The sequence below is a fragment of the Azospirillum doebereinerae genome (genome assembly GCF_003989665.1).
Lineage (GTDB): Bacteria > Pseudomonadota > Alphaproteobacteria > Azospirillales > Azospirillaceae > Azospirillum > Azospirillum doebereinerae.
Genome location: NZ_RZIJ01000002.1, coordinates 114,084 through 170,951, shown reverse-complemented (window position 1 = coordinate 170,951; position 56,868 = coordinate 114,084). Strand labels below are relative to the sequence as shown.

At 68.4% G+C, this 56,868-nt stretch carries 48 protein-coding genes (2 of these 48 running past the window's edge); 18 read left to right on the top strand and 30 right to left on the bottom strand.

The window, feature by feature from the left end:
* Positions 1–572: the 3' portion of a YeaH/YhbH family protein gene (locus EJ913_RS04010; RefSeq protein WP_126995021.1), read on the top strand. The gene continues 721 nt to the left of window position 1, outside the view; 572 of the gene's 1,293 nt are visible here — the last part of the coding sequence; its start codon lies beyond the left edge, outside the window; its stop codon occupies positions 570–572.
* Positions 573–628: 56 nt separating this feature from the next.
* Complete coding sequence (locus EJ913_RS04005) at positions 629–2,182, top strand: SpoVR family protein (RefSeq protein ID WP_126995019.1); 1,554 nt, start codon at positions 629–631, stop codon at positions 2,180–2,182.
* Positions 2,183–2,352: 170 nt separating this feature from the next.
* Here EJ913_RS04005 and EJ913_RS04000 read toward each other — a convergent pair whose 3' ends face one another.
* The 3 genes from EJ913_RS04000 to EJ913_RS03990 form a co-directional block, all read right to left on the bottom strand.
* Complete coding sequence (locus EJ913_RS04000; RefSeq protein ID WP_126995017.1) at positions 2,353–2,820, bottom strand: cache domain-containing protein; 468 nt, start codon at positions 2,818–2,820, stop codon at positions 2,353–2,355.
* Between the two features lie 180 nt (positions 2,821–3,000).
* A complete protein-coding gene (bcp, locus tag EJ913_RS03995) occupies positions 3,001–3,465 on the bottom strand; it encodes a thioredoxin-dependent thiol peroxidase (protein ID WP_126995015.1) in 465 nt (154 codons plus the stop codon).
* Positions 3,462–6,482, bottom strand: coding sequence for a bifunctional [glutamine synthetase] adenylyltransferase/[glutamine synthetase]-adenylyl-L-tyrosine phosphorylase (locus EJ913_RS03990; protein WP_244939231.1), 3,021 nt, complete (start codon positions 6,480–6,482; stop codon positions 3,462–3,464). Before EJ913_RS03990 ends, bcp begins: the two co-directional genes overlap by 4 nt.
* A gap of 99 nt (positions 6,483–6,581) precedes the next feature.
* Here EJ913_RS03990 and EJ913_RS03985 point away from each other — a divergent pair, with 99 nt between their 5' ends.
* On the top strand, positions 6,582–10,271 hold the full coding sequence (locus EJ913_RS03985; protein WP_126995013.1) for a YhdP family protein: 3,690 nt from the start codon (positions 6,582–6,584) through the stop codon (positions 10,269–10,271).
* A gap of 80 nt (positions 10,272–10,351) precedes the next feature.
* On the opposite strand, the gene tyrS is transcribed toward EJ913_RS03985, so the two are convergent.
* Positions 10,352–11,608 (bottom strand): tyrosine--tRNA ligase, encoded by a 1,257-nt coding sequence (tyrS, locus tag EJ913_RS03980; protein WP_126995011.1) that lies wholly within the window; start codon positions 11,606–11,608, stop codon positions 10,352–10,354.
* Positions 11,609–11,797: 189 nt separating this feature from the next.
* Between tyrS and EJ913_RS03975 the strand changes: the two genes are divergently transcribed.
* Positions 11,798–12,553 (top strand): DsbA family protein, encoded by a 756-nt coding sequence (locus tag EJ913_RS03975; RefSeq protein ID WP_126995009.1) that lies wholly within the window; start codon positions 11,798–11,800, stop codon positions 12,551–12,553.
* Positions 12,554–12,566: 13 nt separating this feature from the next.
* Entirely contained in the window at positions 12,567–13,184 is a 618-nt protein-coding gene (locus EJ913_RS03970; RefSeq protein ID WP_126995007.1) for an HAD family hydrolase, read from the top strand.
* Between the two features lie 26 nt (positions 13,185–13,210).
* Here EJ913_RS03970 and EJ913_RS03965 read toward each other — a convergent pair whose 3' ends face one another.
* The 5 genes from EJ913_RS03965 to EJ913_RS03945 all read right to left on the bottom strand — a co-directional run bounded on the left by EJ913_RS03965 (position 13,211) and on the right by EJ913_RS03945 (position 17,469).
* Positions 13,211–13,849 carry an MT-A70 family methyltransferase gene (locus tag EJ913_RS03965; protein ID WP_238519906.1) on the bottom strand — a complete coding sequence of 213 codons (639 nt, stop codon included), beginning with the start codon at positions 13,847–13,849 and terminating at the stop codon, positions 13,211–13,213.
* Between the two features lie 172 nt (positions 13,850–14,021).
* Positions 14,022–14,726, bottom strand: a complete 705-nt coding sequence (locus EJ913_RS03960; RefSeq protein WP_126995003.1) for a Crp/Fnr family transcriptional regulator — start codon at positions 14,724–14,726, stop codon at positions 14,022–14,024.
* Positions 14,723–15,283, bottom strand: a complete 561-nt coding sequence (locus EJ913_RS03955) for a YgjV family protein (protein WP_126995001.1) — start codon at positions 15,281–15,283, stop codon at positions 14,723–14,725. Before EJ913_RS03955 ends, EJ913_RS03960 begins: the two co-directional genes overlap by 4 nt.
* Positions 15,284–15,566: 283 nt before the next feature.
* Positions 15,567–16,148: a cold-shock protein gene (locus tag EJ913_RS32930; RefSeq protein ID WP_126994999.1), complete on the bottom strand. Its 582-nt coding sequence runs from the start codon at positions 16,146–16,148 to the stop codon at positions 15,567–15,569.
* Positions 16,149–16,371: 223 nt separating this feature from the next.
* The gene (locus EJ913_RS03945; protein ID WP_126994997.1) at positions 16,372–17,469 is read right to left on the bottom strand and encodes an alkene reductase; all 1,098 of its coding nucleotides are present in this window, start codon (positions 17,467–17,469) and stop codon (positions 16,372–16,374) included.
* Between the two features lie 199 nt (positions 17,470–17,668).
* Between EJ913_RS03945 and EJ913_RS03940 the strand changes: the two genes are divergently transcribed.
* The gene (locus EJ913_RS03940; RefSeq protein WP_126994995.1) at positions 17,669–18,433 is read left to right on the top strand and encodes a histidine phosphatase family protein; all 765 of its coding nucleotides are present in this window, start codon (positions 17,669–17,671) and stop codon (positions 18,431–18,433) included.
* Positions 18,434–18,443: 10 nt separating this feature from the next.
* Positions 18,444–19,331: an NAD(P)H-hydrate dehydratase gene (locus EJ913_RS03935; RefSeq protein ID WP_126994993.1), complete on the top strand. Its 888-nt coding sequence runs from the start codon at positions 18,444–18,446 to the stop codon at positions 19,329–19,331.
* 4 nt (positions 19,332–19,335) lie between these two features.
* Here the strand turns inward: EJ913_RS03935 and EJ913_RS03930 are convergent, their stop codons facing one another.
* Entirely contained in the window at positions 19,336–20,034 is a 699-nt protein-coding gene (locus EJ913_RS03930) for a ribonuclease T2 family protein (protein WP_126994991.1), read from the bottom strand.
* Positions 20,035–20,184: 150 nt separating this feature from the next.
* Between EJ913_RS03930 and aat the strand changes: the two genes are divergently transcribed.
* A complete protein-coding gene (gene aat / locus EJ913_RS03925; RefSeq protein WP_126994989.1) occupies positions 20,185–20,829 on the top strand; it encodes a leucyl/phenylalanyl-tRNA--protein transferase in 645 nt (214 codons plus the stop codon).
* 3 nt (positions 20,830–20,832) lie between these two features.
* Here the strand turns inward: aat and EJ913_RS03920 are convergent, their stop codons facing one another.
* Both EJ913_RS03920 and EJ913_RS03915 read right to left on the bottom strand, forming a co-directional pair.
* A complete protein-coding gene (locus tag EJ913_RS03920) occupies positions 20,833–21,912 on the bottom strand; it encodes an anhydro-N-acetylmuramic acid kinase (RefSeq protein ID WP_126995446.1) in 1,080 nt (359 codons plus the stop codon).
* A gap of 180 nt (positions 21,913–22,092) precedes the next feature.
* Positions 22,093–23,466, bottom strand: a complete 1,374-nt coding sequence (locus EJ913_RS03915) for a M48 family metalloprotease (RefSeq protein WP_126994987.1) — start codon at positions 23,464–23,466, stop codon at positions 22,093–22,095.
* Here EJ913_RS03915 and EJ913_RS03910 point away from each other — a divergent pair.
* The 3 genes from EJ913_RS03910 to EJ913_RS03900 all read left to right on the top strand — a co-directional run bounded on the left by EJ913_RS03910 (position 23,429) and on the right by EJ913_RS03900 (position 26,722).
* Positions 23,429–24,832 (top strand): gamma-glutamyltransferase, encoded by a 1,404-nt coding sequence (locus EJ913_RS03910; RefSeq protein ID WP_126994985.1) that lies wholly within the window; start codon positions 23,429–23,431, stop codon positions 24,830–24,832. The two genes, EJ913_RS03915 and EJ913_RS03910, sit on opposite strands and share 38 nt — an antisense overlap.
* 262 nt (positions 24,833–25,094) lie before the next feature.
* A complete protein-coding gene (locus tag EJ913_RS03905; protein ID WP_126994983.1) occupies positions 25,095–25,415 on the top strand; it encodes a hypothetical protein in 321 nt (106 codons plus the stop codon).
* A 203-nt stretch (positions 25,416–25,618) separates the two neighbouring features.
* Positions 25,619–26,722 carry a pyridoxal phosphate-dependent aminotransferase gene (locus tag EJ913_RS03900; protein ID WP_126995444.1) on the top strand — a complete coding sequence of 368 codons (1,104 nt, stop codon included), beginning with the start codon at positions 25,619–25,621 and terminating at the stop codon, positions 26,720–26,722.
* 40 nt (positions 26,723–26,762) lie between these two features.
* Here EJ913_RS03900 and EJ913_RS03895 read toward each other — a convergent pair whose 3' ends face one another.
* The 5 genes from EJ913_RS03895 to EJ913_RS03875 all read right to left on the bottom strand — a co-directional run bounded on the left by EJ913_RS03895 (position 26,763) and on the right by EJ913_RS03875 (position 31,930).
* Positions 26,763–27,551: an NAD kinase gene (locus EJ913_RS03895; RefSeq protein ID WP_126995443.1), complete on the bottom strand. Its 789-nt coding sequence runs from the start codon at positions 27,549–27,551 to the stop codon at positions 26,763–26,765.
* 156 nt (positions 27,552–27,707) lie between these two features.
* A complete protein-coding gene (gene clpA / locus EJ913_RS03890) occupies positions 27,708–30,026 on the bottom strand; it encodes an ATP-dependent Clp protease ATP-binding subunit ClpA (protein ID WP_126994981.1) in 2,319 nt (772 codons plus the stop codon).
* 8 nt (positions 30,027–30,034) lie between these two features.
* Entirely contained in the window at positions 30,035–30,361 is a 327-nt protein-coding gene (gene clpS / locus EJ913_RS03885; RefSeq protein ID WP_126994979.1) for an ATP-dependent Clp protease adapter ClpS, read from the bottom strand.
* A gap of 273 nt (positions 30,362–30,634) precedes the next feature.
* Complete coding sequence (locus tag EJ913_RS03880) at positions 30,635–31,111, bottom strand: phasin family protein (RefSeq protein ID WP_126994977.1); 477 nt, start codon at positions 31,109–31,111, stop codon at positions 30,635–30,637.
* Positions 31,112–31,417: 306 nt separating this feature from the next.
* Positions 31,418–31,930 carry a phasin family protein gene (locus EJ913_RS03875; RefSeq protein ID WP_126994975.1) on the bottom strand — a complete coding sequence of 171 codons (513 nt, stop codon included), beginning with the start codon at positions 31,928–31,930 and terminating at the stop codon, positions 31,418–31,420.
* A 413-nt stretch (positions 31,931–32,343) separates the two neighbouring features.
* On the opposite strand from EJ913_RS03875, the gene EJ913_RS03870 reads away from it, so the two are divergent.
* On the top strand, positions 32,344–33,105 hold the full coding sequence (locus tag EJ913_RS03870; RefSeq protein WP_126994973.1) for a proteasome-type protease: 762 nt from the start codon (positions 32,344–32,346) through the stop codon (positions 33,103–33,105).
* 64 nt (positions 33,106–33,169) lie between these two features.
* On the opposite strand, the gene EJ913_RS03865 is transcribed toward EJ913_RS03870, so the two are convergent.
* Positions 33,170–33,970: a hypothetical protein gene (locus EJ913_RS03865; protein WP_244939230.1), complete on the bottom strand. Its 801-nt coding sequence runs from the start codon at positions 33,968–33,970 to the stop codon at positions 33,170–33,172.
* Between the two features lie 341 nt (positions 33,971–34,311).
* Between EJ913_RS03865 and EJ913_RS03860 the strand changes: the two genes are divergently transcribed.
* Positions 34,312–35,547, top strand: a complete 1,236-nt coding sequence (locus tag EJ913_RS03860) for a serine hydrolase (RefSeq protein WP_238519918.1) — start codon at positions 34,312–34,314, stop codon at positions 35,545–35,547.
* Between the two features lie 31 nt (positions 35,548–35,578).
* On the opposite strand, the gene EJ913_RS03855 is transcribed toward EJ913_RS03860, so the two are convergent.
* The 3 genes from EJ913_RS03855 to EJ913_RS03845 all read right to left on the bottom strand — a co-directional run bounded on the left by EJ913_RS03855 (position 35,579) and on the right by EJ913_RS03845 (position 38,690).
* Entirely contained in the window at positions 35,579–36,346 is a 768-nt protein-coding gene (locus EJ913_RS03855; RefSeq protein WP_244939229.1) for a response regulator, read from the bottom strand.
* 97 nt (positions 36,347–36,443) lie between these two features.
* On the bottom strand, positions 36,444–36,959 hold the full coding sequence (locus EJ913_RS03850; RefSeq protein ID WP_126994969.1) for an MmcB family DNA repair protein: 516 nt from the start codon (positions 36,957–36,959) through the stop codon (positions 36,444–36,446).
* Positions 36,960–37,049: 90 nt separating this feature from the next.
* Complete coding sequence (locus EJ913_RS03845) at positions 37,050–38,690, bottom strand: sensor histidine kinase (protein ID WP_126994967.1); 1,641 nt, start codon at positions 38,688–38,690, stop codon at positions 37,050–37,052.
* Between the two features lie 333 nt (positions 38,691–39,023).
* Between EJ913_RS03845 and EJ913_RS03840 the strand changes: the two genes are divergently transcribed.
* The 4 genes from EJ913_RS03840 (at position 39,024) to EJ913_RS03825 (ending at position 45,932) form a co-directional block, all read left to right on the top strand.
* A complete protein-coding gene (locus tag EJ913_RS03840) occupies positions 39,024–40,418 on the top strand; it encodes a hybrid sensor histidine kinase/response regulator (protein WP_244939228.1) in 1,395 nt (464 codons plus the stop codon).
* A gap of 273 nt (positions 40,419–40,691) precedes the next feature.
* Positions 40,692–42,872, top strand: a complete 2,181-nt coding sequence (locus EJ913_RS03835) for a sensor histidine kinase (protein ID WP_126994965.1) — start codon at positions 40,692–40,694, stop codon at positions 42,870–42,872.
* Between the two features lie 476 nt (positions 42,873–43,348).
* Positions 43,349–44,737 carry a bifunctional enoyl-CoA hydratase/phosphate acetyltransferase gene (locus EJ913_RS03830; protein WP_126995435.1) on the top strand — a complete coding sequence of 463 codons (1,389 nt, stop codon included), beginning with the start codon at positions 43,349–43,351 and terminating at the stop codon, positions 44,735–44,737.
* 10 nt (positions 44,738–44,747) lie between these two features.
* Entirely contained in the window at positions 44,748–45,932 is a 1,185-nt protein-coding gene (locus tag EJ913_RS03825; protein WP_126994963.1) for an acetate/propionate family kinase, read from the top strand.
* 54 nt (positions 45,933–45,986) lie between these two features.
* Here EJ913_RS03825 and EJ913_RS03820 read toward each other — a convergent pair whose 3' ends face one another.
* The 4 genes from EJ913_RS03820 to pgi all read right to left on the bottom strand — a co-directional run bounded on the left by EJ913_RS03820 (position 45,987) and on the right by pgi (position 51,148).
* Positions 45,987–47,816, bottom strand: coding sequence for a putative bifunctional diguanylate cyclase/phosphodiesterase (locus EJ913_RS03820; protein ID WP_126994961.1), 1,830 nt, complete (start codon positions 47,814–47,816; stop codon positions 45,987–45,989).
* A gap of 251 nt (positions 47,817–48,067) precedes the next feature.
* Positions 48,068–48,916, bottom strand: a complete 849-nt coding sequence (locus EJ913_RS03815) for a hypothetical protein (RefSeq protein ID WP_126994959.1) — start codon at positions 48,914–48,916, stop codon at positions 48,068–48,070.
* 197 nt (positions 48,917–49,113) lie between these two features.
* Positions 49,114–49,371, bottom strand: a complete 258-nt coding sequence (locus tag EJ913_RS03810) for a hypothetical protein (RefSeq protein ID WP_126994957.1) — start codon at positions 49,369–49,371, stop codon at positions 49,114–49,116.
* A 121-nt stretch (positions 49,372–49,492) separates the two neighbouring features.
* Positions 49,493–51,148, bottom strand: coding sequence for a glucose-6-phosphate isomerase (pgi, locus tag EJ913_RS03805; RefSeq protein ID WP_126994955.1), 1,656 nt, complete (start codon positions 51,146–51,148; stop codon positions 49,493–49,495).
* 170 nt (positions 51,149–51,318) lie between these two features.
* Here pgi and EJ913_RS03800 point away from each other — a divergent pair, with 170 nt between their 5' ends.
* Positions 51,319–51,504 carry a hypothetical protein gene (locus EJ913_RS03800; RefSeq protein WP_126994953.1) on the top strand — a complete coding sequence of 62 codons (186 nt, stop codon included), beginning with the start codon at positions 51,319–51,321 and terminating at the stop codon, positions 51,502–51,504.
* Between the two features lie 201 nt (positions 51,505–51,705).
* Here the strand turns inward: EJ913_RS03800 and EJ913_RS03795 are convergent, their stop codons facing one another.
* The 5 genes from EJ913_RS03795 to ileS all read right to left on the bottom strand — a co-directional run.
* Entirely contained in the window at positions 51,706–53,070 is a 1,365-nt protein-coding gene (locus EJ913_RS03795) for a M16 family metallopeptidase (RefSeq protein WP_126994951.1), read from the bottom strand.
* Between the two features lie 2 nt (positions 53,071–53,072).
* Positions 53,073–54,440, bottom strand: coding sequence for a M16 family metallopeptidase (locus EJ913_RS03790; protein WP_126994949.1), 1,368 nt, complete (start codon positions 54,438–54,440; stop codon positions 53,073–53,075).
* An 84-nt stretch (positions 54,441–54,524) separates the two neighbouring features.
* On the bottom strand, positions 54,525–55,109 hold the full coding sequence (locus EJ913_RS03785; RefSeq protein WP_126994947.1) for a DUF3035 domain-containing protein: 585 nt from the start codon (positions 55,107–55,109) through the stop codon (positions 54,525–54,527).
* Between the two features lie 89 nt (positions 55,110–55,198).
* Positions 55,199–55,702 (bottom strand): signal peptidase II, encoded by a 504-nt coding sequence (lspA, locus tag EJ913_RS03780; RefSeq protein WP_126994945.1) that lies wholly within the window; start codon positions 55,700–55,702, stop codon positions 55,199–55,201.
* A gap of 148 nt (positions 55,703–55,850) precedes the next feature.
* Positions 55,851–56,868, bottom strand: partial view of an isoleucine--tRNA ligase gene (gene ileS / locus EJ913_RS03770; protein ID WP_126994943.1) — the 3' end only. It continues 1,814 nt past the right edge of the window; the window shows 1,018 of its 2,832 coding nt (coding positions 1,815–2,832); its start codon lies off the right edge, out of view — the gene reads right to left on this strand; its stop codon occupies positions 55,851–55,853.

Genomic DNA, 56,868 nt, shown 5'->3' with positions numbered 1-56,868 from the left:
CGATCGCGCAGGCGGTCATGTTCTGCCTGATGGACGTGTCCGGCTCGATGACCGAGCACATGAAGGATCTGGCCAAGCGCTTCTTCATGCTGCTGTTCCTGTTCCTGAAACGGCGCTACCGCGCGGTCGACATCGTCTTCATCCGCCACACCCACGAGGCCAAGGAGGTGGACGAGGAGACGTTCTTCTACTCCGCCGAGACCGGTGGCACCGTGGTCTCGACGGCGCTGGAGGAGATGCAGAAGGTGGTGCAGGAGCGCTACCCGGCCGAGGAATGGAACATCTACGCCGCGCAGGCGTCGGACGGCGACAACATGTCGTCGGACAACGCCAAGTCGGTGGGGCTGCTGCGCGACGCGATCCTGCCGCTCTGCCAGTATTTCGCCTACATCGAGGTGGCGGCGGAGCACAACATGGGGCTGTCGGCTTTGGGCCGCGAGACGGAATTGTGGCGCACCTACAAGCAGGTGCAGAGCCCGGACCGCCCGCTGGCGATGCGCCGGGTGCGCTCGCGCCGCGAGATCTTCCCGGTCTTCCGCGAACTCTTCTCCCGCGAGAAAGCTGGGGCGTGAGGCGGCATCGGGACATTTGATTCCTTCCGCACGCGGAAGGTTGGGGGAGGCCGAGGATGAGCGTTGTGATCACCAAGCCTGGCACGCTGCTGTACGACGGCGTGGACTGGGACTACGACAAGGTCAAGCGCGTCTACGACGCCATCGAACACATCGCGCTGAAGGAGATGGGCCTCGACGTCTATCCCAACCAGATCGAGGTCATCACGGCCGAGCAGATGCTCGACGCCTATTCCTCGATCGGCATGCCGCTGATGTACAAGCATTGGTCCTTCGGCAAGCATTTCGCGCGTGACGAAATGATGTACCGCAAGGGCTATCGTGGCTTGGCCTATGAGATCGTCATCAACTCCAGCCCCTGCATCAGCTACATCATGGAAGAGAACACCATGACGATGCAGACGCTGGTCATCGCCCACGCGGCCTTCGGGCACAACCATTTCTTCAAGAACAACCAGCTCTTCCAGCAATGGACGGACGCCGAGGGCATCCTCGACTATCTGGAATTCGCCAAGACCTTCATCAGCCAGTGCGAGGAGCGCTACGGCCACGCCGCCGTGGAGCGCGTGCTCGACGCGGCGCACGCGCTGATGAACCAGGGCGTTCACAAGTATCCCAAGAAGCGCTCGCTCGATCTGCGGCTGGAGCAGAAGCGGGAGCGCGAGCGGCAGGAATACCAGGACCAGACCTTCAACGATTTGTGGCGCACGGTGCCCAAGCCCGCCGCCGGCCAGCGCCCGCCCAAATCGGTGTCGGAGCGCAAGAAGCTGCTGGGCCTTCCCGAGGAGAACATCCTCTACTTCCTGGAAAAGAAGGCGCCCCGGCTGGAGCATTGGCAGCGCGAGCTGCTGCGCATCGTCCGCCACATCGCGCAGTATTTCTACCCGCAGAAACAGACCAAGGTGATGAACGAGGGCTGCGCGACCTACGTCCATTACCAGATCATGAGCCGGCTGCACGAGACCGGGCAGATCAGCGAAGGCGCCTTCCTGGAGTTCCTGCACTCCCACACCTCGGTCGTCTTCCAGCCGGAGTTCGACGACAAGCGCTTCTCGGGCATCAACCCCTACGCGCTGGGCTTCGCGATGATGCAGGACATCGTCCGCATCGCCGAGAAGCCGACCGAGGAGGACCGCCAGTGGTTCCCCGATCTGGCCGGCCGGGGCGACGGCATGGCCGCCGTGCGCGACGCCTGGGCGAACTACCGCGACGAGAGCTTCATCCTGCAATACCTCAGCCCGCAGCTGATGCGGAAGCTGAAGATGTTCAGCGTGCGCGACGACGCCGAGGACCCCTATCTGCTGGTGGACCACATCCACAACGAGCGCGGCTACCGCTCGCTGCGCAAGATGCTGGCCCGGCAGTACGACCTGGGCTACCTGGAGCCGGATATCCAGATCGTCGACGTCGATTTGGCCGGCGACCGCAAGCTGATCCTGCACCACCGCGTCACCAACGGCGTGCTGCTGGATGAAAGCGACGCCAAGGCCGTGCTGCGCCACATCGCCAACCTCTGGGGCTACGAGGTGCAGCTGATCGAGGTGTCGTCGATCTCCGAGGCGATCCTGAAGGAACACGCGGTGACCGCGCCCAGCGGCGTGGGTGGGTGAGTTGTATCCCTCTCCCGTCCCGGGAGAGGGAAGGGGCCCGCCGCGCAGCGGTGGGAAGGGTGAGGGGCTATCGGCCGTGGTACGCAATCCATGCCCCGATAGCCCCTCACCCTCCCCATGCTCCGCATGGGTCCCCTCCCTCTCCCGGGGCGGGAGAGGGCAAAAAGAACCTACTCCGTGTAATACCCGCTGCCGACAAGGTAATCGCCCTCGCGGACGATGTAGGAGTGCTTGTGCTCCACCTTGTTGCTGGCGCGGTTCAGCCAGACATACTCGACCACGCCGGCCGGGTTGGCGGCGGTGGCTTTCATCATGTCCTGCACGATGGGCTTGCCCTCCGCGTCGGTCAGACCCGCCGCGTCCTGGCCGCTCAGCGACGGGTTGCCGCCCGAGGCCACGTAACGACCGGCCTTGTCGAACACGAAGACGTAGAGATCCTGCCGGACGAAACCGCCCTTGGGATCGTTGAAGGCCTTGGCGGCCTCCGCCGGTCCCTTGGCCTTCAGATAGGCAACGGCGTCCTGGACCAGCGCCTTGGCCTGATCGGGGGTGGAGGGCACGGCCAGCGCCGGAGCGACGGCGGCCGTGAACAAGCCCGCCGCCAGGGTGACGGCGCGCAGAAGGCGGGTGTGTGCCATGATGCTGTGTCCTTGTTTTTGTTGAGAGTGGACTATCGGGCAGCATCTGGTCTTTGGACGGCCCGGTGGTCCGGACTCGTCCGCGCTCTTCGGTTGGAGCGGGCACATCCTAACGCATGAGGGCGGCGGGGAAAGGGGCGCGTTGCCGCAGGCGCCGCCTCTCCTCCCAAAGAAGCATGCCTAGAGCGCCTTGACCGCCTTCAGCACGGCGGCGACGTGGCCGGTGACCTTCACCTTGCGCCAGACCTGCTGGACCACGCCGTCCTTGTCGATCAGGAAGGTGGCGCGCTCCAGCCCCATGTATTTGCGGCCGTACATGCTCTTCTCCACCCAGACGCCGTAGGCCTCGGACACGCTGCCGTCGGTGTCGGACGCCAGCGTGAAGGTCAGTTCGTGCTTGGCCTTGAACTTGTCGTGGCTGGCGACGCTGTCCTTCGACACGCCGATCACGGTCGCATCCACGGCGGAGAAGTCCGGCAACTGGTCGCGGAACCCGCAGGCCTGCGAGGTGCAGCCCGAGGTGTCGTCCTTCGGGTAGAAATACAGCACCACCGGCTTGCCGCGCAGGGCCGACAGCGTGACGCTGCCGCCGCCGTCGGTCGGCATGGTGAAGTCCGGGGCGGCGGTTCCGATTTCGACGCTCATGGCAGTTTTTGTTCCTGATGGGAGGCGGGCGGGGTGAGGCGCGCCGCCGGCTCCTCGACCAGGCTCTTGTAATGAGCGTGGGCGCGGGCGGCGACGGCGCGGATTCTGCTGTCGAGCGCGGCGAAGTCAACCGCCTCCTCCCCGTCTGCCTGGGAGGCCGGGAAGGCGGCGCGCGCCAGACCGGCCAGCAGGGTCGGCGACACCTGCTCCGGGTCGAGCACCCCGGCGGTGGTCAGCCGCAGGAAGCCCTGCACCCGCCGCCACAGCCGCACCGCCGATTCCAGCTCCAGCGCCACTTCCGGATCGAGCGCCCCGGTGCGCGCCGCGTTGCGCAGGGCCAGCACGGTGCCGATGTTCAGGATGTCGGGCCGGTCGTGCCCGTGGCGCAGTTGCAGGTATTGGGCGATGAATTCGAGGTCGATCAGCCCGCCGCGCGCGTATTTGACGTTCCAGGGGTTGGGGGTGCCGAATTCCTTGTCGATCCGGCGGCGCATGTCGGCGACGTCCCACAGCAGCTTGTCCGGATCGCGCGGCGCGGTCAGCGCGGCGCGGATCGCGGCCTCCACCCGCCCGGCCAGCGCCGGGTCGCCGCCGATCACGCGGGCGCGGGTCAGGGCCATCTGCTCCCAGGTCCAGGCGTCGGTCGCCTGATACTTGACGAAGGCGTCGAGCGAGGTCGCCAGCGGCCCGGCGTTGCCCGACGGGCGCAACCGCATGTCGACCTCGTAGAGCCGGCCGTCGGCCATCGGCGCGGTGATGGCGTTGGTCAGCCGCTGGGTCAGCTTGATGTAGTACTCGTTGGGCGACAGCGGCTTGGCGCCGTCCGACACGCGGGCCTCGCCGGCCACGTCCCCCCGCACGTCGTAGATGACGATCAGGTCGATGTCCGAGGTGATGGTCAACTGCCGGCTGCCCAGCTTGCCCATCGCCACCACCACCCAAGCCCCGCCGGGCATGCGGCCGTGGCGGGCGGCGAACTCCTCCTCGACGCGGCGGGCGAGATCGGGGACGACGATGTCGGCGAGGTCGGCCAGGAAGGCGCCGCAGCGGTCGCCGTCGGTGATGCCGCGCAGGATGTGGGCGCCGGCGCGGAAGCGCTGGTCGTTGGTCCAGCGCCGCGACAGGGTCAGGGCGTCCTCGAAATCGCGGGCGGCGGCCATCACGCGGGCGTGGTCGTCGGCCAGCCCCTGGTCCTTGGCCGGCAGCGGGTCGAAGAAGTCGGGCGAGATCACGGCGTCCAGCAGCGACGGGTTGCGCGACAGGGTGGCGGCCAGCTGCGGCGCCGTGCCCATGATCTCGGCGACCAGTTCCAGCAGCCACGGGTTGGCGACGAACAGCGAGAACAGCCCGACGCCGGCCGGCAGCTTCTCCAGGAAGCCGTCGACGTTCATCAGCGCCGTGTCGGGGGCGGGCGTCTTCGCCAGATCGGTCAGCAGGGCCGGGGTCAGCTCGGTCAGCAGCTCGCGCGCGCGGGCGGAGCGGGTGGCGCGGTAGCGGCCCCGGTGCCAGGACGACACCACGGCGATGACCCGGCTGGGGTCGGCGTAGCCCATGCCGCGCAGCGTCTCCACCGTGCCGGGGTCGTCGTCGGTGCCGGTGAAGACGAGGTTGCCGGGGCCGGACAGCGACGGCGCCTCCTCGAACAGCTCGGCGTAGCGGTCCTCGACCCGGCCGAGGCGGGTCAGCAGGTCGGCGCGGAACGCGGCGGGGTCGTCGTAGCCGAGGAACACCGCCAACTGCGCCACGCCCGCATCGTCGGCGGGGATGCGGTGGGTCTGCTGGTCGTTGGTCATCTGGATGCGGTGCTCGACCCGGCGCAGGAAGCGGTAGGCCTCGGCCAGCTCGTCCACCGTCTGCTGCGGCACGCGGCCGATGTCGCAGAGGGCCTGGTTGGCGCGCAGCGTCGGGGCGATGCGCACGCGGGTGTCGCGGCCGCCGAAGATGAGCTGCTGGGTCTGGGCGAAGAACTCGATCTCGCGGATGCCGCCGCGCCCGACCTTGATGTCGTGGCCGTTGACCGTCACCTCGCGGTGGCCCTTGTGGGCGTTGATCTGGCGCTTGATCGAATGGATGTCCTGGATCGCCGCGAAATCCAGGTTGCGGCGCCAGATGAAGGGCTCCAGGAAGCGCAGGAAATTCGCCCCGGCCTCCGGGTCCCCGGCGATGACGCGGGCCTTGATCATGGCCGCGCGCTCCCAGTTCTGCCCGACGCTGCCGTAATAAATTTCGGCCGCCGACACGGAAACCGCCAGCGGCGTGGCGCCCGGGTCGGGGCGCAGCCGCAGGTCGGTGCGGAAGACGTAGCCGTCCTTGGTGTGTTCATCCATAATGCGCACAAGATCGCGCGCGATACGGATGAACGTACGGGCGAGGTTGTCCGGCTGGGGCGTCCGCACAACGGCGTCGTCGTATAGGACGATCAGGTCGATGTCGCTGGAGTAGTTCAGTTCGCGCCCCCCAAGCTTGCCCATGCCGAGAACGATCAGTCCCGACCCCACCCACGGACGTTCCGGATCCGGAAGCGTCAGCGTGCCCGCCTCGCCGGCCCGCCGCAGCAGATGCGCGGCGGCCAGCCTCACGGCCGTCTCCGCGAGGTCGGACAGCGCGCCGGTGACCCGCTCCAGCGTCCAGATTCCGGCGATGTCGGCCATGGCGATCAGCAGCGCCGCCCGCCGCTTGGCCAGCCGCAGCCCGGTCATCAGCCGGTCCATGGCGCGTTCCCCGGCGTGTTCGGTCTCCAGCGCCGTCAGCAGCGCGGCGAAGCTGGCGTCGAAGCCGTCCTCCGCCACGCTTCGGACGAAGGGCAACTCGCGCGTCAGGGCGTGGCCGAGATACGGGCTGTTGCCGCACAGCGCCTCGATCAGGGTCCGGCCGGGGGTTGAGTCGGCGAAGCCTGCGGCCCATGTCCGGAGTTCGGGTTCGGCGGCCGCCGCCTGCTGGCGCCAACGCTCCAGCCCCAGCGCGGCTTGGGCGGCGTCGAAGGCTTTGGGAAGGGCTGTGGGCGAGAACATGGGCATGGGACCGGGCTTTCCTGCTCAAATCATGGGCAAAAACCTGCACGCCTTGAGGGATTGCGTCAACCGGGCGATTGACCGCTGTTCGGACCGGGGCCGTCCTTGATCCGCCGCACCGCCAGGATCGTCGGCGTGACGCTGGCCGGCGTCGCGGTGGTTTCCATCGCCACCGCCGGGCTGTTCGCGTGGCGGCTGGCGCAAGGTCCCATCGCGCTCGACCCGCTGATTCCCCGTCTCGAGGAGGCGCTCCGCGACCCCCAGGGGCGCTTCGCCGTGCAGGTCGGCGAGCTGGTGCTGTCGCTGGAGTCCGAGGACGCGGAATCCGGGACCGGGCCGCGCCGCCTCGACCTGCGGGCGCGGCGGGTGCGGGCGGTGAACGCCGACGGGGCGGAGCTGGCGGCGGTGCCGGAAATGGGCCTCGGCCTGTCCGTCGCCGCGCTGTTCCGGGGAAAGCTGTCGCCGACCCGGCTCGAACTGGTCCGGCCGCGCGTCGAGGTGCTGCGGCGCGCCGACGGCAGTCTGGCCTTCGACGTGCGCACCGACGCGGCGACCCTGCCCGACCAGCCCGACGACCGGCCGGACCTGTTGCAGGAACTCGTGGCGAGCCTGCGCAGCGCCCCCGACATCGACCGACCGATGGGGCTGCTGCGCCGCCTGTCGGTGACCGGCGCCGACCTGACGGTCACCAACCGGATGCTGGATTTGTCCTGGCACGCCAAGCGCGCCGACATCGTGCTGGTCCGCGACGACCAGGGAACCCAGGCGACGGCGCGGCTGACGCTCGACGCGTCGCAGCGCGACGGTGGCCGGCCGGTGACCGTCGCGGCGAGCGGCAGCTACCACAACGCCGACGGCACGACCGATTTGGCGGTGACCTTCGACGGGCTGGCCCCGGCGGAGATGGCCTCCATCGGGCCGGCGCTGGCGCCCCTGTCGGCGGTGTCGCTGCCGTTGGGCGGGCGGTTGGACGCCAAGCTCGACGAGCGTTTCCAGCCGCTCCGCATCGGCTTCGACCTGCGCGGCGGGGCGGGAAGCGTCGCGTTGCCCGAACTGCGTCCGGAACCCTTCGCGGTCGCCGGCCTGTCGGCGCGCGGCAGCCTGGACATCGGCGAGCGCCGGGCTGTGCTCGACGCGCTGTCGCTGCGGGTCGCGGCCCCCGACGGGGGCGAACCGGTCGTCCTCGCCGCCAAGGGCATTCTGAACGAACAGCGCGACGGCAGCCGGTCGGCAACCGCCAGCCTGTCGCTGACGGCCGGCGGGCACACGGCCGGGCTCGACCTCGACGGCACCCAGGGGGCCGACGGTGGCGCGCGCGGGCGCCTGCGCGTCGGCGGTTTCCAGCCGGCTGCGGTGGCGGCGCTGGCGCCCACGCTGGCGCCTTTGGCCGCCGCCGAGCTGCCGCTGTCGGGCGATGTGGAGCTGACCGTCGATCCGGCGCTGCGGCCGACGGCGGTGCGTGGCACGCTGAGCGCCGGGGCCGGGCGCATCCTGCGCCCGGAGATGTTCGACGACCCGCTGCCGGTCGCCTCCGCCGAACTGCGCGTCCAGGGCGACCGCGCTTCCGGCCGGCTGGAGGTGGAAAAGCTGGAGGTGACGCTCGGCGAAGGCGCATCCGGACCGCGCATCGAGGGCAGGGCGACCGCCACCGAAAGCGCCGGGCGCGCCGTGGTGGAGGCGTCGGTGGCCGCGCGCGGCGTGGCGCTGGACGATCTGCCCCGCTACTGGCCGAAGACCCTGTCCCGCAATTCGCGGAAATGGGTGACCGCCAACGTGAAGGCCGGCACGGTGACGGAGGCTACGGCGGAGGCCGCGCTGTCCCTGCCGCTCGACGACCCGAAGGCGGCCAAGCTCGACCGTTTCAACGCCCGCATCCTGGGTGAGAACGCCACCGTCCGCTATTTCCACGACCTGACCCCGGTGACCGGCGCCGGGATGGAGGCGACGAGCGACGGCAAGACCTTCGCCATCCAGACCAAGGGCGGGCGCATCGGCGACATCGAGGTCGGCGACGGCAAGGTGCTGATCGCCGGTCTCGACATCGGCAAGGAGACAATGGACATCCGCGTTCCGGTCCAGGGGCCGGTGCGCTCGATCCTGACGCTGATCGACATGCCACCGCTGGGCTACCCGACCAAGCTGGAGCTGGACCCCAAGCGCACCCAGGGCACGGCCGAGGCGCAACTGCATTTCTCCTTCCCGCTGCTGGCCGATCTGAAGGTCGAGGACCTGAACCTCGACGTGACCGGCCGGATGCGCGGCGTCGGGGTGGAGAAGGTCGCGGCCGGGCTGAACGCGACCGACGGCGACCTGTCGCTGGCGCTCGACCTGAAGGCGATGACCATCAAGGGCGCCACCAAGCTGGATGGCATCCCGGTCGCCCTCGACTGGCGCGAATCCTTCGACTCCACCGCCAAGGGGCCGCGCACCCGCATCACGGTCAAGGGCGACGTGACGGCCGACGACCTGCGCGGCCACGGCATCGACCTGGAGGAGCGGGTGACCGGCCCGATGGGCGCCGACATCCTGTTCACGGTGGACCGCCGCCACAAGCTGGCGCTCGGCGCCACCCTCAATCTCGAGAAGACCCGCCTGTCGATCGCCGAGCTGGGATGGGAAAAACCCCCCGGTCAGCCCGGCGCCGGCAAGCTCGCGCTGGAGTTCGACAAGGACCGCCCGACCCGGATCAGCGGCCTGACCGTGGAGGCCGGCGGGCTGCGGGGCCAAGCGGAGCTGGAACTGGCCGATGGCGGGAAGCGGGTGGCGCGCGTGGTGGTGCCGTCGCTGAAGCTTGGGCAGACCGATCTGCGCGCCGATGTGCTGGTGCGCCCGAAAACCGCGTCCGGCGCGTCCGGCGGCTACGCCGGCACCATCGCGGGCGAGAGCCTGGACGCCCGCCATCTGGTCGCCAAGCCCAACACCGGCCAGCCCGATCCGGGCAAGGCGGACCCCGGCGACGGTCGAAAGACGCCGCTGGACCTGGAGTTGAAGCTGAACTCCGTGGTGTTCGGCGACGGGCGGCGCCTGCGTCAGGTCGCCGGCACGATGCGTCGCGACGCCTACGCCTGGACCCTGCTGGACGTCGCCGGGCGCAGCGGACCGGGCGGCGGGGTGGCGATCCGCTACAAGCCCGGCGCCGGGGGCGTCTACGCGCTGGCCATCGACGCCGACGATCTGGGCGAGGCGCTGAAGGCGATGGACCTGAACGACCGGATGCAGGGCGGCCGGCTGCGCCTGACCGGCCGTTCGGTGGAGCCGCGCGCCGACGCCGCCATCGAGGGCAAGGCGGAGATCCGCGACTACACGCTGATCGACGTTCCGGTGCTGGCGCGCCTGCTGAACGCGATTTCGCCCTCGGGTTTCGCCGAGCTGCTGGGCGGCGGCAAGGGCGTGAACTTCGGGCGCATGTCCGCCGAGTTCCGCAAGGAGGGCCGGCTGCTGAAGCTGAAGGATCTGCGCACCTCGGGCTCCGCGCTGGGCCTGACGCTGGAGGGCGACGTGGACATCGACACGGAGACCGCCAACCTGCGCGGCACCATCGTGCCGGTCTATGGGCTGAACCGGCTGATCGGGCAGATCCCGCTGCTGGGCGACGCGCTCAGCGGCGGCGAGGGGCAGGGCATCTTTTCGGCCACGTGGCATGTGCGCGGGCCGCTGTCGGACCCCGACGTGAGCGTCAACCCGTTGGCGGTGCTGGCGCCCGGTTTCCTGCGCAACCTGTTCTTCCTGGGTGAGGGGGGAACCTCCACCCCGGTGCCGGACAGCCGGCCATCGCCGGAGTCGCACGCGCGCTGAACCGCTCGGTGGCGGCCTTGGCTGTGCCCCCCAACCCTCCCCCGTTCAGCGGGGGAGGGTTGGGGGGCAACCCGCTGCGGTCAGACCGCCTTCACCAGCGCATGCCGCTTCTTGCCGGCGCTGAGCTTCACCACGCCGTCGGCGTTCAGGTCGGCGGCGGTCGCCTTCGCGGTCTCGTCGGCGATGGTGGCGTCGTTCAGCTTGGCCCCGCCGCCCTTGATCAGGCGGCGGGCCTCGCCCTTCGAGGCGGCCAGACCGCCGGACACCAGCAGGTCGACCACCGGGACGCCGGCCTCCAGGTCGGCGCGCGCGACGTCGATGGTCGGCAGGCCGTCGGCGGCGGCGCCCTCCTCGAAGGCGCGGCGCGCGGTCTCGGCGGCCTCCAGGGCGGCCTCCTCGCCATGGGCCAAGCTGGTGACCGCGTTGGCGAGGATCTTCTTGGCCTCGTTGATGCCGGCGCCTTCCAGCGCCTCCAGCCGGGCGATCTCGTCGAGCGGCAGCTCGGTGTAGAGGCGCAGGAAGCGGCCGACGTCGGCGTCCTCGGTGTTGCGCCAGTATTGCCAGAAATCGTAGCTGCTGAGCTTGTCGGCGGTCAGCCAGACGGCGCCGGCCGCCGTCTTGCCCATCTTGGCGCCCGAGGAGGTCGTCAGCAGCGGCGTGGTCAGGCCGAACAGCTCCGCCCCGTCGGTGCGGCGGCCGAGCTCGACGCCGTTGATGATGTTGCCCCACTGGTCCGACCCGCCCATTTGGAGCGAGCAGCCGAGCCGGCGCTTCAGCTCCACGAAATCATAGGCTTGCAGGATCATGTAGTTGAATTCGAGGAAGGTCAGCGGCTGCTCGCGGTCGAGCCGCAGCTTGACCGATTCGAAGCTCAGCATCCGGTTGATGGTGAAGTGGCGGCCGATGTCGCGCAGCAGCGGGATGTATTTCAGCTCGTCCAGCCAGTCGCCGTTGTTGACCATCACCGCGTCGGTCGGGCCGTCCCCGAAGGTCAGGTAGCGGCCGAAGATGCGCTTGATCCCCTCCATGTTGCTGGCGATGACCTCGTCGGTCAGCAACTGACGCGCCTCGTCCTTGCCGGACGGGTCGCCGATCCGGGTGGTGCCGCCACCCATCAGGACGATGGGCTTGTGCCCGGTCTTCTGGAGCCAGCGCAGCATCATGATCGGCAGCAGGCTGCCGACGTGCAGGCTGTCCGCCGTGCAGTCGAAGCCGATATACGCGACGATCGGCCCCTTCTGCGCGCGCTCGTCCAGCGCGGCGAGGTCGGTGCACTGATGGATGAAGCCGCGCTCCTGAAGGGTGCGCAGGAAATCCGAGGAGGGAGTCGTCGTCATGGCGGCCGCAATCCGGCTATCGTTGGAAACCAAAGGGTCGCGTCTGTTAGCATGGAACGGCCGGTGCCTCAATCGGCGGTCTTGGCCGGGAGCGCGCGCGAAGGGGCGGGCGCGCCGATAGCGCTTGTTCCGCTGCACGTGTCGGTACAGTGTGGGCCGCTTTCCCGTTTCCCCCGGAGACCGTCGATCATGCCGCTGTTCCGTTCCGCCCTGTTCGCGCTGCCCGTCGCGGCGTTGGCCCTGTCGCCCGTGGCGATGGCGCAAGCGCAGCCGGCGGCCATGGACGATGCCCAGCGCGCCGCCATCGAGACCGTGGTGCGCGACTATCTGATGAAGAACCCGGAAATCATTCTCCAGGCCGTCGAGGCGCTCCAGCAGCGCGAGAAGATGGCGGAGGCCGAGCGCAGCAAGGCGGCGCTGGCCGCCAACCAGCAGGCGCTGACCCGCAGCCCGGCCGATCCGGTCGCCGGCAACCCGCAGGGCGACGTCACGGTGGTGGAGTTCTTCGACTACCAGTGCGGCTACTGCAAGGCGGTGCAGGCCGACACCCAGCGCCTGATCAAGGACGATCCCAAGCTGCGCTTCGTCTTCAAGGAGCTGCCGATCCTCGGGCCGGCGTCGGTCGTCGCCTCCAAGGCGGCGCTGGCGTCGAAGGCGCAAGGCAAGTATCTGGAATTCCACAACGCCCTGATGGCCCAGCGCGGCCAGCTCGACGAGGAGGTGATCCTGCGGCTGGCCAAGTCGGTCGGTCTCGACACCGACCGGCTGAAGAAGGACATGGAAAGCCGCGACGTGCTCTCGGTCATCGCCGCCAACCAGGCGCTGGCGGAGCAGTTGGGCATCCACGGCACGCCGGGCTTCGTCTTCGGCACCGAGCTGGTGCCGGGCGCCATCAAGCTGGAAGACATGAAGCGCATGGTGGCCGCCACCCGCGCCAAGGGTTGAGGCGAATCGTTCCATGAGCAAAACGACCCCGAGCACCGTCGTCTTCGACATCGGCCAAGTGCTGATCGAATGGGATCCCCGTCACCTCTACCGCGAGCTGTTCGACGGCTATGAGGATATGATGGAGGAATTCCTCGATACGGTCTGCACTTCCGCCTGGAACCTGGAGCAGGACCGCGGCCGTCCCTGGGCGGAGGCGGTGGCGCTGCTGACGGCCGAGCATCCCGACTGCGCCGAGTTGATCCGCGCCTACGACGAGCAGTGGGAGCGCATGGTCCCCGGCCCGATCGCCGGCACCCCGGAGATCCTGGCGGAACTCAAAGCGCGCGGCGTGCCGGTCTACGCCATCACGAACTTCTCGGCCGACAAGTTCGAATTGGCCCGCAAGCGCTTCGATTTCCTGAACAGTTTCGAAGGCGTTATTGTTTCTGGAACGGAACGTCTGGTCAAACCGGACCCGGCCATATACCGGCTGCTGCTGGATCGTTACGGACTCGATGCAAAGGATTGCTTCTTCATCGACGACAGCGTCGCCAACGTCGAGAGCGCGCGCTCCGTCGGCATGACGGCGCACCATTTCGCGGGCGCGGAAGCGTTGCGCCAAGACTTGGAAGGCTTCGGGCTGCTGTGACGGCAGCCCGAAGCGGGTAGGGCCGGCTACTCCGCCGCCGCCTCGCGGTCGGTGGCGGAGTTGTAGCCGTAGGTCTTCCAGGTCGGCTCGTAGCTGTCGTCGGCCTGGTTGCCCCACACCGCCCAGTTGGGGCGGGCGCCGCGCGCGAACATTTCCAGATAGGGTCCGGGGCTGCACGCCTCGATCAGCTCGTACTGCTCGTCGGGCTTGCGGCTGTGTTCGCGCTTGCGGGTGCCGATGTAATTGACCTGGGTGCGGCCGGGCGGCAGCGTGCGGGCGTTCTTGCCGCGCACGCCGAACAGGATCAGTTCGGTCACGTTGCGGAAATAGAACCCCACCCCGCGCCCGTCCGACCCGCCATCCTTGCGGACCTTGTGCCAGACGAGGTTGGTCTTGTACTCGAACCCCCAGGCGTTCAGCACCTGGATGCCTTCCGGCAGCAGCGCGTTCGGCACCCAGAGGTAGAGATGCGCGGTCGGCGCGGCGATGTCGGCCACCGGCAGGGCGCAGATGTCCTCGATCGTCATGGTCCCGTAACGGGACAGCCGGCGGTGTTCCGGGGCCATCTTGCCGGTCCGGTTCACGAACCGCCAAGGGGGGTCCGCCATCACGGTGGCGAAACGCCGGTCACCGGCGAAAGCCGCGAGGTCCCCGATCGGATCCATCGCAGTTTCCACCGTCGTGGTGTCGCCCATCGCTTCCTCGAACTCGCCTGAATGCCGGATGAAACGGGAGGGTGCGTCGGCCCGAAACCGGCTGGCGGCACCCCTCCCGAAGGGGTGCAAGCTCGCACGCGGGCGCCGTCCGCGTCAACCGTCGGTCACCGGCCGAAGCCGGTCAGTCCGAGGGTGTCTCCACAAAGTCGCGGAGCGCCGAAAGGTCGGCCACGCTCACCAGCAGCCCCTGCGTGTCCACCCCCAGCGGCCGCAGCTTGGCCAGCGCGCGGGAGAAGGTTTCCGGCTGCATGCCCAAGCGCCGGGCGGCCAGCGCCTTATCGAAGGGCAGGGCGAAGCTGGCGCTCCCGTCCCCCGCCGGACAGAAGCGCAGCAGGAAGGCGGCGACCCGCTGCGGCGCCGGCTGGACCTGGAGCTGCTCGATCTGGGTGACCAGATGGCGCAACCGGAGCGAGAGCGACCCCAGCATGCCGAAAGCGATGCGGTCGTCCTCGCGCAGGCAGCGGGCGAAGCCCTCCGCCGTCAGGGTCATGACGCGGGCGTCGGTCACCGCCTCGGCGCAGACCGGGAATTTGCCGTCGGCGAACATGGCGGCCTCGGCGAAGCTTTCCGCCGGGCCGATCACATGGACGACCGCCTCGCTGCCCTCGCGGGTCAGGCGGAACAGCTTCACCCAGCCGTCGAGCAGCACGAAGAAGCGGTCCGCCGGCTCGTCCTGGAGGAACAGCGTGGCACCCCGCGCGACCGGCCGCACCAGGGCCACCCCGGCCAGCAGGGACAGCGCCCGGTCGCTCAACTGGCCGAACAGCGGAATGGCGCGCAGCGCCGCGATGTCCTGGGGCGACAGGTTGGGCAGGCCGGCGGTCATTTTGGGCAACTCCCTGATGCTTTGGTAAGTTTTTGGGCGGGACGGCCGAGGGTGCCGGTCTGCGCCAGCATCCACAGATTGACCGTGATTCCGACGATGTCCGACAGCATGGCCGGCAGCGATCCGACCAGCGTGTTGTGCGCCAGCCAGCAGGGAAGCGCCAGCAGCATGAACAGGCGGAAAGGAACCACCTCGGTTTGGTAGCGCCCGATGCTCATCAGCGCCATCGCCGCCGCCGCGCAGAGCGAGGGCAGGCCGTTCCAGGTCGCCGCCATCAACAGGGCGATGACCGGCAGGATCATCAGGTAGAGGATTCGGAAGTTCGGGTGGGTCCCCAGCGGGATCGCCGCCAGCACCTGGAGCGTCGCCAGCGCGTTCAGCGCCGCCCCGGTGGTGGCGCCGAGCATCGCGAGATGGATCGAGAAGCACACCGTCGGCACGAGCTGCACCGACAGCATGGCGATCCGCCCGCGGCAAAAGGGCCAGACCATGCCGCCCAGCGTGCCGCAATAGCCGATGAGCTGCACCGGAGACGCGTCGGTCAAGGCGTCGAGCATGATGAGCTGGCCTTGCGCTGCAACCGGTTCCTCCGCCGAAAAGAAAAGGGCGGGCGGAGGATGTCATGAAAGAGCTTGAAGGAGCTTGAAGACGACAAAAATCTGCGTCGGCCTTCGCCAGAAGGGCCATATGGGGTACGCAAAGACAAAAACGCACGGCGTACCCCTGAGGGACACCGTGCGGTAAAGACCGGCAAGAAAGCCGGTTTAACGATGGTCCGCCGATGCGGTGGACCTTCCTAGCGGAAGGACCGCCGCCCCGGCCGCAGCCCGGAGCCTAAGCTCAGAGATACTCGACCTTGCCCGCCTCGGGACCCTTCTGGCCCTGGCGAACGGTGACGCGCACCTGATCGCCTTCCTGAAGGGTCTGCATGCCCGAGCGACGGAGGACATTGACGTGAACGAACACGTCCTTGCCACCGGTGCTCGGCGTGATGAAGCCAAAGCCCTTGTCGGCGTTGAACCACTTCACGGTGCCGCTGACTTCTTCGCCGCCGCCGGCGTCGTAGCCGCCCCGGTCGAAGCCGCCACGGTCGTAACCGCCGCGGTCAAAGCCACCGCCGCCGGCCGGACGGGCCGGACGGGGAGAGCTCTGCGCCGTGGAGGCGTCCACCGAGTGGATGGAAGCAACCTGCGGTCCCTTCGGACCACGGGCCAGATCGCAAGTGATGGTCGTGCCTTCGTCAAGCGCGTCATAGCCCGCGGCCTGGACCGCGGAGACATGCAGGAAGGCGTCGGGCGAACCGTCCTCGGGCGACACAAAGCCGAACCCCTTGGTGGGGTTGAACCACTTCACGGTGGCGGTGACGTTGGACTTGGTGATCTCGGGAGCGCGGAAGCCCTGGCGGGGCGGGCGATCGAACATGTGTCTTCAAGCTCAATAGGAGTGTGCCGAATGTCCTTTGTCACAGGGTTCCGACCATCCGTCAAGCCCGCCAAAGGAAAGATGCCCGAATCTCCACTGTTTGACCCAACCCCAGGGCGATGCCTTGGCGATGTTTGGACGATGCGGCCCCTAAGTGCCGTGGCCCGGCACCCCGGTCGCGGCCGCGCTTGCCGCGACTCGGGAGCGTATCGGTGCGGCTGTATTACTCCGCGGCCTCTTTCAACGCGGGGTAATCGGTGTAGCCGTGCCGGTCGCCGCCGTAGAAGGTCGCGCTGTCCGGCTCGGCCAGCGGCTGGTCGTGGCGCAGCCGCTCGACCAGATCGGGGTTGGCGATGAAGGGACGGCCGAAGGCGACCAGATCGGCGTGGCCGTTCGACAGCGCCTCGATCGCCATGGCGCGGGTGTAGACGTTGTTGGCCATGTAACGGCCCTTGTAGAGGCCGCGCAGTTCGCCCAGCAGCCCGCCGAAACCGGGGTGCGGGCCGCGGGTCACGCCCTCGATCATGTGCAGGTAGGCGAGGTTGTAGCCGTTCAACCGCTCGATCACCGGGCTGTAGGTGGCGCGCGGGTCGCTGTCGTGGGCGTCGTTGCTGGGGCTGAGCGGCGACAGGCGGATGCCGACGCGGTCGGGGCCGGCCTCCGCCACCACGGCGTCGAGCACCTCGAACAGGAAGCGGGCGCGGTTCTCCACCGACCCGCCATAGGCGTCGGTGCGGGTGTTGGTGCCGTCGCGCAGGAACTGGTCGATCAGGTAGCCGTTGGCGGCGTGGACCTCCACCGCGTCCAGCCCGGCGGCCAGCGCGTTGCGGGTGGCGATCCGGTAATCCTCGACGATGCCCGGAAGCTCGTCGATCCCAAGGGCGCGCGGGGCGGGGATGTCCTTGAAGCCGTCGGTCGTGAAGGCCTTCACGTTGGGCGCGACGGCCGAGGGGGCGACCGGCAGGGCGCCGCCCGGCTGGAGGTCGGGATGGGAGATGCGCCCGACGTGCCAGAGCTGCATCGCGATGCGGCCGCCCTGCGCGTGGACCGCGTCGGTCACCAGCCGCCAGCCGGCAACCTGCTCGGCGCTGTGGATGCCCGGCGTGTAGGCGTAGCCCTTGCCCTGCGGGGAGATCTGCGTGGCTTCGGTGACGATCAGGCCGGCGCTGGCGCGCTGGGCGTAATACTCCGCGTTCATCGCGGTGGGAACGCCGGTGGTGTTGTCGGTCCGGCTGCGGGTCAGCGGGGCCATGGCGATGCGGTTGGGAAGGCTCATCCGGCCGACCGTCACCGGCTGGAACAGGGAGGCTGCGTCCGTCATATCCGATCCATCCAGATGGTTTCGTTTCACCGGGTGGAGAGAGTGTGGCGCGCGATGGGTCGAAACAATGGTTTGCCGCGCCGCAACAGCAACCGCCAAGGCATGGCTGCCATTCGCGACTTCCGTTTTGGCCGGGACCTTTCCGCCGCTCCGGCGGTTGTATCGGCGACACCCCCGTCATGGAGACGCGAGACCGCCCATGCCCCAACGTTGGCCCGACCGCCTCTGGATCGTCCGCCATGGCGAAAGCGCCGGCAACGTCGCCCGCGACGCCGCCCAGGCCGCCGGCCTCTTCCGCATCGACATCGCCGAGCGCGACGTCGACGTGCCGCTCAGCCGTTTGGGCGAGCGCCAGTCCGACGCGCTCGGCCGCTGGTTCGCCGCCATGCCGCCGGACGAGCGGCCGGACGTGGTGCTGACCTCCCCCTACCGGCGGGCGCGGCTCACGGCGGAGCGCGTCCACGCCGGTGGCGGGCTGCCGGTGGACCCGGCCGATTTCGTGGTGGACGAGCGGCTGCGCGAGAAGGAATTCGGCGTCCTCGACCGGCTGACCCGCACCGGGATCGAGCGGGACTTCCCCGATCAGGCCGAGTTCCGCCGCATCCTTGGCAAGTTCTACCACCGTCCGCCGGGGGGTGAGAGCTGGTGCGACGTGATCCTGCGGCTGCGCAGCGCGCTGGACACCATCAGCCTGCACCATGGCGGGCGGCGCGTGCTGATCGTCGGGCATCAGGTGGTGGTGCTGTGCCTGCGCTACCTGTTGGAGAATTTGACGGAGGCCGACATCCTGGACATCGACGCGGCGGCCGACGTGGCGAACTGCGCCGTCACCGAATACCGCTTCGATCCCGATTCCGGGCCGCGCGGGGGGCTGGCCCTGCATTGCTACAACTTCGTCGCCCCGCTGGAGGAGGCCGGCGCCCCGGTCACCGCCCAGCCGGACGCCAACGTCGCCGCGCGCTGAAGGGCTCAGGATGAACGCCGAAACCCCGGTCACCCGCGACCTGCTGCGGAGCATGCCGCTGCCCCAGCCGGACGGCGACGGCGACAAGGAGGAGCGTGGCCGCGTGCTGGTCGTCGCCGGCAGCGTCGAGGTGCCGGGCGGCGCCCTGCTGGCCGGGATCGGCGCGTTGCGCGCGGGCGCCGGCAAGCTCCAGATCGCCACCGCCGCCAGCATCGCGCCCCATCTGGGGTTGGCCTTGCCGGAGGCGCTGGTCGCCGGCCTGCCGGAAACCCCGGAGGGCGGCATCGCGCCCGATTCGGCCAAGCGGCTGGCGGCGCGGGCCGCGCGTTGCAACGCGGTGCTGGTCGGTCCCGGCATGATGGACGAGCCGGCCGTCGGCGCGCTGACCGCCGCCCTGCTGACCATGCTGGAAACGCCGAGCTTCGTGCTGGACGCCGCCGCCTTGGTCGGGCTGGGCGCGGACCCGGCGCCGCTGCACCGCCATGGCGGGCGGGTGGTGCTGACCCCGCACGCGGGCGAGATGGCGGCGCTGCTGGGCTGCGACCGCGAGGCGGTGGACGCCGACCCGCTGGGCGCCGCGCGGCGGGCGGCGACGCGGCTGCGGGCGGTCGTGGTGCTGAAGGGCGGCTGCACCCGCATCGTCTCGCCGCAGGGGGAGGCCTGGGCCTACCACGACGGCTCGGTCGGTCTGGCGACTTCCGGATCGGGCGACACGCTGGCCGGCATCCTGGTGGGGCTGCTGGCGCGCGGCGCCACGCCGCTCCAGGCCGCGCTCTGGAGCGTCTGGCTGCACGGCGAGGCGGGAAACCGCCTGACCCGGCGTCACGGCCCGCTGGGCTTCCTGGCGCGCGAGCTGCTGGCCGAGATCCCCGCCGCCATGGCGGAACTGGCGGGCTGAGCGGTCACTTGGGGGCGGGCTGGGGCGCCGGAGTCGAGGCGGCGGGAAGCGGCGCCACCGTGGTGGACAGCACCGCGTTGCGGTTGCCGCAGCGGTCCACCACCTTCTTGCCGCAGGGCATGAAACCCAAGTTCTTGTCCAGGCAGACCCGCACCTCCGACACGTCGGCCTTGGAGCACATCACCGCCACCCCTTCCGGCGTCAGGCCGGGGTTGGCCTCCAGGAACAGGCGCTCCACCTGCACGGCCGGCACGGTGTTGCTTGGGGCCTTCAGCCCCTCGGGGATCGCGACCTTGGCGTGGGCGGCGCGCAGCTTGGCGAAATAGTCGGTGGCGGTCAGGCCGGAGCAGGTGCCGTGCTTGGACCATTGGTAGACCATCAACCCGACGCTGGGCATCACCGGCATGGTCTGGTCCACCACGGATTTGGGCACGTTGCGGTCGCGGGTGCAGGTCGCCGGATAGCCGCCGTCGGCGTATTGCGGCCACAGCCCATGGACGACGAAGCCGGGCTTGCGGTCGGTCCCGCACTGGTCGGGGTCCGGCGCGCCCTTGGCCCGCGCGCAGAAAGCGGGCGACCAGGACAGGGACAGGACGTAGTAGTCGAAGGCTCCGGGCTCCGCCCGTTTCTGCGCCCAGGCCGGCCCGGCGGCGAACAGTCCGGCAACCAAAGCGGACAGAAGGGCGGCGACGATTGTCCTCATGGCGATGTTCCCCAGCGGCGATGCCTCTTGGCGTTGCATACCATGGAAGGTGGTTGTTGTCGCGCGGAAGTGTCGCCGGAAAGGTCGCTTTGGGCGAGGGACCTCCTTCGCCCTGTCGCGGAACCGGATGGCGCGGGCTATAGTGCAACGATGTTCACCTTGTCCGCCCCCATGCTGCTGCGCGCCTACGCCGCCGGAATCTTTCCGATGGCGGAAAGCGCCGAATCGAAGGAACTGCACTGGTTCGACCCGGAGCGCCGCGGCATCCTGCCGCTGGACGGCTTCCACGTCGCGCGCAGCCTGCGCAGGACAGTGCGGCGGGGAGTCTTCGAGCTGCGCTTCGACAGCGCCTTCCAGCAGGTGATCGAATCCTGCGCCGAGACCACGGTGGACCGGCCGAAGACCTGGATCAACGACGACATCGTCCGCCTCTACACCGAGCTGTTCGAGGCCGGCTTCGCCCACAGCGTCGAATGCTGGCGCGAGGGGCGGCTGGTCGGCGGGCTGTACGGCGTGTCCATCGGCGGGGCTTATTTCGGCGAGAGCATGTTCAGCCGCGAGACCGACGCCAGCAAGGTGGCGCTCGTCCATTTGGTGGCGCGGCTGCGGGCGGCGGGCTTCACCCTGCTCGACACCCAGTTCGTGACCGAGCATCTCGGCCATTTCGGGGCGCTGGAAATCCCGCGCGCCGAGTACCGCCGTCGCCTGAACCGGGCGCTGGAGGTCCGGACCGACTTCACCGGCGCCGACCAGACCCACGCGATCGCCGCGCTGCTGGACGGGACCCAAGGTTGACCGTCACGCCGCGACCGGGTGGAAGCGTCCGCCGGTGATCGGCGCCGTCACGCCGGTGGTCGCCGGCTCGCTGAGGGGCAGGCCCAGCCGGCTGCGCACCGCCAGATAGCCGAAGGCCTGCGCCTCCAGCGCGTCGCCGTCCCAGCCGGCCGTCTCCACCGCCGCCACCGGCACGCCCAGCCGCTCGGCCAGCATTCCCATCAGGGTGGCGTTGTGCCGTCCGCCGCCGCAGACCAGCCATCGCACCGGCGGCGCCGGAAGGTGCGGCACGATGCGGGCGACCGTCTCGGCGGTGAAGGCGGTCAGGGTCGCCGCCCCGTTCGCCGGGGAGAGGGCCGCCACCGGGGACGGATCGAAGGCGTCGCGGTCCAGCGACTTGGGCGTCGGCCGGTCGAAATAGGGATGGTCGAGCAGGGCCGCCAGGGCCGCGCCGTCCACCGTGCCGGAGGCCGCCAGCGCGCCGCCCGCGTCGAAGCGCCCGCCGCCGTGGCGCAGCACCCAATCGTCGACCAGCGCGTTGCCCGGCCCGGTGTCGCAGGCGACGACGGCGCCGCCACCGTCACCAGCGGCGCCGATCCAGCTGACATTGGCGACGCCGCCGATGTTCAGGATGCCGATGGGGCGGGGCAGGGAGTCCGCCAACGCGCGGTGGAACAGCGGGACCAGCGGCGCGCCTTGCCCGCCCGCGGCCACGTCGGCGCTGCGGAAGTCGTTCACCACCGCGATGCCGGTCGCCGCCGCCAGCCTCGGCCCGTCGCCGATCTGCCACGTGCGCCGCTGCTCGGGCGCGTGGTGGATGGTGTGGCCGTGGAAGCCGATCAGATCCACCGCGTCAGCAGCGACCCCGGCCTCGTCCAGCAGACGGCGCACCGCGTCGGCGTGGGCGTCGGTCAGGGCGCGCTCGACCGCCTCGACCGGCCCCTTGCCGCCGAGGACGCCACGCAACGCCGCGCGGAAGCCGTCCTCATAAGGGATGGTGACAAAGGCGAGCGGCTCCACCCGCGCGATCCCGTCGGTGCGCAGCAGGGCTGCGTCGATCCCGTCCATCGAGGTGCCGCTCATCAGCCCGACGACCGTGCGCATGGTCATGATTCTTGGCTCTGCCTGTGCGTGTTGACGTGAAGAAAGATTTTACACGGATGAACACGGATTTCGCACGGATGAACACGGATATATGGTTCGGTGTCGCGCCACCGGAATCACACGGATTGGCACAAGCCAGTCATCCGCGCCGAAATCCGTGTTCATCCGCGCAAAAATTCGTCACTTCGGCGCATCCCGTCCGCCGGTCTGGCCACGGATGTCCTGGGAGCGGATCCAGCCGGGGGAGCCCGCGGGCAGCAGCTTTTCCGCCCGTTCGGCGTTGAACTTCGCCATCGGCAGGTCGCCGCGCGCCAGCGCCTCCTCCGCCGTGGCGTAGGCGAGCATGCCGGGGTTGTCCTTCATGCTCCAGGCCTGGGCCGTCAGCCGCCAAAGGAAGGCCGACTGTGCCTGGGTCTTCGCCGCGATCTGGAGGTTCTTCAGCGCCTCGTCGGCCAGCCGGGGTTCGTGCTGCTCCAGCAGGGCGTGGGCCAGCGAGACTCGGATCGACCCGGCCTCCGATCCGGCCAGTTCCACCGCCTTGCGGTAGGGGGCCACCGCGTCGGGCGCGCGGCCGGTCTGGAGCGCCAGATCGCCCTTCATCTCGTGCAGGTAGGGGTTTCTCGGATCCTCGGCGATCAGCCCGTCGACCAGCGGGGTGGCCTGCTTCACGTCGCCCCGGCGGAAATAGGCGTAGGCGCGGCCGTAGCGGGCCACCGCCGAGCGGTCGTCGGCCCGGTAGCGCCGCAAGGCGCCCGCCGGGTCGAGATAGCCGTTCAGCTTGGCCTGGATGCGGCGGAAATCCTCGTTGACGGCGGCCGGGGTGGGGGTGTTGGCGAAGCGTGAATGGTCGACGAAGGCCTGGACCGAGGCGATGCGCTCGCGCGTCAGCGGGTGGGTCAGGCGATAGCCGGCGTCGCGGTCGTTCAGCAGCGGGTCGCCGACGCCGAGCTTTTGCAGGAAGGTCAGCATCCCCATCGCCGACATGCCCGACTGTTCCAGGAAGGACAGCCCGGCCTGATCGGCCGAGGCCTCCTGGCTGCGCGAGAAGGACAGCAGGTTTCGTTCGGCCAGATGCTGGCCCAGCATGACGCCCGCCGCGCCGGCCCCGGCGTTGCGCGAGGCGATGCCGCCGACGATGCCCAGCCCCATGCCGATCAGCGAGGACAGGAAGGCGTTCTCCATCGCGTCGGCCCCGCGCACCAGATGCCCGCCGGAGATGTGGCCGGTCTCGTGCGCGATGACGCCCAGCAACTGGCCGACGTCGTCGATGCTCTGGATCAGGCCGGTGTGCAGGAAGATGTTCTGCCCGCCGGCGACAAAGGCGTTCAGGGACGCGTCGTTGACCAGCAGGATGGTGACCGAATCGGGATCGATTCCCGCCGCCTGGAAGATTGGCCGGGCCATCTTTCGGATGATATGGTCCGTCTCGGCGTCGCTGAGAATCTGCATCTCGGGACGGCGCTGCGCGCTCGCGGGTGGCGCTCCCCACACCAGCGACATGACGAACACGGAAACGATGGCGACGACCGAAACCAGCCTGCTGGGCTTGCGCACCGTGACGACCTCCGGCTTTCTTGAACGGACACCCGCGCGTTCGCGCCGACAGTCTCGTCACCGAATCTGGCGACGGTGGGGCGCGATTGCCATAGCAGCAGCACTGCTTCCCGGCTGCGTCAACACCAAGTTCAAGACCGACGCCCTGGTCCAGAGCTTCGTCGTCGGCGACGAGCCGCGCGCGGTGGCCATCGGGCGCGACGTGCTGGCCCAGGGCGGCAAGGCCGGCGACGCCGCCGCCGCCATGGCGCTGGCGATGACCGCCAGCCTGCCGTCGCGGGTCGGTCTGGCCGGCGGTGGCGTCTGCGTCCTGTTCGACGCGGTCAAGAAGCAGGCCCGCACCATCGATTTCCTTCCACGCGCGGCGGGTGCCGGCGGCGTGGCGATGCCGGGCATGCTGCGCGGGCTCTACGCCGTGCAGGCGACGGCCGGCGTTCAGCGGTGGGAGCAGGTGGTTGCCCCCGCCGAGCAGTTGGCGCAGTTCTCGCCGGGCGTCAGCCGCGCGCTGACCGACGACCTGACCCGCTTCGGCAGCCGTCTGTCCGCCGATTCGGAGATGCGCCGCCGCTTCCTGCCCAACGGGGCCGTGCCCGCCGTCGGTACACCGATCAGCCAGCCGGAACTGGCCGGCACGCTGTCGGTGATCCGGCGCAACGGAGTCGCCGCCCTCTACAACGGCCCTCTGGCGGCCCCCGTCGCGCAGGCGCTGGGGATCGACCCGGCGGCGCTGCGGGCCTACCAGCCGCGCGTCGCCGGCACGCGGTCGGTGCCGCTCGGCATCGTGTCGATGCAGTTCGCCGACACGGACCTGCCCGAATCGGGCGCCGCCCTGGTTCAGGCCTGGAACGCGGTGGCGGAACTGCCGCCGGCCCAGCGCGCGGCCCGAGCGGCGTCCGTGCTGGGTGCGACCGGGAGCGGCAACGGTGCCGCCGGGGCCGGGCTGATGGTGATCGATTCCGACGAGAACGGCGTCGCCTGCGCGCTGACCCAGGGGGCGCCCTTCGGCACCGGGCGCAGCGTTCCCGGCACCGGCATCCTGGCCGCTCAAAGCGTGGAGAGCGGCGGCTTCGGCGCGCCGGCCTTGCTGACCAACGCCATCGTCGGCCGCACCCTGTTCGCGGGGGTGGGCGTGGCGGCCGGCAACGACGGCCCGGCGGCCGGTCCGGCGGCGCTGCTGTCGGTGGCCCTGCCGGCGGCGCTCGAAGCCCGGACGGCCGAGGCCATCCCGGTGACCGGTCCCGGCCATGTCAACTTCGTCGCCTGCCAAGTGTCGCCGGACACCGGTGTCCGCGCGTGCCAACCGGGCGCCGATCCGCGTGGCGGCGGCATGACGGCGGTGGTCGAAACGGTGCGTCTAAGGGAATGACAAGGGTAGGGGGCGGGCAGCCCCCTTTCCAGATGGAATTCGGTGGTCGGGGAGCCGGCATTTTCAGAATTCATTGTCGATGAAGACAATAAATCATTCGCAAGCCTCCTAATTGTAAGAGATTTAAATTTCAAAAAAGAAATATTGACGCAATAAGCTAATCTTGATTTTGCCTGGAATGTCTCCTATGATTTTTCTGGATTGAACGCGAAAAGCAAGTAAATCTTCCTTTCAATATCAAAAAATTCCATTGGAGATACGAATGGCCACGGTCGTGATGATGCGGAACCCTCAGACGGGAATCATCAAAAAAGGCTTCGTCGGCTTCAGTTGGACCACGCTCTTTTTTGGTGGTTTCCCTGCTTTGTTCCGTGGTGATTGGCTGATGGGCGCGATCTTGCTGTTCCTCGGTATCGTGACCTTCGGCGTTTCCGGCTTGATCGCGGCCTTCATCTACAACAAGACCTACACGACGAAGCTCGTGGAAAACGGTTATCAGTTTGCCGACTCGGAGGCTCTGAACGCCTTGGCGCGCGCCAAGCTCGGCGTGTCCATGGTCGATCCCGTTCCCAGCGTGACCTGACGTTGGAGGCGCCCCATCCCGGCCAGGATGGCGGCGCCGACCTCCCCCCAGTGGCGTCCTCCGGTTGGCTCGCTCTTTTCCTGACCGGATGATCGTGATAACCCCATCGTCAGAAAAACGACGATGGATCCGGTGTCGTGTCTCCCAAGAACCTGCCGACCTTGAAGGTGTCCAAGCGGGGCGCCATTCCGCCCTTCTTCGTGATGGAAGTGATGCGCGCCGCTGCCGAGCGCGAGGCCGCCGGGCTTGAAGTCCTGCACATGGAGGTCGGCCAGCCGTCCACCGGCGCGCCCCGGCGGGTGGTGGAGGCGGCGGCGAACGCCGTGGTCGGGACCGATCCTCTGGGCTACACCGGCGCGCTCGGCATCCCGCCGTTGCGCGCGGCCATCGCCAAATGGTACCGGGACCGCTACGGCGTCACCGTGCCGGAGTCCCGCGTGGTCGTCACCACCGGATCTTCCGGGGCGTTCCAACTCGGCTTCCTCGCCGCCTTCGATCCGGGCGACCGGGTGGCGATGGCCTCGCCCAGCTACCCGGCCTACCGCCACACCCTGACCGCCATCGGCGTCGAACCGGTGGAACTGCCGACCGGGCCGGAGCACCGTTTCCAGCCGACGGTGGAACTGCTGGAGAAGCTCGACCGCCCGGTGCAGGGACTGATCGTCGCCAGCCCGGCGAACCCGACCGGCACGATGTTGAGCCGCGCGGAACTCACCGCCCTGTCGGACTGGTGCAAGGCCAACGGCGTGCGGATGGTGTCGGACGAGATCTACCACGGCCTGACCTACGGCACCGACGCGGTCACCGCCGCCGAGGTGAACGAGCACGCCCTGGTGGTCAACAGCTTCTCGAAATACTTCTCGATGACCGGCTGGCGGCTGGGCTGGATGATCGTGCCGGACGATCTGATCCGCTCGGTCGAATGCCTCGCGCAGAACCTGTTCATCTCGGCCCCGACGCTGAGCCAAGTGTCGGCCGTCGCCGCCTTCGACAGCACCGAGGAGTTGGAAGGCCACATCGCCCGCTACGCCCGCAACCGCGCGCTGCTGCTGGAGGAGCTGCCCAAGGCCGGCTTCACCAAGCTGGCTCCGGCGGACGGCGCCTTCTACATTTACGCCGACGTGTCGGCGATGACCGACGACAGCGAGGCCTTCGCCAAGCGCATTCTGGAGGAAACCGGAATTGCCTGCACGCCGGGCATCGACTTCGACCCGGCGCGCGGCCGGCGCTTTTTGCGCTTCAGCTTCGCGGGAGCGGAGGCGACCATCGCCGAGGCGGCCCGCCGGCTGATCGCCTGGAGGGCATGAGAAGGGAAGGGGGGCACGTTGCCCCCCCGTGACCCCCTGATCACGGCGCGAACTGCTCCTTGAGGATGCGCTCCTCGAAGTTCAGTTCCGGGTCGAACAGCAAGGTCAGCGTCACCGAGCGGCACTCCCGAACCTCGACCTGCAACACCTCGCGCACTTCGGTGAAGTCGGCGACCGCGCTGACCGGGCGTTTGCCTTCCTCCAGGATGTCGAAGGTGATGGTGGCGGTGTGCGGCAGCAGCGCGCCGCGCCAGCGCCGCGGGCGGAAGGCGCTGATGGGGGTCAATGCCAGAACCCCGGCGTTCAGCGGCACGATGGGGCCGTGGGCCGACAGGTTGTAGGCGGTGCTGCCGGCCGGCGTCGCCACCAGGGCGCCGTCGCAGATCAGTTCCGGCAGGCGTACGATCCCGTCCACGGTGATGCGCAGCTTGGCGGCCTGCCGGGTCTCGCGCAGCAGCGACACCTCGTTGATGCCCAGCGCCTCGACCCGCTCGCCGTTCACGCGGGTGGCGATCATCCGCAGGGGGTGGAGGTGGACGTGCTGGGCGGCGGCGACCCGCTCGGCCAGATCGTCCTCGCGGTAGGCGTTCAGCAGGAAGCCGACTGATCCCCGATTCATCCCATAGACCGGGATCGGTCGCGTGCGGTTGAGCGACAGCCCCCGGTGCAGCGTTTCCAGCAGGAACCCGTCCCCTCCCAACGCGACGATGGCGTCGGCCTCGCCCAGCGGCGCGTTGCCGTAGCGGTGGACCAGCCGGTTGCGGGCGGTGCGGGCCTCCTCCGTGTCCGCGCAGGCAAACGCCATGCGGAGAGCGTCGGCGCCGGGCATCTCGACGGGCATCAGGGAGTCGGTCGGCGTCGGTTCGGTCATGCCGCGACCATAGCGCAGGTGGAGGTGCCGGGGAAACGCCGCTCAAGCCCTTCCGGGCAAAGAAAAAGGAGGCCGTGAGGCCTCCTTTTCTTCGCGTCCACGATTCGGCCGGTTCTACTCGACCATCTCGTTGACCAGACCTTCCTCGTCGTCGTCGCTCGAGGTGCGCTTGGGACGGTTGCCTTCGGCGTACTCGAAGTGCGGCTTGTCGTCCTGCACCGTGACCTTGACGAGACCGCCCTTGCTGAGCTTGCCGAACAGCAGTTCCTCGGCGAGCGGCTTCTTCAGGTACTCCTGGATCACCCGGCCCAGAGGGCGGGCGCCGTAGAGCGGGTCGTAGCCCTTCTTGCCGAGCCACTCGCGCGCTTCGTCGTTCAGTTCGATGGACACGCCGCGGTCTTCCAACTGCGCTTCCATCTGCATGATGAACTTGTCGACGACGCGGCTGATGACCTCCAGCGTCAGCGGGGCGAAGGGGATGATCGCGTCCAACCGGTTGCGGAACTCCGGCGTGAACAGCTTCTCCACCGCCTCGATGTCCTCGCCGACCCGGCGCTCCCGCTCGAAGCCGATGGCGGGCTTGGCCATGTCCGACGCGCCGGCGTTCGACGTCATGATCAGGATGACGTTGCGGAAGTCGACGATCTTGCCGTTGTGATCGGTCAGCTTCCCGTGGTCCATGATCTGCAACAGGATGTTGAACAGATCCGGGTGGGCCTTCTCGATCTCGTCGAGCAGCAGCACGCAGTGCGGGTGCTGGTCGATGGCGTCGGTCAGCATGCCGCCCTGGTCGAAGCCGACATAGCCCGGCGGGGCGCCGATCAGGCGCGACACCGTGTGCCGCTCCATGTACTCCGACATGTCGAAGCGGGTCAGCTCGATGCCGAGGGTCATGGCGAGCTGGCGGGCCACCTCGGTCTTGCCGACGCCGGTCGGGCCGGTGAACAGGTAGTTGCCGATCGGCTTCTCCGGTTCGCGCAGGCCGGCGCGGGCCAGCTTGATCGCCGAGACGAGATTGTCGATCGCCTTGTTCTGGCCGAAGACCATGGTCTTCAGGTCGCGCTCAAGGTTCAGCAAGGTTTCCTTGTCGTCGCGGCTGACCGACTTCGGTGGGATGCGGGCGATCTTGGCGACCACCGCCTCCACGTCCTTCACGCCGATCTTCTTGCGGCGCTTGTTCTCCGGCAGCAGCATCTGCGCGGCGCCGACCTCGTCGATGATGTCGATCGCTTTATCCGGCAGCTTGCGGTCGCCGATGTACTTCGCCGACAGCTCCACCGCCGAGCGGATCGCGTCGTTGGTGTAGCTGACCTTGTGGTGCTTCTCGTAGTAAGGCTTCAGACCCTGGAGGATCTTGATCGCGTCCTCGACCGACGGCTCGTTGACGTCGATCTTCTGGAAGCGCCGGACGAGTGCCCGGTCCTTCTCGAAATAGCTGCGGTATTCCTTGTAGGTCGTCGAGCCGATGCAGCGCAGCGCGCCGGAGGCGAGCGCCGGCTTCAGCAGGTTGGACGCGTCCATCGCGCCGCCCGAGGTCGCCCCGGCGCCGATCACCGTGTGGATCTCGTCGATGAACAGGACCGCGCCCTCGGTCGCCTCCAACTCCGAGACGACGGCCTTCAGCCGCTCCTCGAAGTCGCCGCGGTAACGCGTGCCGGCCAGCAGCGAGCCCATGTCGAGCGCGAAGATGGTGGCGTTGCGCAGGACTTCCGGCACTTCGTTCTGCACGATGCGGCGGGCGAGCCCTTCGGCGATGGCGGTCTTGCCCACGCCGGGGTCGCCGACGTAGAGCGGGTTGTTCTTCGACCGGCGGCACAGGATCTGGATGGTCCGCTCGACCTCCTGCTCCCGCCCGATCAGCGGATCGATCTTTCCGCCGACGGCCTTCTTGTTCAGATTGACACAATAAGCCTCGAGGGCCTCGCTGCCTTTTTTCACGACCTTCTCCGCCGCCGCCTCGTCGTCAGCGCCCGAGACACGCTTTGTTTCCGAGCGGCCCGGAGCCTTCGCGATTCCGTGAGAGATATAGTTCACCGCGTCGAACCGGGTCATTTCCTGCTCCTGCAGGAAATACACCGCGTGGCTCTCGCGTTCAGAGAACAAGGCGACGAGCACGTTTGCTCCCGTCACCTCCTCACGCCCCGACGACTGGACGTGGATGGCCGCACGTTGCAGCACCCGCTGGAAACCAGCCGTCGGCTTGGCATCATCGGGCCTGTTCGTGATAAGGTTCGCAAGCTCGTTGTTGAGGTAATCCGACAGTTCGGCGCGCAAGCGGTCCAAATCGATCCCGCAAGCGCGCAAGACGGCGGTTGCATCGGAGTCCTCGGTCAACGCGAGAAGAAGATGTTCGAGCGTCGCGTATTCATGCCTGCGCTCGTTCGCGTGGGCCAGGGCTCTGTGCAGCGTCTGTTCCAGGTTACGCGACAGCATGTGTGGGTCTAATCCTTCTCTAACGTGCATTGCAGCGGATGCTGGTGCTGGCGCGCGAAGTCCATCACCTGCGTGACTTTCGTCTCCGCCACCTCGTAGGTGAACACACCGCACAACCCCACACCCCGCCGGTGCACATGCAGCATGATCCGGGTCGCTTCCTCGCGCGATTTGCTGAAGAAGCGTTCGAGAATCAGAACGACGAACTCCATCGGAGTGTAGTCGTCGTTCAGCATCAGGACCTTGTACATCGACGGTTTTTTGGTCTTCGGCTTGGTCTTGATGACCACGCCGCTGTTGGTACCGTCGTTGCCGTGCTTGTCGGAATCGGCCATGGTCTCAATCGAATGTCTTCGCGATGCACTGTCTATAAGGATGATATGGGCAATCCGGGCGCCGAGGGAAGGGGCCGTTTGCGGATGCTCTCCATTTGGGAGACCCCCCTTCGAACCGGCGACCCCGCCCCTACCACCGAATAGGAACATCGGGGGCGGCGCCCGCGCAATTGCCGGAAGTCCTAGGCCGGATGCGCGAGGCCTGAAAACGAAAAAGCCCGGCGACCCATAAGGGCCGCCGGGCTGTCCCGAACGGAGGAGATCCGTCAGCGATCAGGCGGCGACCGGCTTGGCCAGCTTGCCGACCGCGAGGTTGACGCGCTCGCTCAGCGGCGCCAGCGCCTCGTTGGCGATCTTGACCGACAGCTCCTGCAGCTTGGTGCTCTCCGCCACGAAGGCGTCGAAGCTGGCCTTGGTGTAGGCGTTCTGCAGCTCGATCAGCTCCTGGATGGTCTTGACGGCCAGCAGGGCCTTGCCGGTCGAGACGCTCTTCTCCAGCGAGGACTGGGTGAAGGCGGCGACCTGCTTGCCGGCTTCCTCGGCGCCCTTGGCGACGATGGTGCTGGACTTCACGACGGCGTCGACGTTGCCCTTGGTCAGGACGGACAGCTCGTCGTAGCTCTTGAGGATCTTGGCCGAAGCCTTCTCAACCTGCTCCTGCTGGGCCTTCACGAGGCCTTCCAGGTTCAGCTTGGCGGTCGAGACGGCGTCTTCGATGGTCTTGGTGGCGGCGGCGAACTTGTCGGACATGGAAAGGCTCCTCACGCTCTGTAGGGATCAACCGCGCGGTCCCGCGAAAGCGGCAGCCGGGGCGGACTGGGTTGAGACCCTCGGACCCCGTTGGAACGGGCGCCCGAGATATGTTGCACCGCAACATAGCCTGTTTTTAAGGCAGACCCGACGGCTTGTCAATGGGATTTTGTGCGGCGCACAAAAACTTTCCCGCGATAAAGGGTGAGGGGCGGGAAACTTTGGAGTGCCCAGAATGGGAGCGGCCCGGCAACCGCGTGGGGTTGCCGGGCCGCTCTCAAGCTGCCGGTCGATCCGCGAGGATCCTCAGGCGGCGATCGGCTTCGAGAGGGTCTCGACGGTGGCGGTCACGCGGGCGTTCAGCGGGGCCAGGGCCTCGTTGGTGACCTTGACCGACAGCTCATGGATGCGGGTCGTCTCGGCGATCAGCGAGTCGAAGCTGGACTTGAGGAAGCTGTTCTGCAACTCGACCACTTCCTGGAGGCTCTTGGCGGTCAGCAGGGCCTTGCCGGTGGTGATGGTCTTGTCCAGCGCCGACTGGCTGTAGGCGACGACCTCGCGGCTCAGATCCTCGGCGCCCTTGGCGGCGATGCTGCTGCTCTCGACCAGCGCCTCGACGTTGGCCTTGCCGGCGGCCTGGAGGTCCTCGTAGCTCTTCAGGAGCTGGGTGGTCGCCTTCTCGAACTGTTCCTTGGCGGCGGTGGCGGTCTGCTCGAACTGCTTGACGGTCTGCTCCTGGCCGGCCTTGACGAAGCCCTCGTACTGCTCCTTGGCCTGGGCGGTGACGGTCTCGAGCGACTTCGGGGAGAACTGGTTCATGGCGCGCGTTCCTTCCTGGCTGATGCTGGCCTCGCCGTTGCGAGGTTCGGCTCCGGCCGCAAAGGGCGCGGGTCACGAAGCCTGCCGGCTGCGGTTGTTCGGTTCCGGCACCATTCGCGGCGCCGAAAATTGCTGCACTGCAATATGAGCAAACTATACAAACCACACGGCGCGAGTCAACGGCGAGTTTAGTGCGTCGCACCATTCCCGGAAAACGGGAAATCGATCCGGACTTGCATCCTGTGCGCCAAGGGATCTCGATTGAATTCCTTAACGAAAGCTTTACCGGATATGCGCCAAGTGTAACGCGCCCATGCGCCGGGCGCGCCTTGGCCTTTGGTAAGAAACGGCGCGTCCAAGCGTCGCAGGCAAGGCCGCCCAACCCGGATGTTTCCAGCCAGGACCTTTCGACCATGACCTATTGCCTCGGCATCAAGACACGTGACGGCCTGATCGGTCTGTCGGACGGGCGCATCACCAGCGGCTCCCAGCTTTCCTCGGCCCGCAAAGTGACGATGATGGGCAGCGGCGGCGACCGCTTCTTCATCATGAACTCGGGCCTGCGCAGCGTGCGCGACAAGACGCTGGCCTATCTGCGCCGCGACATGCTCAAGCGCCGGGGCGAATCCTATTCGACCATGCTCGACGCGGTTTCGGCCTTCACCACCTGCCTGCGCCAAGTCGCCACCGAGGACCGCGAATCGCTGGAGGCGTCGAAGCTGGCGTTCAACCTGCACGCCATCATCGGCGGGCAACTGGCCGAGGACCGCGAGCCCTACATGTTCCTGGTCTACCCGGAGGGCAACTGGATCGAGGTGGACGAGCGCACGCCCTACCTGTCCATCGGCGCCACCGCCTACGGCAAGCCGATCCTGGACCGCGCGCTGTCCTACGGCACCGACATGCAGACGGCGCTGAAGCTGGCCTATCTGTCCTTCGACAGCACGCGCTTCTCGACCAACGACGTCGGCTTCCCGATCGACATGGTGTCCTACCACGCCGACCAGCGGACGTGGCGCCAGTCGAACTACGATTACGACGACCTCAGCGAACAGCGCCAATGGTGGAACCGCAACATCACCGAACTGGCCCGCCGCATGCCGGACGGCCCCTGGGTGGAGACGCTGGTTCCCGACGCGTTGCGCATTCCCGTCCGCAGCGACGAGCCGGTCTGAGTGGAGCGGCCGGGCCCCCTCTTCCCGCCGAGCGGGGCAGGGGGCCAGCCCGCCGGGTTTCGGATCAGCGGTTGAGCAGGTCCGCCAGGGCTCCACTCGGCAGCCAGTCGCCGAAGGTGGCGGTCGGGCCGACGAGACCGCGGTCGGCCACCTGGATTTCGAAGAACACGCCCCCGCCTTCCGCCTGCTCATGGGCCGATGGCAGGCTGCGCGGGGCGTCGTCGGGATCGGGCAGCGTGGGCAGGGGGATGCCGGTGGCGTCCAGGAGCTGCAACGGCTCCAGAAAACGGGCGTCGGTGAAGCGCCCGGACGGGTAGGGATGGGCGGAGAAGAACCACTGGCCGCCCCGGCAGCCGTTGATCAGCCAATAGATTCCATTCGACGGCAGGCGCAGTCCGTCCGGCGGCGGCTCGAAGGCGCCGCTCTCGCGCAGCCGCCCGATGAAGCTGGCGAACTGTCCAGGGTTGAGCTGCAGCGTCGCGGTCCGCCCGCGCGCGGCCGACAGCGGGTCGAGCGGGTTCAGCCGGGCGAGGTCGGTCGCCTCGATCACCCTCGCCTCGATCTTCGCACCGCCGCCGCTTTCCACGGGGGCGCCGATGATGTCGTAGGTGCGGACATGGCGGTTGTAATCGGCGTTGAAGACCATCCGGAACCGGTCGGCGCCCTCCTTGCCGCAGGAGACGCGCAGATCGTCGCCGTTCAGGTAGCTGAACCACGTCAGCTTGCGGGCGATCGGGTTGTCGGTCGGGCCGAAGGCGGCGCAGCCCCCCAGCAGCGCGGCCAGCGCCAGGGAGAGAGCAGGGCCCAGGGCGTGGCCGGGGCGGATGCGTTCGCGGTGGATACGTTCGCGGTGTCTGCGGCTCATCGTCTCTTGCCTCGCCTGCGCAACGTCTGATACGGGATCGGCCGCGCGGGTCCTGCACCGCCGAAACGGGAACGCGGGCCTGGGGTCGGCTGGTTCCCGGCATAGCCCGTCTGGCCGTGTCCTCATCCCATTTTGGTCACAGACCATCCGAAAAGCCAAAGCAAGAAATTAACGAATTCCTGCTAGACACTGATTTGGCACGAATTTACCATTGCACCAAGCGGCAAATATTAGCCTTCGGCGGGGCCATCATGACAGTAACGCGCAGCACCGTTCGTACCGGACTGTTTCCATTCGCTTTTCGCGCGATGGAAGCGGATGGCGGGCGGAGCGTGAGGCGTTTGGCGCGGACCTTGTTCGTCGTCGCCGCTCTTTCGAGCGCCCTGCTGACCTCGGCGGAGGCGCTGGCCGCCAAGGCGGCGTCGATCATCGTCGACGCCCGCACCGGCGAGGTTCTGCACGAGCAGGACGCCGACGCGGTCACCCATCCGGCGTCGCTGACCAAGATGATGACGCTGTACCTGACCTTCGACGCGCTGGACGACGGTCGCCTGTCGCTGGACCAGGCGCTGCCGGTGTCCTCCTGGGCGGAGAGCATGTCGCCGACCAAACTCGGCCTGCGCGCCGGCTCGTCCCTGCGGGTGGAGACGGCGATCCTCGGGCTGGTCACCAAGTCGGCCAACGACGCCGCCGTGGTGCTGGCGGAGGCGCTGGGCGGCAGCGAAACCCGCTTCGCCGAGATGATGACCCGCAAGGCGCGCGAGCTGGGGATGCGCAACACCTTGTTCCGCAACGCGTCCGGCTTGCCGAACATGGAGCAGGTCACCACCGCCCGCGACTTCTCGATCCTGTCGCGCGCCATGCTGGCCGACCACCCGAAATACTACCCCTATTTCAGCCGCCGCAGCTTCGTCTACGGCGGCCGGCCGCTGGCCAACCACAACCACCTGATGTCCCGTTACGAGGGCATGGACGGCATCAAGACCGGCTACACGGTGGCCTCGGGCTTCAACCTTGCCGCCTCGGCCACCCGCGACGGGCGCCGGCTGGTCGGCGTGGTGATGGGCGGCAAGTCGGCGGTCTCGCGCGACAACCGGATGGAGGCGCTGCTCGACCAAGCCTTCGGCAAGCCCAACCGCGGGCGCGAGGACGGCCCGCTGGTCGCCAGCGCCGAGCGTTCGTCGCGCGCCGCCCCGGAGGCCGAGGGCGACAACGACGACGAGCCCGTGGCGAAGGGCAAGCTGGCGGTGCGCAAGGCCACGCCGGTGCAGAAGGTGTCCGCACCATCGGCCGCGCCCGTCGCATCGGGCGGGAAGTCGGGCAACGGCTGGGGCATCCAGGTCGGCGCCTTCTCCAGCAAGGCGGCCGGGCAGAAGGCCCTGACGCAGGCGGCCAAGCAGGCGCCCTTCCTGCTGCGCGGCGCCAAGCACACGGTCACCGAGGTCAAGACCGGCAAGGACAAGGTCTACCGCGCCCGCATGGTCGGGATGGATGAAAAGGAAGCGCGCCAAGCCTGCGCGACACTGAACAAGCATGGCCACCGCTGCATGGCGGTCTCCCCGAACGACAAGCTGTAAGGCTTCGGGCGGCTGGGCCGCCCGTTTTTTTTCAGAAGGCGGCGGTTTCCGCCGCGCGGGCGTCCAGATAGGCCAAGGCCGGTCCATAGGCCGCGTCCAGCGCCTCCAGGAAAACACCGACATCCTGGGGTCCGGCTTCCACCGCCGCTTCGAGCGCCTGCGCCGCGCGCCTCAGGCCGAGGCACCCGTACTGCGCCGACACGCCCGCCACCTTGTGCGCCATCATGCTGAGCATCGGCCGGTCCGCGCCGCGCCACGCCTCGGCCAGGGTCACGCGATACTGGCGCAGGGTGCCGGCGGTCTTCCCGATCAATTCGGCCACGCGGGCGGGCGGCAGCAGGTCCCGCATCTGCGCGATGGCGCGGGGATCGAAAGCATCGGGGGTGGCGACGGCAACCGGCGTCTCGCCGCGCAGGGCCGCCTCCAGCGCGTCGAGGCGCAAGGGTTTCGATAGAACGCCATCGGCGCCGCAACCCTGGCAACGCTCCAGCCCGCCGGGCGTGGCGGTGGCGGTCAGCATCAGGATGCGCGGTCCGGACACCGCTCCGTTGGATCGGGCGTTGATGCGGCGCACCGCCTCGTCCCCGTCGAAGCCCGGAAGGCCAAGATCCATCAGGACGAGGTCGAAACCTTCCCCCTCCACGCCTCCGGTGGCGGCGGCCACGGCGGATGGCCCATCCTCCACGGCGACCACCGTGTGGCCGGCGCGGCGCAGCATGGCGAGGGCGGCCATGCGGTTCACCGCCTCGTCCTCCGCCAGCAGGATGCGCAAGGGGCCCGCCGTTCCGTTCGCTCGCATGCTGGTCCGTCTCCCCGTCCGTCTCGGCACAGTCTAGCGGTTTCGCGCGCGGCGCGCATCGGCCGGGTGGCTCACATCCTGTTCACACCGTGGGCGCTCACACCGTGGGCGGCGCCTGGGTGAACATCGGGTCCTCGATCCGGTGCAGCCGCCCGGCCCCGGCCAAGGCGGCGCGCAGCAGCAGGGTCTTGCGGCGGGCGGGGGCGAGCTTGCGGAGCGGGGCCTCGCGCAGCACCTCGGCGCCGTAGGCGTCGGCGACCATCAGCCCGCAATCCTCCGGGATGAGTTCGGTCGGAAAGGCGTCGTCCACCGCGAAATAGAAGGTGTCGCACCAGTCACGGTATTCCGGCCATTTCTGGTCGGAACGGAAATCCGGGACGCCGCTCTTGACCTCGACGATGACGATGGTGCCAGCCTCGTCCAGCGCCAGCACGTCGGCGCGCCGTCCGCAGGCGAGCCGAAACTCCATCAGGCTGGCGAAGCCGCGCATGGCGAGCGCCCGGCGGACGCCACGGAAGATCGGCGCCGCCCCACCGGCCGCGAGGCCGGACGGAACGGCGTCCTCCAAGGGCTCGGGCCGGGGAGCGGGCAGAGAAGTGGCGGTGTCGGGCATGGGGCGGGACGCGCTGGAACGGGTCGGGAACATGGCGGCAGAATGACCGCTTCGGGACCCGGAGCCAAGGGGCAAAAAGGGAACGGGGAATCAGCCGCCGGTCTTGGGGACATCGGTCTTGGGGACATCGGCCTTGTGGCTTGCATTCTGGCGCCCGGCGGGCTGAGCCAAGTTAGGCCGATGCGAATGCGGCAGGGGCGGATAGAGATTGCGCGGCAGGCTGCGCGAGGGTGGGAAGGTCAGCACCGCCGAGGTGCCGACGCCCATTTCGCTCAACAGTTCCAGCCGTCCGCCATGCAGTTCGACCAACCGCTTGACGATGGGAAGACCGAGCCCGGTGCCCTCGGTGACGCGGGCGATGGCAAGGTCGGAGCGCTCGAACGGCTCCAGCACGCGGTCGAGGTCGTCGATGGGAATGCCGGTGCCGGTGTCGGCCACCATGATGCCGATGCCGCCATCCGGCATCAGCGACGCCGTCACCATCGCCCGGCCGCCCGCCGGGGTAAATTTCACGGCGTTGCTCAGCAGGTTGACCAGCATCTGGCGAACCGCGCGCTGGTCACCCAGCAGCAGCGGCAAATCGGCGGCGATGTCGGTGGACAGCGTCACGCCCTTTCCGGCCGCCTTCTCGCGCAGCATGGTCAAGGCCTGCCGGGACAGGGCGGTGACGTCGACGTTCTCGTCGGACAGCGGCATGCGTCCGGCCTCGATGCGCGACAGATCGAGGATGTCGTCGATCAGCGCCAGCAGATGCGCGCCGCTGTCGTGGATGTCGTTGGCGTAGGCGCGGTAGCGCGCGCTGCCGAGCGGCCCGAACGCCTCCGACATCAGCAGCTCGGAAAAGCCCAGGACGGCGTTCAGGGGCGTGCGCAGCTCGTGGCTCATATGGGCGAGGAAGTCGCTCTTGGCCCGGCTGGCGCGTTCGGCCTCGCGCCGGGCGGCGCGGGCTTCGGCCTCGCGGGTGCGGATGCCTTCCTCGGTTTGCTTGATCGGCGTGACGTCGGCGTGGATGACCAGGACTCCGCCGTCGGGAAGCCGTTGTTCGCGCACCATAATCCAGCGCCCGTCCTGGCCCCGCATCGTGAAGGGCTTGTCCGGGTGGCGATGGTTGGCCAGCCGGGCCTCCACCCAGCGCTCGCGTCCGGCCTCCGTGGAGAGGGCGCCATCCATCCAGGCGGTGCGGCGGACCAGCGCCTCGAAGGTGACGCCGGGGACCAGCAGATCGGCCAGCTCCGGCAAGAAACGCTTCAGCCGGCCGGTGGCATGGATCAGGCGGTCGTCCGCGTCGAACAGCGCGAAGCTTTCGGCGCCGTGTTCCAGCGCCGTCGCCAGGGTTTCGGCCATCGACGGCCGGTCGGGGCCGAGATCGGCCAGTGTCGCGCAGACCCCGCCGGGAAAGGGCGAAGCCGATAGGCGCCAGCGCCCGACCACGGCTTGACCCTTCCCCTGGAGATCGAGGGTGCGGGTCACCGGCCCATCCAGCGCCGCGACGAGGGCGGCAAACAGCTCCGCGCAGCAAGGGACGAGGTCGTCGCCGCGCAGCCGCCGACCGGTCAGCCGGCCGTGTCCGATCAGGGTCTCGGCCGCCGGGTTGGCGAGCCGCCATTCGAAGTCGATGACCGCGCCGTCGTCGCCGCGCAGCGCGGCGAAAATCCCCACGGCGTCGGCCAGCAGAGCGATGGTCGCCGTGGAAAGATCATCGGGCGGTTGTGGCAAGACGACGTTGGACATGCTGGCCGTCGCCGGGCCATCGGAGGTCCGATCGCCAGAGAGTTGATCGCGGGTCCAGGCTTCCGTATCGTTATCCATGCGGGGATCGTCGCGCACTAGTCCTAAGAATCCATAAAGAGAATTATGGAATCCGCTCTGAATATTTGACGAATTGAAACGGGATTTGGACAGAATACACTTTTACATAAAATTTGAGAAAATAGCGATCTTTCCGTATCCGCCACGGCCCTTCTTGCGGACTTCAGTCTAACGAATGGCTGGCTTTCCAAAGGGTTGGGCGGCTCGTACTGTTTTGCATCGGGTGCGCGAAAGACGGGATGGATAGCCGTGACCATGGACGGCAGCCAAGGCGACGCCGGAAGCGGCGGTGCAAAGGGCATGGAGCAGAGCCGGAGCGGCGATCCCACGCTGGTCTTCGACGGCGAGGGGCGTCTGCAGGGCTGGACGGCGGACGCCGCCGCCCTTCCCGGCGCCTCCAGGCTTCTGGTCGCCGGGGCGGAACTGGCCGCGCTCCAGCCCCTGTTCGACGGGGCGCAGTGCGTCGACGCGGCGCTGGCTGGCGGCGGTTTCCTGCGGGTCGTCGGCAAGGCCGTGCCGCCGCCGGTCCGGTCCAGCGATCTGTCGGGCCGGCTGTTCGCAGCGGCCAGCCATGACCTGCGCCAGCCGCTGGCCGCCATGTCGCTTCTGATCGGCACGCTCGACGGGCGGATGACGGCGGACCGTGCCGCGCGCGACCTGCTGCGCTCGATGGCGCAGGCTGTCGAATCGATGCGGAGCATGGTGGACGGCCATTTCGATCTGGTACGGCTGGAAGCCGGGCTGATCGAGCCGGAAACCCGGCCGCAGGCGATCAACGGCGTGCTGATGCGGCTGGCGCTCGACGTGGTGCCGCGCTTTGCGGAGCGCGGGTCCCGCTTCACCGTCATGCCCTGCTCGGCCATCGTCCACACCGACTCGGGACTGTTGGAACGGCTGCTGCATGGGCTGATCGCCAACGCGCTGCGCCAGACGCCGCGAGGGCGCGTGGTGTTGGGCTGCCGCCCGCGCGGCGACGGCGTGCGCGTGGAGCTGTGGGACAGCGGGCGCGGTCTGACGCCGGTCCAGCTTCAAGCCCTGAGAGACGAGCTGGAGCGGCCGGCCGGCGACGGCCCCGGCACGCTCGGCCTCGGCTTGGCCCTGGCGCGCGGGCTGGCCCGGCGGCTCGGCCTGCGCCTGGAGGTCTGCTCGGTCGAGGGGCGCGGCACCCTCTTCGCCGTCACCGTTCCCCGGGCTGCCGATGGGGAGGGGGTGGGGCGCGCTTACACCCCGGCGCCCCAGGCGAACCAGGACGTTCCGGACATCAGCCGCGCCCGCGTCCTGCTCATCGAGGACGATCCGATGGTGCTGGCCGCGCTGGAGGCGCTGCTCGGCCAATGGGGCTGTGCGGTGCTCGCCGCCGAATCCTACGACGGCGCCGTCGAGCGGCTCGGCCCGGCGCCGCAACCGCCGGATCTGATCATCTCCGACCTGCGCCTTAAGGGAACGGCCAACGGGATCGTCGCCATCCGCCAGATCGTCCAGCTTCTCGGCCAGCCGGTGCCCGGCATGATCCTGACCGGGGACACCGATCCCAAACGGCTGCGGGAGGCGCGCTTGTCTGGGTACACTTTGCTGCACAAACCAATCGCTCCGCTGGCGCTCCGTGTTGCGGTGTCGCGGCTTCTGAGTCGGGATTCTGGAAGTCCATAAATGATATCTTCCATTATGGCTCCACACGATAATGTCAAAATTGCAATATTTCTGGAAGAGATCGACAAATATCGTCATTTCCTGACAGGTTGACTTTATTGTCTGTCTGTTTATCTCGTTTCCTCACGGAATCGTGTCATCCTTTCGGTGGATAGGCTGTTTTTGTTTGGGGTCTCTCGCCCTGGCTTTGCTACAATCACTCTTGGTAACTTTGTTACGGTTATCCCAGGCACGAATGTTCGAAATGCGGCAGGGCGCGGGGGCGGCGGCGGCATGGCATCGATAGGGTGGTGGACGGAGGGGAGCACGCCGGCTGTGCCGGTGATGGTCGCGGCGGGTGTGCTGCTGTCGCTGGCGGCCTTTCTTCTGGTGCGCCAAGCCTCGTGGGATGCGGAGCACGCGCTGGCCGAACGTCAGGCCGCCCAGTTGCACGACACGCTAAAGGAGTACATCGACCGCCACGTCCTGCTCCTGCGTGCCCTGAGTGGGCCGCTCGCCGGGACCGCGCCGGTCACGCGAAGCGGTTTTGCCATGCTGGCTGAACCGCTGCTGCCCCTATACCCGGCCCTGCGCGCCGTGGCTTGGGCGCGTCGGATTCCAGCCTCCGAAGCGCCGTCGCTGGAAAGCGCGATGAGGGCGGAAGGCCAGCCGGGCTTCAGGCTGCGCCTTGGCACCGGTCCGGCGGCTTTGGCGGCCCAGCACCTGCATGTCAACCTGCTGGTCGAACCGTCTGGCGCCGCCGAAGGCCTGATCGGCCTGGACATCACGTCCTCGCCGGACCGCGCAGCGCTTCTGTCCCGGGCCTGCCGGTCCGGCGATATCGTCGCGACGGACGCCGCGTCCGCGCTGGCCGATGCCTCCGCTCCGGGGGCGGCCACCGCTTTCCTACCGGTCTACGCGCGCGACACGCAGGGCGCGGGCGGCGAGGCGCGCTGCAACGCGCTCACCGGCTATGTGTGGGCAACGTTCCAACTGGACCAACTGTTGAACGCCGCCGCCGGACAGGTGGGGTTGAGCGTCGGCGACGCCTATCTGATCGGCGGCTGGACCGCGTCGGCGACGCGGGTTCTCGCGGCCCGTCCCGGCGCGCTGGAGCGGAGCGAGCCCTTCGCGCCCTTGCCCATGGAGAGGCTGGCCGAAACCCCGGCCATCGCGCATGGGATAGGCTTCGGTGGCCGGTCCTGGCGTCTGCTGGTGGTGCCGCAGCCACCGTCGCTGTTCGGTCCGCAGAACCGGTCGGCCTGGATGATTCTGGGGTGCGGGCTGCTGCTGACCGGAGGTTTGGTCGGCTATGTCCGGCGCGAGGCGTGCGCCAAGCGCCTGTTGCAGAGGGAAGCCCGCGCACGCGCCGCCATGGCCCGCGCGCTGCGCGAGAGCGAGGAACGTTTCCGCCTCGCGCTCCGCCACTCGCGAGTGGCCCTGTTCAGCCAGGACCGCGACCTGCGCTATCTCTGGATCTACAGTCCACAGGCCGCCCGCATGCCGGAGGATCTGATCGGGCACAGCCACGCCGACCTGTACGACGCGGAGGACGCGGCGTTGCTGGACGCGATCAAGCGGCCGGTGCTGGAGACGGGAATCGGCGTTCGCCAGGAGGTTCCTTTGACCGTCGGCGGGCAGAGGAAGGTGTTCGACCTCTCCGTGGAGCCGATGCACGACGATTCGGGCGCCGTGTCGGGGCTGTTCTCGGCCGCCATCGACGTGACCGAGGCTTGGGAAATCCGGCAGGCGCTGGCCGACGCCCATGGCGAGGCGGAACACGCCAACCAAGCCAAATCCCGCTTCCTCGCGGCGGCCAGCCACGATCTGCGCCAACCCTTCCAGGCCATGAGCCTGTTCCATCACATCCTGGTCAGCAAGCTGACCGATCCCCAGCATCTGGAAATCGCCGGCAAGCTGGGGGAGGCGTTGACCGCCGGAAACGCGCTGCTTTCCGCGCTGCTCGACACCTCGGCGCTGGAGGCGGGGAACGTCCAGCCCCGCGTGATCGAGTTCGACGTCCACGAGATCCTGTCCCGGCTGGTGACGGAGATCGCCGAGCAGGCCCTCGAACGCGGCCTGACGCTGCGCGCCGTGCCGTCGTCGGCGCGGGTGTGCAGCGACCCGATCCTGCTGGAGCGGATGCTGCGCAACCTGCTGGTCAACGCGCTCCGCTACACGGAGCGGGGGAGCATCCTGATGGGATGCCGTCGCCGGGGCGACCGGTTGGCGATCGAGGTCTGGGACACCGGTCCGGGCATACCGGCCGACCAGATGTCGGCCATCTTCGAGGATTTCTACCGCTGCGGCACCGACCGGCGCGACAGCACGGGCGGCCTTGGCCTCGGCCTGTCCATCGTGCGCCGCACCGCGCAGATCCTCGACCACCCGGTGACGGTTCAGTCCCGCGTGGGGCGGGGCACGGTGTTCTCCATCAGCGTTCCGCTGGTCCTGCGGGCGGAATCCATGGTCTGACGCCCGTTGTGCGCGGGCGTAATCCATTCCCCGCGTTGCAAAATCGTGGCAGTCTCGTGATGGGGTGGGATTTCCCCGTTCCGGTTGCGCAAGTTTCCGCTATGCTGCGACTGCTCAGTTTTCCGAAAAGAACTTAGTAACTTTGCTGTAACAACGGCTTAACAAGGTCTTTTGACATAGGTCATTGGGCGGCGGGGGGTTCGGCGCTATTTATGGCGCCGCATGGAAGCCGCCTTATTGGGCGCCTTTCCTTGACAGCTTTTGGTTCCGTTTCGAAGGAACCCAACAACACGGGTCCAGGCCTTTTCGAAGGAACCGGGATCGGGAGGACACGGCCCAAAACCGGACCGGGAAACACCGGGCGTCCGGCGCCGCGATCCTTTTAGGAGCTTGAGATGGACACCGTCACCGCCGCCCTCGCGTCCGACCTCTACGGCCGCAGCGGCACCGTTCCGACCGGCAACAACGGCAGCACCATGATCGAAAACATCACGTTCGACGAAATCCAGATCGGGCAGCAGGCCAGCCTGTCGCGCCGTCTGACCATGTCCGACATCGAGCTGTTCGCCACGGTGTCCGGTGACCTGAACCCCTCGCACATCGACGAGAGCTACGCCGACGACCACAAGGTGGTCGGGCACGGCATGTGGTCGGGGTCGCTGATCTCGGCGGTGTTGGGCACGCTGCTGCCCGGCCCTGGGACCGTCTATGTCGGGCAGGATCTGCGCTTCCAGCGCCCGGTGCTGCTGGGCGACATCGTCACCGTCACCGTCACCGCCAAGTCCAAGGATCCCGAGCGCAAGACGGTGGTGTTCGACTGCCTCGCCGCCAACCAGGACGGCAAGACCGTGCTGTCCGGCGTCGCCGAGGTGATCGCCCCGACCGAGAAGGTCCGCCGCGCCGTCACCGAACTGCCGCAGGTGCAGGTCATCCGGCACGACGGCCACGAGCTGATGCTGAAGAAGTGCGAGGCGCTGCCGCCGGTGCCGACCGCCGTCGTGCATCCCTGCGACGAAAGCTCGCTGCGCGGCGCCGTCGAGGCCGCCGAGGCCAACCTGATCGACCCGATCCTGGTCGGTCCGGAATCCAAGATCCGTTCGGTCGCCGAGACCTTCGGGCTGGACATCTCCCGCTTCCGCATCATCGACGTGCCGCACAGCCACGCCTCGGCCGAGACCGGCGTCCGTCTGGCCCGCACCGGCGAGGTCGAGGCTGTGATGAAGGGTTCGTTGCACACCGACGAGCTGATGGGCGAGGTCGTCCGCAAGGAGACCGGCCTGCGCACCGGCCGGCGCCTCAGCCACGTCTTCGTGATGAACGTGCCGACCTACCCGCGCCCGCTGCTGATCACCGACGCGGCGATCAACATCTACCCGACGCTGGAGGACAAGGTCCACATCGTCCAGAACGCCATCGACCTCGCCAAGGTGCTGGGCGTCGAGGTGCCGCGCGTCGCCATCCTGTCGGCGGTCGAGACGGTGAACCCGAAGATCGCCTCGACGCTGGAAGCCGCCGCGCTGTGCAAGATGGCCGACCGCGGCCAGATCACCGGCGGGATCCTCGACGGCCCGCTGGCCTTCGACAACGCTATCAGCCGCGAGGCCGCGATCACCAAGGGCATCACGTCCGACGTGTCGGGCAAGGCCGACATCCTGCTGGTCCCCGACCTGGAGGCCGGCAACATGCTGGCCAAGCAGTTGTCCTTCCTGGCCCACGCCGACGCCGCCGGCATCGTGCTCGGCGCCCGCGTGCCGATCATCCTGACCAGCCGCGCCGACAACGTCCGCACCCGTCTGGCCTCCTGCGCCGTCGCGGTGCTGTCCGCCGCCGCCCGACGCCGTGGCGCCGCCTCGGCCGCCGAGTGAGGAGGACGCCATGACCAAGGCCATCCTCGTCATCAACGCCGGGTCTTCGAGCCTGAAATTCTCGGTCTTCCGCGACAGCGGGGCCGGCGACCCGGTGGCGGCCATCAACGGCCAGATCTCGGGCATCGGCACCGCGCCGGTGTTCGAGGCCAAGGACATCGACCGCAAGCCGCTGGAGGGCAAGGCGTGGCAGCCGGGCGAGGCGTCCGACCGCACCGCGCTGCTCGCCTACCTGCTCGACTGGATCGAGGCCCGGCTGGACGGGGCGACGCTGGTCGCCGCCGGCCACCGGGTGGTGCATGGCGGCATCCGCCACGCCGCCCCGGTCCGCATCACCCCGGCGGTGCTGGATGAGCTGGAGGGGCTGGTTCCGCTGGCCCCGCTGCACCAGCCGCACAACCTTGCCGCCATCCGCGCGCTGGCCGAGGCGCATCCGGAACTGCCGCAGGTCGCCTGCTTCGACACCGCCTTCCACCGGGGCCAGCCCTGGCAGGCCGGCATGTTCGCCATTCCGCGCGACCTGACCGACGAGGGCGTGCGCCGCTACGGCTTCCACGGCCTGAGCTACGAGTACATCGCCCGCCGCCTGCCGGAGATCGCGCCGGAACTGGCCGACGCGCGGGTCGTGGTGGCGCATCTGGGCAGCGGCGCCAGCATGTGCGCGCTCCACGCCGGGCGCAGCATGGACAGCACGATGGGCTTCACGGCGCTCGACGGTCTGCCGATGGGCACCCGCTGCGGCGCCATCGACCCCGGCGTGCTGATCTACCTGATGCGCGAGAAGGGGATGGACGCCGGCGCCATCGAAAAGCTGCTCTACAACAAGTCGGGGCTGCTCGGCGTGTCGGGCGTGTCGAACGACATGCGCGCCCTGCTGGAGAGCGCCGACCCGCACGCCCAGGAGGCGGTGGAACTGTTCGGCTTCCGCATCGCCAAGGAGACGGGCGCTCTGGCCTCCTCGATGGGCGGCATCGACGCGCTGGTCTTCACGGCCGGCATCGGCGAGCGCTCCGCCCCGGTGCGGGCGCTGGTGGCTGAGAAGCTGGCCTGGCTGGGGGTGAGCATCGACGCGGCGGCCAACACGGCCAACGCGGCGAAAATCTCCTCGGGTGACAGCCGCATCCCGGTCTACGTCATCCCGACCGACGAGGAACGGATGATCGCGCTGCACACCCGCAACGCGCTGGCGGCGTAAGGATCGGGGACCGCTCAATCGGTCCCCTTTCCCGTGAGGGCGAACGCCAGGCGCTCAGTCGTTGCCGGCGTTCGCTCCGCAGAGAGTCTTTTGCGGCTGTCCCGAGAAGCCCCCGGCGCGAAGCCACGCTTCGAAGGCCGGGGCCTCCAGCGGGCGCGACATCAGGTAGCCTTGGCCGATGTCGCAGCCATGGGTGCGCAGCCAGTCGTAGACCTCGACGGTTTCGATTCCCTCCGCCACCACCCGGTACCCAAGCTCGTGGGCGAGGTCGATGGTGGAGCGTACCATGATCTGGTCGTTCCGGTCCGTGGTGAGTGCCTGGACGAACAGCTTGTCGATCTTCACCACCGAGGCCGGAATGTATTTCAGGTAGGACAGGGCGCTCTGCCCGGTGCCGAAATCGTCGATCTCGAACTCGATCCCAAGCTGGCGGATCCGTTTGAACTGCCGGTTGACCTTGCCGCGATCCTTCATCAGCGCGCTCTCCGTCACCTCGAAGTCGATGAGGTCCGGCGAAACGCCGTAATGGTCGAGCAAGGCGGTGATGCGGTTGCTGAAATCGTCGGCTTCGAGGTCGAGCATCGACAGGTTGATCGAGGTGCGCAGCCGGATCCCCGCTTTTTCCCACTGGGCCACCTGGGCCAGAACCACGTTCAGGACCCAGTCGGTGATCGGCCGGACGAAGGCCGTCCGCTCCGCCAAGGGGATGAACTCCGCCGGGGAGATCGGGCCGAGGTCCGGGTGGACCCAGCGCAGCAGGGCCTCCGACCCCACGCACTGCCGGGTCGCCAAGTCGATCTTCGGCTGGTAGACGATCCTGAACTGGTCCGTGGCGGCGACCGCCGGCACCATGTCGCGGAGCAGGTGGAAGGCCCGCTGGGACGCGTGGTCCTGGGCCGCGTCGTAGCGGCACCAGGGGGTCTTGCCTTCCATCGCCTGATGCGCGGCGGTGGTCGCGGCCCGCAGAAGCTCCAGCGCGTTCGCGCCATCGCTCGGGAAGAGGGCGACTCCGGTGCCGTTCGAGGTGGCGATCGGCACGCCCTGGCACAGGATCGGCGCCCCAAGCCCGGCGGTCGCGGCGTCCAGCCAGGGTTCGAGCCCCGCGTCGTCAGGCAAGGGCAGGATGCATCCGAAGCGTGCGGCGGACAGATGGTAGAGCTTCGGGCGGCCGGGGAGGGCATCGCCGATGCGCCGGGCCGCCGCCACCTCGAACAAATCGGCCATGACCTGCCCCAGGCTGCGCGCCAGCGTCGCGTACTGGTCGGAGGCGGCCGTGTCGAAGACGACCACGCCGGTCCGCGATGCTGCCGGCCCGTCCTGCTTCAGGACATTGTCGATGTCCTTGAGGAACCGGAAGCGGTTCGACAGCCCCGTCACCGGATGGAGATAGCCGACGGCCTGCCGCGCCTCGATCAGCATCATCACCATGGAGGAGAGGTTGCGGAGCGCCTCCTGCTCGTCGGGCGCCAGGACCGGGCGCGGAACCCGGTCGATCACGCAGATGGTGCCGAGGTTCAGTCCGTCCGAGGTGCGCAGAGGGGCGCCCGCGTAGAAGCGGATGCCGGGATCCTCGGTGACCAGGGGATTGTTCGAGAAGCGCGGGTCGAGGGTCGCGTCCTCGACCATGAAGACGTCGTCGCCATGGATGGCGTGCGCGCAAAAGGCGAATTCGCGGGCGGTCTCGCGCACGGCAAGGCCCAGATGGGACTTGAACCATTGACGGTCCTGATCGATCAGCGAAACCAGCGCGATGGGAACGTTCAGCAGCTTCGCGGCCAACCGGGTGATGTGATCGAAAGCGTCTTCCGGCGGGGTGTCGAGCAGTTCAAAACGACGAAGCGCGGCCAGTCGGTCCTGCTCGTTGGCGGGGATCGAAGCCTCCATGAACGCTCCAAACTTTCAGATGAGGGTGAGATGGGTGCGCGGGCGGGGTTGGATGCCACTGTGCCCTGAAGAGGATTGAACCGCCAAGAGACAACCGCCACCGCCGTTCGAGCGTCCAGACGCGCGTGGCGCGCGGACAGGGCACAATCTTGATAAATGCAATGAATCCAGGCGGTTTCAAGAGCCGCTTTGGCCGTCGGCGGGGCGGCCGGTACGGAACGGCTTTCCGCATCGCCAGGGAGACGGATCGCTTACGGCGCTTCCATAAAGTTCCGGAGCACACCCAGCAGCGACAGGGCGTGCCGTCTGGCCTCGTCGTCCATGCCATGGGACGAGATTGTCGCCAGGACCTTCGCGTTCGGTCCCTTGGTTCCGTCCGTGACGGCGTGGACGGTGTTGCCCGCCGCCGCGTCCCAATTGGTCAGCTTGCCCAAAGCGCCGGTCCGGATCCGGCCCAGCAGGGGACCGTTGTCGGAACCGTCCTGCGTCAATCCCGCCAGCTTCAGCTTGGTGTCGGGCGGAATCGAGGCGGTCCGGTCGAAGGTGATGGTCAAGGAGCGGTCCGTTCCAGGGATGCCGATGCCGAGCACCCCCGTGGGGGAGTCCTTGTCCGCTTCGAACGGATCGCTCCAACCGGCCTCCAGCAGGGCGTCGGGCACTGGCGGCTTGAGGATTCCCTGATGCGCGGCAAGACGGTCCAGGACACCGAACGCGGCACCGCCGATCAGGCCGACCTTCATCCCAAGCTTTTCCTCAAAGAACGTCTCGCGCTCGGTGTTGTAGGCGCGCATCCGTTCCATGTAGTCCTGCTCGGCGTTCTTGTAGGCCGGCGTGAATTTCCGGGAATCGAAACCCGGAATTCGGGTCTCCAGTTCGCCCGTGGTGAGGGTGAACTGGCCCCTGGCGGTGGCTTTCGCCTGCTCCATCAACGCTTTGGCGTCGTCGGAAAGCGTGACGCTGTCCCCGTTGCTCCCCCGTTCCGGGGATTGGGGCGGCAGGGGGGCGCTTTCCGTGGCCGATGCGGGCCGGTCGTCGTGGCGGGGGAGGAATTTGAGGGTTTTGCTGTCGATGACACGGTCCGTGACAGTGAACTGAACCATGTTTCTTTTCCCTGCGTTCGCCTCCGGGCCGCCCCGATTATGGACGTGTCTCGAGCGGATGGGCAACCAAAAAGGGAATAACTTCGATTCCTTATCAATATAAGGCTTCAACACGCCGCGCGAGGCTGCCGGATTTTCCGAAGCCTTGGGCCGAGCCCTCGGGATGGGGCGTTTCCCCATCCCGCCGCTCGCTGTCGTCAGAGGGGCGCCCGGCGGATCGGGCGGCGCTGCTGTTCGTCCTCGCGACCACGCCAGAAGCGCAGGCGCAGGCGCGGCGCCAGGAACCAAGCGATGGGCGCCGCGATGAGGAAGCTCAGCGCGACCACGATGGGGATCAGCGTGATGGCCTGTTCCATCAGTTCGGGAACGGTGACCACCAGGAGGATGCCGGCGCCGAACAGCACGGCGTTGGTCATCCCGAATATCAGGGCCGCGAGGCGGAAGCGTGTGGACATGGCGGGTCTCCGGAAAGGGCTGGTGTAAGTCAGCGTTGCCCCTTCAACCCCCGCGTGGAGGGGAATGTTCCGGCATACCCCGCGCCGGACATTCCCGCTCCGCTTGCGCCTCAGACGCCGGTCAGCGGTTGGCCCGCCACCACGCCATCAGCCCGGCGGTGGACGCATCATGCGCGCCGTCCTTCGTCCCGGCTTCCAGTTCCGGCAGGATCGTGCTGGCGAGCTGCTTGCCCAACTCCACGCCCCACTGGTCGAAGCTGTTGATGTTCCAGACGATTCCCTGCACGAAGACCTTGTGCTCGTAGAGCGCGATCAGGGCGCCCAGCGCGGCCGGGGTCAGGCTCTTCATCAGGATCGTGTTGGACGGCCGGTTGCCGGGGAAGACGCGGTGGGGGACCAGCGCCTCCACCTCGTCCTGCGACAATTTGCCGCTGGCGGTCATCTCGGCGCGGACCTCCTCGGCGGTCTTGCCGCGCATCAGCGCCTCGGCCTGGGCGAAGACGTTGGACAGCAGGATGCGGTGATGCGCTCCAGCCTCCGCCCCGATGGGGTTGTGGGTGGTCGCCGGCGCGATGAAGTCGCAGGGGATCAGCGAGGTCCCCTGGTGAATCAACTGGTAGAAGGCGTGCTGGCCGTTGGTCCCCGGCTCGCCGAACAGGGCGGGGCCGGTGGCGTGGTCGACCGGCTGGCCGTCGCGGGTCACCGACTTGCCGTTGCTCTCCATGTCCAACTGCTGGAGATAGGCGGCGAAGCGGTGCAGGTACTGGTCGTAGGGCAACACCGCGATGGACGAGGCGTCCCAGAAATTCCGGTACCAGACGCCGAGCAGCGCCAGCAGCGCCGGCATGTTGCGCTCCAGCGGGGCGGTGCGGAAATGCTCGTCCATGGCGTGGGCGCCGGACAGCAGCTCGGCGAAGCGCTCCGGCCCGATGGCGATGGCGATGGGCAGGCCGATGGCCGACCACAGCGAGTAGCGGCCGCCAACCCAGTCCCAGAAGCCGAACATGTTGGCCGGGTCGATGCCGAACTTCACCACCTCCGCCTCGTTGGTGGAGACGGCGACGAAGTGCTTGGCGACGTGCGCCTCGTCCTTCGCGCTGTCCAGGAACCAGCGGCGGGCCGAATGGGCGTTGGTCAGCGTCTCCTGGGTGGTGAAGGTCTTGGACGCGACGATGAACAGGGTCGTGTCGGGGTCCAGCCACTTCAGCGTCTCGGCCAGATGGGTGCCGTCGACGTTGGAGACGAAATGCAGCGCCACATGGGGGTGGGCGAAGGGCTTCAGCGCCTCCGTCACCATCACCGGGCCGAGGTCGGAACCGCCGATGCCGATGTTCACCACGTCGGTGATCGGCTGGCCGGTGTAGCCCGTCCACACCCCGTCGCGCACGGCGGTGGCGAAGGCGTCCATGCGCTCCAGCACGGCGCGGACCGCCGGCATCACGTCGCGGTCCTTCACCCGCACCGGGCGGTCGGAGCGGTTGCGCAGCGCGGTGTGCAGAACCGCGCGGTTCTCCGTGAGGTTGATCGGCTCGCCGGCGAACATGCGGTCGCGCCAACCCTCGACGTCCTGCTGGCGGGCGAGGTCGAGCAGCAGGCCGAGCGTGTCCTTGGTGATCCGGTTCTTGGAATAGTCCAGGAACAGCCCCGCCGCCTCCAGCGAGAAGGCGTCGAAACGGCCGGGATCGGCGGCGAAGAGGTCGCGCATGTGGGTGTCGCCGAGATCCTGGCGGTGCCGGGAAAGCGCCGCCCAGGCGGGCGAGGAAGTGAGCGCGGTCATGATGCTTTGGACTCCTTGAGCGCGATGGTCCTTACGCGGCGCGCGAAGCCTAACACCGGGTGGCGTCAGCGGCCACGCGCCAAAACGCGCGAGAGGAGGCTCACGGATGGGCTAGGCAACTTGTCTGGGTGGCCGGTGTTCCTCCTCCACGCAACACGATGGAGGAAGCCATGTCCGACAAGCCCGGAGCCGACAAGCCCGACCTGCCGTTGGTCCCCACGCCCGAGGAACGCGAGGAACAGCGTGAGCCCGACGGCCGCTCCGACCAGATCGGGATCATCCCCGGCAAGGTGCCGGGTCACCCGGTGGACCCGAGCGACCCGCGCTTCCCCGGCAGCCAGCCCGATCTGGCGTGATCTGAAGCTGGTGGGGCAGGGTAGAGCCCTTCTCCCCTTGAGGGGCAGGGCTGGAGGGCGCCAAAGGCGACCGCAAGCACTGCTGGTTGGGATGAGGGGTATTCCGCCGCAGGCGGAAAGATTTGCGCACCCCTCACCCCAACCCCTCTCCCGCAAGGGGAGAGGGGCTCCTGGGCAGCGCTTTCAGAGAAAAAAGCCCCGTCAGCTTCCGCCTTCCACCGTCTTGGTCGGGGTGACGCCTTCCGGGCGGCCAACCAGCACGGTCAGCAGCTTGGCGGGGTCGAGCAGGCGCTTGGCGACGCGGCGGATGTCGTCCTGGGTCACCGCGTTGATGTAGCGGTCGCGCTGGCCGAGATACTCGATCCCCAGCCGGTCGCGCTGGACCTGCAGCAAGGTGCGGGCGATGGATTGGGTCGAGCCCAACTGCAGCGGGAAGGAGCCGGTGAGGTAGGTCTTGGCGTCGGCCAGTTCCTCGTCGGTCAGGCCGTCCTTGGCCATGCGCGCCCATTCCTGGCGGATGATGTCGAGCGCCTGACCGGCCTTGGCGTTCATGGTGGAACCGCTCGCCATCACCAGCGCGGTGTGGTCCATCGGGATCAGGTAGCTGTAGACGCCGTAGCTGAGGCCGCGCTTCTCGCGCACCTCCTCCATCAACCGCGAGCCGAAGCCGCCGCCGCCCAGCACGTAGTTCATCACGCTGGCGGCGTACCAGTCGGGATCGTCGCGCTTGACGCCGGGCTGGCCCATCAGCATGACGGTCTGCGCGGTCGGGCGCGGGGCGAGGATGGTCTCGCCCAGCCCCTTGGGCGCCACGTCGGCGATCGGGGTGACGGCGCTCTTGGCCGGCAGCCCGCCGAAGATGCGGTCGAGCGCCTTGCCAAGATCCTCCGGCGCGATGTCGCCCGAGGCCGCCACCACCAGATTGTCGCGGCCGAACTGGCTCTTCACGAAGCCCTTCAGGTCGTCGGGGGTGATGCGGGCCAAGCTGTCTAGCGAGCCGCGGATCTCGTCGCCGTAGGGGTGGCCGGGGTAGGCGGTGCTGTAGAACAGCCGGCGCCCGACGTAGTTGGGATCGGCCAGATCGTTCTTGAGGCTGGCCGCGACGGCGGCGCGCATCCGGTCGAGAGCCTCGGGCTCGAAGCGCGGCTCGGCCATCGACAGGCGGGTCAGCTCGAACGCCTCGTCGCGGCGGTCGCTGAGGGTCCGCAGGGAGCCGCCGAAGCCGTCGCGCCCGGCGCTGTAGCTGAGCGCGATGGCGTCGTTCTGCAGGCGGCCCTGGAACGCCTGCGAATCATAGGGGCCGGCCCCCTCGTCCAGCGTGTTGGACACGAGCCGGGCGAGGCCCCCCTTGCCCTGTGGGTCGGTGGAGCCGGCGCCCTCGAAGGTCCATTCGAGCGCGAGCACGGGCACCTTGTGGTCCTCGACCAGCCACGCCTCGATCCCGCCGGGGCTGACCACGCGCTTGATGTCCATCGCGTGGGCGGGCGGGGCGGCGGGCAGGGCGAGCAGCGTGAAGGCCATGAGTCCTACGGCGAACAGGGATTTGGTCCGTTGAAGCGCGCTCATCCTCAGCTGTCCTTTCCCTGGAGCGGCAGCAGTAGCCCGGTGACGTGGTTGGTCTGGCTCAGCACGGCGCGGGCGGCGGCGTTCACCTGCGCGGCGGTCACCGCGTCGATGCGCACCGGCCAGTTCTCCACGTCGTCCAGGCTCTGGCCGGTGGCGAGCGCCGATCCCAGCGTCTGCGCCGGGCCGGTCAGGCTGTCGCGGGCGTAGGCCGCCTCGGCCAGCATGCGCTTGCGGGCGGTGGCGACCTCCTCCTCGGTCACGCCGGTCTCCACCACCTTGGCGATCTCCGCCCACAGCGCGGTTTCCAGCTTGTCCATCTCCACCCCGGCGGCGGGGGTGGCCCCGACGCTCAGCGTGCCCATGTCCCAGGCGCCGGGGCCGTAGCCGAGCCACGCCGAGGTGGCGATCTTCTGCTCCACCACGAGGCTGCGGTAGAGGCGGGAAGTCGAGCCGCCGCTCATGATCTCGGCCAGCACCTGCAACGGGTAGGCCTGCTTGTCCGGGTCGAGCCGGTAGGAGGGCGCGATCCAGGTCCGCCGCACCGAAGGCTGCCGCACCTCGGCGTCGCGCAGGGTGACGCGGCGCTCGGCCGAGATCGGCGGCTCGACGACGCGGCGGCGTTCGGGCACCGGGCGGGCGGGGATGGCGCCGTAATACTTCTCGGCCAGCGGCTTCAACTCGTCGGCGGACACGTCGCCGGACACCACCAGGATGGCGTTGTTGGGCGCGTACCACGTTTTGTAGAAGCGCTCGGCCTCCTCGCGGGTCAGGTTCGCCATCTCCTGCGGCCAGCCGATCACCGGGGTGCCGTAGGGGTGGTGGACGAACATGGTGGCGTTGATCTGCTCGCCGATGCGGTCTGCCGGCTCGTTCTCCACCCGCTGGCGGCGTTCCTCGATGATGACGTCGCGCTCGGGATAGACCACCGCGTCGGTCAGCTTGAGGTTCGCCATGCGGTCGGCCTCCATCCGCATCACCAACTCCAGCCGGTCGCGGGCGACGTTCTGGTGGTAGGCGGTGTAGTCGTAGGAGGTGAAGGCGTTGTCGCGCCCGCCGTTCTTGGCGACGATGCGGCTGAAGGCGCCGGGCGGCACCGCGTCGGTGCCCTTGAACATCAGATGTTCGAGGAAATGGGCGATGCCGGAGACGCCGCGCTCCTCGTCGGCGGCGCCGACCTTGTACCAGACCATGTGGTTGACGACCGGCACGCGGCGGTTCGGGATCACCACCACCTGCATGCCGTTGGCCAGCGTGAAGCTTTCAGGGAAGAACACGCCTTTTTCGGCGGCGAGGGCCGGCGGGGTCGCGGAGACCGTCAGGGCGAGCAGACCCGCCGCGACGAGGCGGCGGACGGGATGGGCGGCGGGCATGAAGGCTCCCCGGAGAAAGGGCCGGAATCGAAAGGGGCGCCCCCCTTGCGGAAGGCGCCCCCCGAAACTGGTGTGGCGAACGGCTTAGAACAACCCTTCCAACGGCGCCTTGCGCTTGCGCTCGATGGTGGGCGTGGCGGCGCCGTCCACGGCGCGGCCCTGGGCCTGGGCCTCGCGCAGGCGCTGCTGCTCCTTGGAGGGGTCGACGATGGAGAAGGGCTTCTCCTGCGTCTGCCAGAACAGCAGGGAGTCGATCCAGCTCTTGTCGGCGACGGTGAGCTGGGTGGTTTCCTGATCGACCTTGTTGCGGATGTTCGGGTCGATGCCGTCGCGGGCGCTGGCCTGGGCGACGAGTGAGTTCTCGCCGGCCGACTTGCCGACCGGGCTTGCCGCCCCGCGCGAGGACCCGCCGAACACGGCGCCGGCGGCGACCTGGGTCGGGGTGGAGTCCTGCGGACGCAGCGCGCCGGGGCGCGGCTTGGGCAGGTTGGCCTGGAGGCTGGGCGGCAGCGTCAGCGGCGCGCGGGAGACGACGGAGAACTCGTCGGGGCTCTGGCGGTCGAGGCCGATGGAGCGGCGCACGTCCGAGCAGCCGGTGAGCGCCAGTGCCGCGAGCGCGACCCCGAACAGGGGGCGCAGGGTCCGGGAGGAGAAAGAGATGCTGGTCACGTTCGGATTCCGTCGTCAGTCACTGGCCGCGTTCGGGGGCCGCATTCGGCGAAGCCCGCCCCCTTATAGCGCTTTCGGCGGGGGAACGCTTACGACTTTTCGCGGCCGGCGACCAGACTGTCGATCAGCAGAAGGGCGACGCCCACGCTGATCCCGCTGTCGGCCACGTTGAAGGCCCAGAAATGCCACGAGTCGATGTGGAAATCGAGGAAATCGGCCACCGCGCCGAAGCGCAGCCGGTCCACCACGTTGCCGATCGCCCCGCCGATGATGAAGCCGATGGCGAGCGCCACCAGCCGGCGTTCGGCCTGCCGCAGCCAGAAGATCAGGCTGACGGTGATGACGGCGGCGATGCCGCTCAGCACGAAGGGCATGTAGGACGCCCCGCTGGCGAAGGTGCCGAAGCTGACGCCGTAGTTCCACACCAGCACGAGGTTGAAGAAGGGCGTGACCTCGACGACGTGGGGGATGGGCTGCATCACCACGTCGAGGATCCACCACTTCGACAGCTGGTCGAGCACCACCACGGCGACGGCGACGATCAACCCGAACAGGGTGTAGGAGCGGGGCGTGGCGCTGGTGAAGGCGTTCATGGCGCGTCTCTTCCTCCCTCTCCCCCCCGGGGAGAGGGTCGGAGTGAGGGGGACGCGCGGCGAGGAGCATCCGGCAGGCGGATCCCCCTCACCCTAACCCTCTCCCCGGGGGGGAGAGGGGATAGGAACGCGGGTGCGGAGGAACGGGTCATTCCACCGCGTCGGCGCAGCGGACGCAGAGCGTCGGGTGGTCGGCGACGGTGCTCACCTCCGGCAGGACCTTCCAGCAGCGCTCGCACTTCTCGCCCTGGGCGAGCGCCGGGGCCACCGCGATGCCGGGAACGTCGGCCAGGGTGAAGGCCCCCTCGGGCGCCGTCCCCTCGACGACCGAGATGGCCGAGGTGATGCAGACGTCCTGGAAGTCCACGTCGGCCAGCAGCGCCTTGGTCGCGGCGTCGACATGCACCGTCGGGTCGGCCTGGAGGGACGAGCCGATGGTCTTGTTGGCCCGCTCCAGTTCCAGCGCGCCGGTGACGACGCGGCGGACGTTGCGCACCGCCTCCCACTTGGCGGCGAGCGCGTCGTCGCGCCACTCGGCCGGGATGGTGGGGAAGGCGCGGAGATGCACGCTCTCCTCGGTCCAGCCCAGCCCTTCCGGACGGGCCAGCCACGCCTCTTCCGCCGTGAAGCAGAGGATGGGCGCCAGCCACGCGGTCAGGGCGGAGAACAGATGCTCCATCACCGTCCGCACCGAGCGGCGGCGCACCGAATCGGGCGCGTCGCAGTACAGGCTGTCCTTGCGGACGTCGAAGTAGAAGGCCGACAGCTCCACCGCGCAGAAATTGTGCAGCAGCACGAACAGGGCGTGGAAGTCGTAGGCCTCGATCTTCTCGGCCACCTGGCCGTCCAGCTCGGCCAGACGGTGCAGGACCCAGCGCTCCAGCTCCGGCATCTCCTTGGCCTCGATCCGCTCGGCGGGGCTGTAGTCGGCCAGCGCGCCCAGCAGGTAGCGCAGCGTGTTGCGCAGGCGGCGGTAGAGGTCGGCCTGGGTCTTGATGATCTCCTTGCCGATCCGCAGATCTTCCGAATAATCGGAGTTGATGATCCACAGGCGCAGGATGTCGGCGCCGTACTGGTCGCAGATCTCCTGCGGGGCGACGACGTTGCCCAGCGACTTGGACATCTTGCGGCCCTGCTCGTCGAGCACGAAGCCGTGGGTCAGCACC

Excerpts from the sequence above, each read along its gene's own strand:
- EJ913_RS03990 (WP_244939231.1), bottom strand. The coding sequence starts at position 6,482 with ATGCCCATGTTCTCGCCCACAGCCCTTCCCAAAGCCTTCGACGCCGCC.
- EJ913_RS03815 (WP_126994959.1), bottom strand. The coding sequence starts at position 48,916 with ATGGTTCAGTTCACTGTCACGGACCGTGTCATCGACAGCAAAACCCTC.
- EJ913_RS03975 (WP_126995009.1), top strand. The coding sequence starts at position 11,798 with ATGCCGCTGTTCCGTTCCGCCCTGTTCGCGCTGCCCGTCGCGGCGTTG.
- EJ913_RS03820 (WP_126994961.1), bottom strand. The coding sequence starts at position 47,816 with ATGGAGGCTTCGATCCCCGCCAACGAGCAGGACCGACTGGCCGCGCTT.
- bcp (WP_126995015.1), bottom strand. The coding sequence starts at position 3,465 with ATGAGCGTCGAAATCGGAACCGCCGCCCCGGACTTCACCATGCCGACC.
- EJ913_RS03840 (WP_244939228.1), top strand. The coding sequence starts at position 39,024 with ATGGACGGCAGCCAAGGCGACGCCGGAAGCGGCGGTGCAAAGGGCATG.
- EJ913_RS03825 (WP_126994963.1), top strand. The coding sequence starts at position 44,748 with ATGACCAAGGCCATCCTCGTCATCAACGCCGGGTCTTCGAGCCTGAAA.
- EJ913_RS32930 (WP_126994999.1), bottom strand. The coding sequence starts at position 16,148 with ATGTTCGATCGCCCGCCCCGCCAGGGCTTCCGCGCTCCCGAGATCACC.
- EJ913_RS03960 (WP_126995003.1), bottom strand. The coding sequence starts at position 14,726 with ATGACCGCCGGCCTGCCCAACCTGTCGCCCCAGGACATCGCGGCGCTG.
- EJ913_RS03855 (WP_244939229.1), bottom strand. The coding sequence starts at position 36,346 with ATGCGAGCGAACGGAACGGCGGGCCCCTTGCGCATCCTGCTGGCGGAG.
- EJ913_RS04000 (WP_126995017.1), bottom strand. The coding sequence starts at position 2,820 with ATGGCACACACCCGCCTTCTGCGCGCCGTCACCCTGGCGGCGGGCTTG.
- EJ913_RS03875 (WP_126994975.1), bottom strand. The coding sequence starts at position 31,930 with ATGAACCAGTTCTCCCCGAAGTCGCTCGAGACCGTCACCGCCCAGGCC.
- EJ913_RS03790 (WP_126994949.1), bottom strand. The coding sequence starts at position 54,440 with ATGCCCGCCGCCCATCCCGTCCGCCGCCTCGTCGCGGCGGGTCTGCTC.
- EJ913_RS03910 (WP_126994985.1), top strand. The coding sequence starts at position 23,429 with ATGGCGACGACCGAAACCAGCCTGCTGGGCTTGCGCACCGTGACGACC.
- pgi (WP_126994955.1), bottom strand. The coding sequence starts at position 51,148 with ATGACCGCGCTCACTTCCTCGCCCGCCTGGGCGGCGCTTTCCCGGCAC.
- EJ913_RS03940 (WP_126994995.1), top strand. The coding sequence starts at position 17,669 with ATGCCCCAACGTTGGCCCGACCGCCTCTGGATCGTCCGCCATGGCGAA.
- EJ913_RS03830 (WP_126995435.1), top strand. The coding sequence starts at position 43,349 with ATGATCGAAAACATCACGTTCGACGAAATCCAGATCGGGCAGCAGGCC.
- EJ913_RS03865 (WP_244939230.1), bottom strand. The coding sequence starts at position 33,970 with ATGAGCCGCAGACACCGCGAACGTATCCACCGCGAACGCATCCGCCCC.
- EJ913_RS03850 (WP_126994969.1), bottom strand. The coding sequence starts at position 36,959 with ATGCCCGACACCGCCACTTCTCTGCCCGCTCCCCGGCCCGAGCCCTTG.
- EJ913_RS03895 (WP_126995443.1), bottom strand. The coding sequence starts at position 27,551 with ATGCCCGGCGCCGACGCTCTCCGCATGGCGTTTGCCTGCGCGGACACG.
- EJ913_RS03800 (WP_126994953.1), top strand. The coding sequence starts at position 51,319 with ATGTCCGACAAGCCCGGAGCCGACAAGCCCGACCTGCCGTTGGTCCCC.
- EJ913_RS03880 (WP_126994977.1), bottom strand. The coding sequence starts at position 31,111 with ATGTCCGACAAGTTCGCCGCCGCCACCAAGACCATCGAAGACGCCGTC.
- EJ913_RS03835 (WP_126994965.1), top strand. The coding sequence starts at position 40,692 with ATGGCATCGATAGGGTGGTGGACGGAGGGGAGCACGCCGGCTGTGCCG.
- EJ913_RS03935 (WP_126994993.1), top strand. The coding sequence starts at position 18,444 with ATGAACGCCGAAACCCCGGTCACCCGCGACCTGCTGCGGAGCATGCCG.
- tyrS (WP_126995011.1), bottom strand. The coding sequence starts at position 11,608 with ATGACGACGACTCCCTCCTCGGATTTCCTGCGCACCCTTCAGGAGCGC.
- EJ913_RS03810 (WP_126994957.1), bottom strand. The coding sequence starts at position 49,371 with ATGTCCACACGCTTCCGCCTCGCGGCCCTGATATTCGGGATGACCAAC.
- EJ913_RS03970 (WP_126995007.1), top strand. The coding sequence starts at position 12,567 with ATGAGCAAAACGACCCCGAGCACCGTCGTCTTCGACATCGGCCAAGTG.
- EJ913_RS03870 (WP_126994973.1), top strand. The coding sequence starts at position 32,344 with ATGACCTATTGCCTCGGCATCAAGACACGTGACGGCCTGATCGGTCTG.
- EJ913_RS03965 (WP_238519906.1), bottom strand. The coding sequence starts at position 13,849 with ATGGATCCGATCGGGGACCTCGCGGCTTTCGCCGGTGACCGGCGTTTC.
- aat (WP_126994989.1), top strand. The coding sequence starts at position 20,185 with ATGTTCACCTTGTCCGCCCCCATGCTGCTGCGCGCCTACGCCGCCGGA.
- clpS (WP_126994979.1), bottom strand. The coding sequence starts at position 30,361 with ATGGCCGATTCCGACAAGCACGGCAACGACGGTACCAACAGCGGCGTG.
- EJ913_RS03900 (WP_126995444.1), top strand. The coding sequence starts at position 25,619 with ATGGAAGTGATGCGCGCCGCTGCCGAGCGCGAGGCCGCCGGGCTTGAA.
- clpA (WP_126994981.1), bottom strand. The coding sequence starts at position 30,026 with ATGCTGTCGCGTAACCTGGAACAGACGCTGCACAGAGCCCTGGCCCAC.
- EJ913_RS03795 (WP_126994951.1), bottom strand. The coding sequence starts at position 53,070 with ATGAGCGCGCTTCAACGGACCAAATCCCTGTTCGCCGTAGGACTCATG.
- lspA (WP_126994945.1), bottom strand. The coding sequence starts at position 55,702 with ATGAACGCCTTCACCAGCGCCACGCCCCGCTCCTACACCCTGTTCGGG.
- EJ913_RS03905 (WP_126994983.1), top strand. The coding sequence starts at position 25,095 with ATGGCCACGGTCGTGATGATGCGGAACCCTCAGACGGGAATCATCAAA.
- EJ913_RS03930 (WP_126994991.1), bottom strand. The coding sequence starts at position 20,034 with ATGAGGACAATCGTCGCCGCCCTTCTGTCCGCTTTGGTTGCCGGACTG.
- EJ913_RS03845 (WP_126994967.1), bottom strand. The coding sequence starts at position 38,690 with ATGTCCAACGTCGTCTTGCCACAACCGCCCGATGATCTTTCCACGGCG.
- EJ913_RS03955 (WP_126995001.1), bottom strand. The coding sequence starts at position 15,283 with ATGCTCGACGCCTTGACCGACGCGTCTCCGGTGCAGCTCATCGGCTAT.
- EJ913_RS03920 (WP_126995446.1), bottom strand. The coding sequence starts at position 21,912 with ATGCGCACGGTCGTCGGGCTGATGAGCGGCACCTCGATGGACGGGATC.
- EJ913_RS04005 (WP_126995019.1), top strand. The coding sequence starts at position 629 with ATGAGCGTTGTGATCACCAAGCCTGGCACGCTGCTGTACGACGGCGTG.
- EJ913_RS03945 (WP_126994997.1), bottom strand. The coding sequence starts at position 17,469 with ATGACGGACGCAGCCTCCCTGTTCCAGCCGGTGACGGTCGGCCGGATG.